The organism is Brachybacterium netajii (SeqCode), from assembly GCF_054114245.1.
On record NZ_JBSYXB010000013.1, the window covers coordinates 1 to 54,738 of the forward strand.

Here is a 54,738-nt window from a genome sequence, read left to right on the forward strand (position 1 = left end):
GACGCCTAGGGTGGTGCGGTGGACTCCGAGACCAGCACTCCGCCGCCTCGACCGCCGACGGCTGATCTCGGCGTCGGGCGCGCGGACGTCCTGCGCCGCCTGGACCGGCTCGTGCCGGAGCCGGGCGTCGACCTCTCCCGCCTGGAGATCGGGGTGGGGGAGGCGCCCGTCGGCGAGGGCTGGGACAACCTGCTCTGGCCGGTGGGGATGCTTCGCGACGGAGCGGACGACGACGGGGCGGACGACGACGGGGCGGGCATCGGCGATGCCCGTCTGGTGCTGCGGATCGCCCGCCGGGCCCTCGCCCTGCCGCTGCTCGACCGCGAGAGCGTGGTGCTGCGCCTGCTCCGCGACCATCGCGGCCTCCTGTCGATGGACGTCCCGCAACCGCTCGCGACCGCCGACGGCGCGATCCTGATGCGCTGGATCCCGGGGGCGACCGCCGCCGACAGCGTTCGCGGCCCCGCCCGCGACCTCGCCCGGATGCTCGCCGAGGTGCACTCCCTCCCCGCACCGGACCTCGAGCGCAGCGGAGCGCGCGGCGTCCCGCTCGCGATGCGAGCCGAGGCCTTCGCGGCGGACCTCGAGCGGACCGCGCTCCCGTCGACCCTGCGGAGACGAGCCCGGGAGAGCTGGGATCACGGACTCCACGCCGGGCCCTGGTCGGGGCCCGATGCGCTGCTGCACGGCGACCCCCATCCCGGGAACGTCATCCTGCCCGTCCGAGGGAGGCCGGCGCTGATCGACTGGGGCGATGCGACCGTCGGCGATCCCGCGAGCGACCTCGGAGCGCTGCTCCTGCACGCCCCGTCGTCGGCGGCCTCGTCCGTCGTGCTCGCGGAGCACCGACGCCGGGCGGAGGAGCTCGACGGCCCGCTCTCCGCCCTGACCGAGGATGCCTGGGATGCGCTCGGCCATCGCGCCCGCGCCTGGAGGACGCGGATGGCGCTCGCCCTGCTCACGGCCTATCCGGCCGACCATGCGCTGGGACGGATCGCGCGGCGGGGGCTGGACGGGGACGCCTGAGACGCCTGCACACCTTCGCGGATCACGCACTCATCCGCAGGGCTCGGCGGAAGGACTGCTCCGCATCCAGCAGGGCGGACAGCCGCTGCCGGACCTCGTGCAGGTCCTCCGCATCCAACAGGCGCTGGACCTGCAGGAAGCGCAGACGCTCATCGTCGTAGGGGATCACCGCGGTCGGGTCGATCCGTCGGCTGCAGCTGCCCCCGGTCGGATCGAGCACCCGCTGCTCCTCGCACAGGTCCGCCACCGCATGACAGGTCGCCTCCCGCCGTCGACCCGTCTGCCGGGCGAGATCCAGCAGGGGCGTGCCGAAGGAGTCGGTGACGTCCTCGGGACCGAGGACCCGGTGGGAGTGCAGGTCGAACAGGACCATCTCGTGCTCGTCGGCGAGGCGGGCCAGCACGGCGAGCGCCTTCGGCTGCGGGTCGCGCATGCGGAAGGCGAGCATCTCGTCCCAGCCGGTGACGGGTCTGCGCGGATCGCTCCACGGGCACTCCGGATCCTCGGGATCGCACGGCAGCTGCATCAGCGCCTGCACGGCGAAGGACCGAGAGCGCGGATCCAGGTCCGCGATCCTCTGCTCCCGGTACCAGTCCAGTCCGATCTCGATCAGCCGACGGGCCTGGTGGGCGCAGGCGTCGCGCGGGTCGGCGGGGCGCTCGCCGGGCCACGCGATGATGTCGCGGATCATGCGCGTGCCCCGTCGGGCACGAGGGCGCCGGGCTGCGCGGCACGTCGCGTCCGGGGGAGTGGGGCGCGGTGCGCGCGGCGGGCGGGGGAGTCCGGCACGCGGGCCGGGTCGATGCGCAAGGGGTGCGGTGTCATGCCGGGGATCCTGCACCACCGTCGGTCGGGGAGCGCCGGTTGTGCACATCGCGCAGGTCATGGAGGCGGACCGGCGCTCCTCCCCAGAAGAGTTCCGGCAGGGCGATCGAGCAGCACCGCCCGCCGCCGGGTCAGGCGCCGACCTCTGCGCGGGCGGCGACGAACGCCCGCACGGCGCTCTCCACGTCCTCGGCGGTGTGGGCGGCGGAGAGCTGCACGCGGATCCGGGCGGATCCCTGGGGCACCACCGGATAGGAGAAGGCGGTGACGTAGACGCCGTGGGCGAGCATCGCGTCGGCCATGCGCGCGGCGAGCGCCGCGTCCCCGAGCATGACGGGGACGATCGGATGCTCGCCCTCGATGAGGACGAAGCCCTCCTCGGTCATCCGTCGGCGGAACAGGTCGGCGTTCGCGAACAGCCGAGTGCGCAGGGCGTCGCTGCCGGCCACAAGGTCCAGGGCGGTCAGGGTCGCGGCGGCGATCGAGGGGGCGAGGGAGTTGGAGAACAGGTAGGGGCGACCGCGCTGGCGCAGCAGGTCGACGATCTCGCGGCGGCCCGAGACGTACCCGCCGCTCGCGCCGCCGAGGGCCTTGCCGAAGGTGCCGGTCATGATGTCGACGCGGTCGACGACGCCGAAGTGCTCGGGCGTGCCCGCACCCGTCGCGCCCAGGAATCCGACGGCGTGGGAGTCGTCGACCATGACCAGGGCGCCGTGCTCCTCCGCGAGATCGCAGATGCCCGGCAGCGGAGCGAGGTGGCCGTCCATGGAGAAGACGCCGTCGGTGACGATCACGGTGCGGCGCGCCCCGGCGCCGTCCTCGAGCGCGCTCGCCGCCTCGAGCTGGCGGCGCAGGTCCTCGAGGTCGCCGTTGCGATAGCGCAGACGGTGCGCCTTGGACAGGCGGATGCCGTCGATGAGGGAGGCATGGTTGAGCTCGTCGGAGATGATCGCGTCCTGCGGTCCGAAGAGGGGCTCGAACACGGCGCCGTTGGCGTCGAAGCAGGAGGAGAACAGGATCGTGGCCTCGGTCCCGAGGAACCGGGAGAGCCGCTCCTCGAGAGCGAGGTGGAGGTCCTGGGTGCCGCAGATGAAGCGCACCGAGGCCATGCCGAAGCCGCGCTCGTCCAGCGCCTGCTTGGCGGCCGCGATGAGGTCCGGATGATCGGCGAGGCCGAGATAGTCGTTGGCGCAGAAGTTCAGCACCTCGGTCGGGCCGGAGCCCGCCCGCCCGGCGGCGTCGGCCCCGGCGGACCCGCCGTCGGCCCCGGCGGCGAGGACGCGGGCTCCCTGCGGGGTGGTGATGACGCGCTCTCGCTTGAGGGTGCCGGCCTGCTCGATGGCCTCGAGCTCGCCGGCTAGCTGGTCCCTGATATCGGTGCGCATGCGCTCCTCCTCATGTTCGGTCGAGATCGTGGACGGTCGAGATCGGGGTCAGTCGATGCTCTCCCAGTCCAGCAGCACCTTGCCCCCGCTGCCGGACCGGGCGATGGCGTAGGCGTCCTCCCAGCGGACGGCGGGGAGGACGTCGGTGACGGTCGCGAGCACGCGCTCCCTCAGCAGCGGGCTGGTGGAGATCATCGCGCTCATCGCGTTCCAGGTCTCGTACATCTCCCGCCCGTAGATCCCCTGCAGGGTGAGCATGTGGGTGATGACCGTGGTCCAGTCGAGCTCGAAGTGCCGGGCGGGCAGACCCAGCAGGGCGATGCGCCCGCCGTGGTTCATGTTCGCGATCATCTCCTGCAGGGCGCTGGGCTGCCCGGAGATCTCCAGGCCCACGTCGAAGCCCTCCTTCAGCCCGAGCTCCCGCTGCGCATCGGCGATGGTGGTGCGGGTGACGTCGAGCGCGAGGTCGACGCCGCCGGTCCGGGCCATCGCGAGGCGATGCTCGTGGACATCGGTGATGGCGATATGGCGGGCGCCGGCGTGCCGGGCGACCGCGGCGGCCATCAGCCCGATCGGGCCGGCGCCGGTGATCAGGACGTCCTCGCCGACGAGCGGGAACTTCAGCGCGGTGTGGACGGCGTTGCCGAAGGGGTCGAAGAGGGCGCCGAGCTCGGGGGAGATCTGCTCCGTGCGGCCCTCGTGCTCGTGCACCCAGACGTTGAGATAAGGGATGACGACCTGCTCGGCGAAGGCGCCGTCGCGCTGGACGCCGACGCTGCGGGTGCGGATGCACAGCTGCTTGCGGCCGGCCCGGCAGTTGCGGCAGGTCCCGCAGACGACATGGCCCTCGCCGGAGACGCGGTCGCCGATGCGGACGTCGGGCACCTCGGTGCCGATCTCCACGACCTCGCCGTAGAACTCGTGGCCGGGGGTGAACGGGACGGCGTCGCACATGGCCTCCGCGGCCTCGTCCCAGGCCTGGATGTGCAGGTCGGTGCCGCAGATGCCGGCCCGCAGCACGCGGATCCTCACGTCCCAGGGACCGCATCGGGGCGGCGGGATCTCGACGATCTCGAGGCCCGGACCGGGCCGCGTCTTCCGCAGGGCGCGCATGAGAGGTGCGGACATGGTCCCGTCTCCCTCGACTCCCGCCATGCCCGGGATCTCCGGGGCGGGCCTGAAGTCTAGGACGGTGCGGCGCCGTCCGCGGGCGGTTCGCGGAGGTCCGCCTCGGGCCGCGCCCGCCTGGTCGGCCGGCTCGCCGGGCTCCGCCGGTTCGACGGGCTCCGGCGGTTCGGCGCGGCCTATGCGGCCTATGCGGCCGACGGTGCGGACGCACTGGTCTCGCCGACGCGCACGCTGTCGTGCACGACGTCCTGCGCGAGCCCCTGCTCGACCTCCTGCTCGCGCAGGCGCTCGCGGCGGAGGCGCAGCCGGCGCAGCGCGGCGATGTCCTCGGGGGAGCCGAGGGCGTCGTCGAAGGGACGGTAGACGATCAGGCGCTCGGGCTGGGGGTCGTCGGTGCGCGCGGTCCGCGGGAGGGCGGCCCGCGCGGTGCGGGAGCGGGCGGTGAGGTGGAGGGCGGTGCGGATGTCGATGGCTGTCATGCACTGCACTGTGCGCCGCCCGACTGTGGCGGACGGGGAGACCGGCCTGTGCTCCGCCTTTGTCCTGCCTCGTGCGCGCGTCCGGCGACCGCTCGCCGCGAGGGGCACGGATATCCGCACGACGCCGCGGAGCCCGCCCGCGTAGCATGGGGCGGCCATGACCACGCCCTCCTCCGCCTCTGCTTCCTCTGCGTCCTCCGCCGCTTCATCGTCCGCCGCTTCGTCTTCCTCGCCCGCCTCGTCGTCCGACGCTCCCGGGTCGACAGCTCCCGCCGGTCCGCGGATCTCCTATCCGTCGGACCTGCCCGTCTCGCAGCGGCGCGAGGACATCCAGAAGGCGATCCGCGAGCACCAGGTCGTCGTGATCGCCGGCGAGACCGGCTCGGGCAAGACCACGCAGATCCCCAAGATGCTGCTGGAGATGGGCTACGGCGCGACGGGCCGCCTGATCGGGCACACGCAGCCGCGGCGCATCGCCGCCCGCTCGGTCGCCCAGCGCATCGCCTCGGAGCTGGGGGAGCGGCTCGGCGAGGGCACCGTCGGCTTCCAGGTCCGCTTCACGCGCGAGACCTCCCGCAGCGCGCGCCTGAAGCTCATGACCGACGGCATCCTCCTCGCGGAGATCGGCCGCGACCGGCTGCTGAAGCGCTACGACGCGATCATCATCGACGAGGCCCACGAGCGCTCCCTGACGATCGACGTCATCCTCGGCTACCTCCGGCAGATCCTCCCGGAGCGGCCCGACCTCAAGGTCATCATCACCTCGGCGACGATCGATCCCGAGCGCTTCGCCGAGCACTTCGCCGCCCGCCTGCCCTCGGGGGAGATCCGCCCCGCGCCGATCATCGAGGTCTCGGGACGCACCTATCCCGTCGACATCCGGTATCGCCCGCTCGTGCTCGAGGCCGCGCTCGAGCCCGGCGAGGACGCCGACGAGCTCGAGGACATCCACTCCGTCGAGCGCGACCTCACCCAGGCGATCACCGACGCGGTCGACGAGCTCGCCGCCGAGGGGCCCGGCGACATGCTCGTCTTCCTCCCCGGCGAGCGCGAGATCCGCGAGATCTCCGAGGCGCTCGGCGCGCATCTGAGCCGGGGCACGAAGGGCCGCGGCGCCCTGCCGGTGGAGGTGCTGCCGCTGTTCGGCCGCCTCTCCGCGCAGGACCAGCAGAAGATCTTCTCCCCGCCGGCGGCGGGCACCTACCGTCGGATCATCCTGTCGACGAACGTCGCCGAGACCTCCCTGACGGTCCCCGGCATCACCTACGTGATCGACTCGGGGCTCGCGCGCATCTCCCGCTATTCGCAGCGCACGAAGGTGCAGCGCCTGCCGATCGAGTCGATCTCGCAGGCGAGCGCGAACCAGCGCTCGGGCCGCTCGGGCCGCACCGCCCCCGGCATCGCGATCCGCCTCTACTCGGAGCAGGACTTCGAGGGCCGTCCCGAGTTCACCGAGCCGGAGATCCTGCGCACCTCGCTGGCGTCGGTGGTGCTGCTGATGACCTCGCTGGGCCTCGGCGACGTCGAGTCCTTCCCGTTCGTGGAGCCGCCCGCGAGCCGGGCGATCGCGGACGGCGTGCGCCTGCTCGAGGAGCTCGGCGCGATCGAGGACGCCCCCCGCGCCCCCGGCGGCCGACGGCTCACCCGCACCGGTCGCACCCTCGCCCGCTTCCCCCTGGATCCGCGGATGGCGCGCATGCTGATCGAGGCCGATCGCCTCGGCGCCCTGCGCGAGACCCTGATCATCGTCGCGGCGCTGTCGATCCAGGATCCGCGCGAGCGTCCGCTCGGGCAGGAGGAGCAGGCCAAGCAGAAGCACAAGCGCTTCGAGGACGAGACCAGCGACTTCCTGTCCTTCCTGAACCTCTGGAACCATCTGCAGGAGCGCCGCGAGACGCTGTCCTCCTCCGCGTTCCGCCGCGAGGTGCGCGGGGACCACCTCCACTACCTGCGGATCCGCGAATGGTGGGATCTGCATGCGCAGCTGCGGGACATGGCCAAGGACGTCGGCCTGCACGCCAACGACACTCCGGCGAGCCCGCTGGCGATCCACCAGTCGCTGCTGGCGGGGCTGCTCTCGCACGTCGGCCTGCAGGACGACCGCACTCGCGAGTACGCGGGCGCCCGCGGCGCCCGCTTCGCGCTGTGGCCGGGCTCGGTGCTCGCCAAGAAGCGGCCCGACTACGTGATGACCGCCGAGCTCGTGGAGACCTCCCGACTGTGGGGCCGCACTGCGGCGAGGATCGATCCGACCTGGGCGGAGGAGATCGGCGCGCACGTCGTCAAGCGCAGCCATTCGGCCCCGCACTGGTCCTCGAAGCAGGCCTCGGCGATGGCGCATCAGAAGGTGACGCTGTACGGCGTGCCGATCGTCGCCGACCGGGTCGTCGGCTACGGCCGCATCGACCCCGAGGCCGCCCGCGAGATCTTCATCCAGAACGCCCTGATCGAGGGCGACTGGCGCACCCGCCACCATTTCTTCCGCGACAACCGGGCGCTCGTCGAGCGGCTCGAGGAGATGGAGGCGAAGACGCGCCGGCGGGACCTGCTGGTCTCCGACGAGCAGGTCTTCCGCTTCTACGACCAGCGAATCCCGCGGGACGTCGTCTCCGGGCGCCACTTCGACACCTGGTGGAAGACGCAGCGCCACGAGACCCCGGACCTGCTGACCCTCACCGAGCAGGATCTGCTGGCCCCGGACGCCGACGTCGAGCACCTCGCCCAGGAGTTCCCCGATGCCTGGGTGCAGGGCGACATCACCCTCCCGCTGAGCTACAGCTTCGGCGAGGTCGGCGGGAAGGGCGAGGACGGCGTCACGGCGACCGTCCCGCTCGCCGTCCTGAACCGGCTGCTGCCCCGCGGCTTCGACTGGCTCGTCCCCGGGATGCGTGAGGAGCTCGTCACCGAGCTGATCCGCTCGCTGCCCAAGCCGATCCGTCGGCATCTGGTGCCGGCGCCCGAGCGGGCGAAGGCCGTCGCCGCGACCCTCCACGACGACGACCCCGACAGCGGCGAGGCCTTCGTCGAGGCCGTCGCCGATGAGCTCGTCGCCCTGCCCGGGGTCCCCGAGGACCTCCCTCTGTACGGCCCCGAGTTCGATCGCTCCAAGCTGCCGCCGCATCTGCGGATGCACTTCCGGGTCGTCGACGGCCGCGGCCGCCAGATCGGGACCGGCGATGACCTCGAGCAGCTCAAGCACCAGCTGAAGCAGCGGGTCGATGCCTCCGTCTCCTCGCAGGGCGATGATCTCGCGCGCAAGGATCTGCCGGGCTTCCCCGAGGAGGGAGTCCCGCGCGTGCACGAGTCGACGGTCGGCGGGCTCAAGGTCACCGGGTATCCGGCGCTGGTGGCGCGCCGTGCGGCCGACGGACGGCTCGAGCGCGTGGACCTCGCGGTCCTCGCGACCGCCGACGAGCAGGCCCTCGCGCACCGCGGGGGCGTCATCGCCCTGCTGGACCGGGCGGTCGGCACCGACCTCTCCGGGGTGCTGAACTCCCTGCCCAACCCCACCAAGCTCGCGGTCGCGGGCTCCGCCTACGGGTCGACGGCGGCGCTGCTCGCCGACGCCTCCCGGGCGGCGACCGAGCACCTGGCGGGGGAGGCCGACGTGCGCACGCGCGCCGAGTTCGACGCCCTGCGGGAGACGGTCCGCGCCCGCCACGACGAGATCGCCGCCCAGGCCGTGAAGGACGCCGCCGCGGCGCTCGCCGTGAGCGCCCGCCTGCACAAGGACCTCTCGCGCGGCACCTCCCTCGCGGTGCTCTCGCAGCAGACGGCGATCCGCGAGCATGCGGCCTCCCTGCTCCAGGACGGGTTCATCTCCCGCACGGGTCCCGAGCATCTCGCGGACCTGCGCCGGTACCTCGAGGCCGATCGCATCCGGCTGGACAAGCTCGCCGAGAACCCCTCGCGCGATGCGCAGCTCGCCTGGCAGATCGAGGACCTCACGGCCTATTGGACGACCCGGAAGGCGGCGCTGACCCCGCGCCGTCGTGCCCAGGCGGACGCCCGGGAGATCGACTGGCTGCTCGAGGAGCTGCGGGTGAGCCTCTTCGCGCAGACCCTCGGCACGAAGCAGACCGTCTCCGACAAGCGCGTCCGCAAGGCGATCGCGGCGCTGTCCGCCTGAGCGGAGATCTCGGGAGGACTCCGCCGCCTGTCGCGTGTCGTCTGCCATGTGCCAGCAGTGGCGTGCCGCACGCCGGGACTGTGAAGGCTCTGTGCAGCTCGAACTTTTACCTTTCTCGGGCGGCGCGGGTCGCGTCGAGGGCACGGCGTCGGCATCGGTACGCGGGCGCCAGGGCATGACCGGCGACGACGCCGGATCTGCGCGCCCCGGCCGCGCATCCCGATCAGGTCATGTCGAGGAAAAGTCCGATGAGGAGGGCCTGTGGCGGGGTATCGCAGGTCATAGGCGCGACGTGATCGCGTCGTTACCTTTGCGGAGCTCGGGGCGCCCTGCGGTGCTCCTCCCACGATCCCGCACCATGGAAGACCTGCCGCATGCCCTCGTCCACGTCCGCCCGCGCCGCCTCGTCGGCCCTCGTCCGACAGCCCTCCGCTCCCGCCCGTCGCACCGTGCTGGCCGCCGGTGCCGCCTCCCTCGGGACGCTCGCCGCCGCCGCGGTCGGCGTCTCCGCGACCGCTGCCCCCGCCTCCGCCGAGGAGCTCACCGAGCAGCAGCAGTGGGCCGTCGCCCGCCGGGCCGCCGCCCAGACCGCGCAGTGGGACGAGGCGTTCATGACCCGCGCCGAGAACCGCGAGGGGTTCGCCGTCGACGCCATGGACGACTGGCAGATCGAGAACGCGAAGCTCGTCATCGCGGTGTGCAAGGCGCACGACCTCGGTGAGGCCGCCGCGGTCATCACGCTCATCACCGCGATCGTCGAGGCCTGGCTGTACAACTACGAGCCCGCGGTCGACGCGGACTCCGGCGGCATGTTCCAGCAGCGCCCGTCCTCGGGCTGGGGGACCTACGAGGAGGTCCGGCACAAGCACAAGGCGATCGAGGCGTTTCTCGGGGTGTCCGAGCACAGTGAGAACGCCGGTCTCACCCAGCTCGTCGGCGACCTCGACGCCTGGGATCCGGGCACGGCCGCGCAGGCCGTCCAGGGGTCCGCCTTCCCCGACCGCTACGGCGAGCAGGTCGCCGCCGCCCAGCAGATCTGGGCGCGGTACGCGGAGGAGGTCGTCGCCCTCGCCGTCTGACCGCTGCGCCGTCTGGCTGCTGCGCCGTCTGACCGCTGTGCCGTCGGACGGCCGGCTGCGCGCGCTGGATACGATCGACGGATGCGCAGCCCGAGCTCCCACCGGAAGACCGCCCGTCCGCTCCGCATCGGTGCCGTGCCGGGAGCCGGACCGTCCACGAGGGGCCGCGGGACCGCTTCCCGGATCACGGCGATCTCGGTGGTCCCGGTGGTCCTGGCGCTCCTGCTGAGCGGATGCGCCGCCGAGGAGTCGCCGATCCCGGGGGACGAGATCGAAGGCCATTACGAGGAGGTCCTCGGGGACATCGCCGCGGCGCTCGACGGTGCCGGATACACCACGGAGCCGGCGAGCGGGGTCTCGTACTTCTACGAGCACGACGGCGTCTGCCGCTATCAGGCGATCGGCCTGCTCTCGAGGGATCTCGACGATGCGCTGACGGCGGAGGACGACTGGGACGACAGCCTCGCCGCCCTCGCCCCGGTCCTCGAGGAGCACGGCTTCGCGGCGCTGGACGGTCCGCGTCGGACCGGTGCTGTCCGCGTGGCCGAGGCGACCGACGGCGCCGGGGCGACGCTGAGCATCGACGAGTACGGCGAGATCGGCATCCGCGGAGCGCTCACCGATGCCTCCGCCTGCACGGAGGAGTGACCGGCCGCGCTCCTGCCGCTCGCGCCCTCAGCGGACGCGCAGCAGGACGGCCCCGCGACGATCAGCGGTCGAGGCGCGCACCGCGATGACCTCGAGGACGCCGCCATCGGGCAGGAGCAGCTCCTCACCGGGACGCGGCGCCGCCTCGAGGACGTCGACGGGATCGGCGCCGTCGGCGCGCAGGCGCAGCACAGCATAGGGGCCGTACTCGTCGGCGAGGGTGCGATGCACGCCGACGCTCGTCCCGTGCAGGAGGACCTGACCGGCCTGTTCGACGAGCATGGTGCCCGCGTCCGTCGCATTCGATGCCATGGCGCTCATTCTCCGATCCCGGTCATGACGATGTCGTTGGCATAGGTCCAGCCGTCCGGATCGATCCGCACCTCGTACTGCGAGCTCGCGTTCGGGCCGTGCGGGTTGGTCAGGATGATCTCGCCGGTGCTCTCGTCATAGCCGCTGACCTGGTAGACGTGCGCCGAGACCAGCTCGTCGCCCCGAGCGCCGATCGGCAGGATCGGGTCGGTCATCACGGTGATCGGCAGGCCCGCGTCGATCGCGGCCCGGTACTCCTCGAAGGTCGGCTGGGCGTCGAGCGCGGACTCCCGGGTCTCGCGGCCGGTGATCATCTCGATGCCCGCTGCGGGGGAGTCCGCCGAGATCGCCGACGGGAGGCCGTCGGTCGCGTTGATCAGCGCCGACTCGTAGATCGACATGAAGCCGGGCTCGGCGTCGCTCCAGCGCGCCCCGGCCTCCCTCGCGCCGGTGCTGCCGATGTCCTCAGGCGCCACCGCCACGCCCTGCCACTCGCCGTCGACGAACAGCCGCACCTCCCAGCCGTCGGCGCCCGGCGGGCTCCCGAGGCCCGTGATGTTGTCGGCGAGCTGCCCGGGATCGGTCTGCTGGGCGGCGAGGAGGGCGGAGAGGTACCAGCAGTCGCCGAGGTTCCCCTGCTGGATGACGGCGTCGCGGATGTCCTGCTCGCTGATGCCGACGTCCTCCGGAGCCCAGCCCGGATGGGACTGCGCCCAGGAGCCGCCGATCGTGTCGACGTCGACCCGGTCCCGGAACAGGTCCCCGGCGCCCTCGAAGAGGTTGATGGCATCGCTCCAGCCCTCGCCGCCGATCAGCCCGTCGTAGGCCGACGGGTCGATCGCGCCCTCGGGATCGGAGGCGGCGTCCTGCTGAGCGGCTTCGAGCGCCGTGGACTCCGCGCCGCTGCCGAGCTGCCCAGCCAGGTCCAGCAGGCGTGAGGAGCAGACGGTCCAGCTCTCCCGGAAGGCCTCGGCGTCGGGACCCGTCCAGGCCGCGCCCGCGACCAGCGGATCGAGGGCCTGCTGGATCTCGTGCACGCGCTCCCCGCAGCGCCGCAGCGCCTGCGCATGCTCGAGCAGCTGCTCGGTGTCGGCCCCCAGGAAATCCATCGGCGCGTCGTCCCCTCGTCCCTCATCGCCCATCGCGGCGTCTGCGCCGCGCTGCCGCTCCGTCGGCCAGGCGGCCCGGTGGCGCACCGGCCTGCAGCGATGCGCCATTCCAGCATCTCCGGCGGGGGAGCGCCATGGGGAGGACTGCCCATCGGGTCCGGCGCGCACCGGGAGCTGCCCGCGCGGCGCCCTCCGCGTCGTTAGTCTGTGTGCCATGTCACCGTCGCCATCCGTCAGCTACTCCATCACCGTGCGCCTGGAGTTCGAGGCCCGCTCGGCCACCGTCAGCGACATCACCAGTCGCATCGAGCAGAAGGGCGCCACCGTCACCGCGCTGGACGTCTCCGCCTCCGGGCCCCAGCGCCTGCGCGCCGACATCACGGTCCTCACCGCCGGGCACGATCACGCCATGGAGATCGTCGACGAGCTCAGGACGGTCCCCGGCGTCGAGCTCGGCAAGGTCTCCGACCGCACCTTCCTCGCCCACCTCGGCGGCAAGCTGACGATCGAGTCGAAGGTGCCGATCCGTCACCGCGACGACCTCTCGATGGTGTACACCCCGGGGGTCGCCCGGGTGGTGCGGGCGATCGCCGAGAACCCCGACGATGCGCGTCGGCTGACGATCAAGCGCAACACCGTCGCCGTCGTGACCGACGGATCGGCGATCCTGGGCCTCGGCGATCTGGGACCGCTGGCCGCGATGCCGGTCATGGAGGGCAAGGCCGCGCTGTTCAAGCGCTTCGCGAACATCGACGCCTTCCCGATCTGCCTCGACGCCCACTCCGTCGAGGACATCGTCGCCCACGTCAAGGCGATCGCCCCCGTCTTCGCGGGCATCAACCTCGAGGACATCTCCGCGCCCCGCTGCTTCGAGATCGAGGACCGCCTGCGCGCGGAGCTCGACATCCCCGTCTTCCACGACGACCAGCACGGCACCGCGATCGTCGTGGTCGCGGCGCTGCGCAACGCGCTGCGGGTCGTCGACAAGGACATCGCGACCGCCCGCATCGTCCTCTCGGGAGCCGGGGCGGCGGGCACCGCGATCCTGCGCCTGCTGCGAGCGGCCGGCGCGCGCGACCTCATCGTCACCGACATCGACGGCATCGTCCACGAGGGACGCCCCCAGCTGGCGGGGCGCCTGCCGTGGATCGCCGAGGTCACCAACCGCGACGGGCTCACCGGCACGCTCCAGGACGCGATCGCCGGCGCCGACGTGTTCATCGGCGTGAGCGCCGGCGACCTCCTGACCGCCGACGACATCGCCACCATGGCCGACCGCTCCATCGTGTTCGCGATGGCGAACCCGGTCCCGGAGATCGATCCCGTCGAGGCATCGCGCTTCGCCGAGGTCGTCGCGACCGGCCGCAGCGACTTCGCGAACCAGATCAACAACGTCCTCGCCTTCCCCGGCGTCTTCCGCGGCCTGCTCGACGCGCACGCCGCGAAGGTCAGCGACCGCATGCTGCTGGCCGCGGCGAAGGCGCTCGCCGACGTCGTCACCCCCGAGGAGCTGAACCCGACCTACATCGTCCCCTCGGTGTTCAACGAGTCCGTCACCAAGGCGGTCGCGAGCGCCGTCGAGCAGGTCGCCCGCGAGGACGCCGGCACCGTCGACACCATCACCGGGGCGATGCCGGCGGTGTACGCCGACGAGATCACCCTCGACGGCTGACGGCTGACGGCTGACGGCTGACGGCTGACGGTCGGGGGCGGGGCCGGACGCGCTATCGGCGCCGGTAGCCGTCCCCGGCCCGGTCCTCGAGCGCGCCCTGGTCCTCGGGCTCGTCGAACCCGTCGAGCCCGTCGTCGTCAGGACGCGGGCGGATCCGGCGCTCGACGGCCCAGGCGGCGACGCCCAGGACGATGCCGGCCCCGCCGGCGGCGAGGTCCGCGGGATCGGCGGAGCGGTCGGGGAGGGCGAGGCCCTGGACCAGCTCGATCAGGCCGATGTGCACGAGGCCGACGATCACGATCCATCCGATCGGGAAGCGCCGCCAGGGGGCGAGGAGGCGGCCCGCCGCCCAGACCGTCAGCGCCAGCACCAGCAGGTGGTAGGCCTTGTCGATCCCGGGGATGGTCGTGCCGGGCACGCCGTCGGGGATCGAGGGGAGGTAGAAGCCGATGTTCAGCGCGAGCGCGAGCACGGCGACGATCAGCCGTGCGGGCAACGAGCCTCCCGCACGACGGACCTCGTCGGGCAGTCGGGACAGGTACTGGGCCGCAGCGTCCATGACGGGCATTGTGGCAGTCGTGGACCCTGAGCGCCGGGAGGCGTGGCCGGGGAAGGTCGACTACCCTCGGAGCACGCATGTCCGCGGACGCCGATCCACCGAGGGAGCCGTCATGTCCTCCACCTCCGACCCGTCGCACACCGACCCGCATCGCCAGCAGCCCGGCGCCGCCCCCGGGTCCACCGCCGTCCTGGATCGCCAGATCCAGGAGCAGGAGCAGCGCACGGACGACGGCGACCACGACCGGTTCGCGCACTACGTGCGCAAGGACAGGATCACGCAGGCCGCCCTCGACGGGACGCCCGTGATCGCCCTCTGCGGGAAGGTATGGGTGCCGGGCCGCGACCCCAAGAAGTACCCGGTGTGCCCGGAGTGCAAGGAGATCTACGACGGCATCCGGGAACCCGGGGACGGCGACGGGAAGGGCGGCAAGGGCGGAGGCGGCGGGAAGGGCGGCGGCTTCCGCGGCTTCTTCGGCGGCCGCCGCTGAGCCGGGGCGGGGCGGCGCGCGAGTTCCTCACATCGATCGGGTCCGCGCGCTGTCGCACCGCGGCGGTACGGTGGGGCACGCCGTGAACACCACACCGTCGCTCTTCTCCACCAACGATCCCCGTCAGCCCTCCGAGGCGGCCGCGCGATCGCTGTCTCCCGCATACCCCGAGCGCGCCGCCTGGGGAACCGTCCCCAAGCTGCGCGCCTGGCAGGCCGAAGCCCTGGAGCTCTACCGGCGCACGGCGCCGCGGGACTTCCTCGCGGTCGCGACGCCGGGCGCGGGCAAGACGACCTTCGCCCTCCAGATCGCCGCCGGGCTGCTCGCCGAGGGCACCGTGCGGCGGATCACCGTCGTCGCCCCCACCGAGCATCTCAAGACCCAGTGGGCGGATGCCGCCGCGCGCGTCGGCATTTCCCTGGACCCGAACTTCTCGAACGCCCAGGGCTCCCACGGCTCCCACTACCAGGGCGTCGCGGTGACCTACGCGCAGATCGGCATGCACCCGGCGCTGCATCGGGCGCGCACGGAGGCCGAGCGCACGCTCGTCATCCTCGACGAGATCCACCACGCCGGTGACGCGCTGACCTGGGGTGACGGCGTCCGTGATGCCTTCGATCCGGCGACGAGGCGGCTGTCCCTGACCGGAACGCCGTTCCGGTCGGACGATTCGCAGATCCCCTTCGTGACCTACGAGGAGGACGGCGAGGGCTTCCTGCGCTCGCGCGCGGACTACACCTACGGCTACGGCGAGGCGCTCGCCGACCACGTCGTGCGGCCCGTGCTGTTCATGACCTACTCGGGGCGCATGCACTGGCGCACGAAGACCGGCGACGAGGTCTCGGCGCAGCTCGGCGCCCTCGAGACCAAGGACATCACCCAGCAGGCCTGGCGCACGGCCCTGGACCCCGACGGCGAGTGGATCCAGACGGTGCTGGCCGCCGCGGACCGCCGCCTGACCGAGGTCCGCCGCCATGTGCCGGACGCCGGCGGCCTCGTCATCGCGACCGATCAGAAGTCCGCTCGCGCCTATGCCGCCACCCTCGCCGGGATCTGCGGCGAGGAGCCGACGCTCGTGCTGTCCGACGACGTCGGCGCCGGGCGCCGCATCGAGGACTTCTCCTCCTCGCGGGATCGGTGGATGGTCGCCGTGCGCATGGTGTCCGAGGGCGTGGACGTGCCCCGGCTCGCCGTCGGCGTGTACGCGACCTCGACCGCGACGCCGATGTTCTTCGCGCAGGCGGTCGGCCGCTTCGTGCGCTCCCGGACGCGCGGCGAGACGGCGAGCGTCTTCCTCCCGTCGGTCCCGCTGCTGATGGCGCATGCCGCGGCGATGGAGGCGGACCGCGACCATGTCCTGGACCGCCGTCCCGAGACGGGCGACGCCGAGACGGGCCTGGACGAGTCGCTGATCGAGGAGGCCAACCGCTCCGAGCGGGCCTCCGATCAGCTGGAGATGTCCTTCGAGGCCCTCGAGTCGGAGGCCTCCTTCGACCGCGTCCTCTTCGACGGCGGCGAGTACGGCTCCGGCGGCGCCGTCGGCAGCGAGGACGAGCAGGACTTCCTCGGGATCCCCGGGCTGCTCGACGCGGACCAGATGCGCACCGTCCTCCAGCAGCACCAGGCGACCCAGCAGGAGCGCCTGCGCCGGGCCCGCACCTCGGGCGCGCCGGAGCCGGAGGAGCGGCCGACGGTCGTCGACCATCGCCGGCTCATGGAGCTGCGCAAGGAGCTCTCCACGCTCGTGGCGTCGTGGTCGCGCAAGTCCGGCACCCCGCACGGCTCGGTGCACAGCTCGCTGCGCTCCCGCTGCGGCGGGCCGGCGGTCGCGCAGGCGAGCGCCGATCAGATCCAGGCGCGGATCGACATGGTGCGCGGCTGGTTCGTCGGCCGCCGCTGACGCCCCGTCGGCCGGCGGTCAGCCCAGGACGCGGGCCGCTTCGACGCCGTCGGTGACGGTGGCGATGGCCGCCGGACCGTCGGGGCCCTGATCCGGGGACAGGCCGAGCTCGGCGATCGAGGCCGCATGGCGCTCGCGGGCGCGCAGGACGGCCGCGACCGGATCGATCGGATCCGCGCGGCGCCCCTCGGCCACGAGCTGCGTCTGCAGCGGGCGCAGCATGGTGCGCTGCCAGTCGGGGGAGGCGTCGGCGCTCGTGAGCTCGGCGAGCAGCTCCCGCTCGAACTCGGCGATCTCGGCCTCGCCCGGGAGGACCAGCTCGGCGAAGGCGCGACCCGCGACGAGCATCCGGAAGGCGCGCTTGCCGGCGCCGAGCGTGGCCTTGTTCTCGGACTGCTTCCCGACGGGATGCATGAGCCCGTCCTCGCCCTCGCGCTCGACGAGCTTGTAGACGAAGCCGGGCGCCGGGTGACCGGCGCCCGTGACCAGACGGGTGCCGATGCCGTAGCCGTCGACCGGGGCCGCGGCGAGCTCCTCGAGACGATGCTCGTCCAGGTCGGAGGTCGCGATGATGCGCGTGCTCGTCGCCCCCAGGGCGTCCAGCTGGGCGCGGACCGCGGCGGCCTGCGCGAGCAGGTCCCCGGAGTCCAGGCGGACGGCGCCGAGGCGCCCGCCGCTCAGCTCCACGCCGAGGGCGACGGCGGCGGTGATGTCGTAGGTGTCCACGAGCAGCGTCGTGCCCTCGCCCTGGGAGGCGAGCTGGGCGCGGAAGGCGCCCTCCTCCGTGTCGAAGAGGAGGGTGAAGGCATGCGCGGCGGTGCCGGCGACGGGGACCCCGTACCGGGCGCCGGCGGCGAGGTTCGAGGTGTGGTCGAAGCCGACGACGTAGGCCGCGCGCGCGGCGGCGACGGCGGCCTCCTCGTGCACGCGGCGCCCGCCCATCTCGATGCAGGGCCGGCCGCGGGCGGCGGTGACCATGCGGGAGCCGGCGGAGGCGACCCCGCTGTCGTGGTTGAGGATCGACAGCACGACCGTCTCCAGCAGGACGGCGTCGGCGAAGCTGCCCTCGATCCGCAGGACCGGGGAGGTGCCGAAGAAGAGCTCGCCCTCGGCGTAGCCGTGGATGTCGCCGCGGAAGCGGTAGGCGGCGAGGAACGCGAGGGTGTCCTCGTCGAGGACCCCTGTGCCGCGGAGGAACGCGATGTCCGCGGCGTCGAAGCGGAAGTCCTCGATGGCGCGCAGCGCCCGGTCGGTGCCGGCGAGCACGCCGTAGCGGCGGCCCTCCGGGAGGGAGCGGGTGAAGACCTCGAAGACGCAGCGGCGGTCGGCGACGCCGGCCTCGCGGGCGGCGCGCAGCATGGTCAGCTCGTAGAGGTCGGTCAGCAGGGCTGTGGTCACGCATCCACCGTACTGGGTGCCCGCCCCGTTCCTCGCGCGAAGAGCCGTAGAATCGATGACGTCGCGCCGCGGATCACGATCAGCAGATCGGGGCCGGGAGCCGCATCGCCTCGGAGCCGTCGGGCTCCGCAGCGATGAGCGGCGACGCACGGCGCGAGCACCACCGCCCCCGACGATCAGGAGCATGCATGTCGGTCGAGCTGTCGCAGGCGGCACCTGGGACGGGCGGCGCCGTCGGCACCGCCCCGAGCGCCCTCGCGACCGGCGAGACGACCGGTCCGTGGAGGACCGTCGTCCACAACGACCCCGTCAACCTCATGAGCTATGTCGTCTACGTCTTCCGCCGGCACTTCGGATATTCCCGGGAGGTCGCGGAGGGCCTCATGATGCAGGTGCACGAGGAGGGCCGGGCCGTGGTCTCGCGGGGGTCGCGGGAGCGCATGGAGATCGATGTGCAGGCGATGCACTCCTACGGCCTGCGGGCCACCATCGAGAGGGCGGGCGAGGACTGATGGCGCACGCATTCCGACGTCGGGCGGACGGCACGCTCGCGTGCCGCCTCGACGGCGAGGAGAAGGCGATCCTCGCGCAGGTCGCCCAGGAGACCGCGGATCTCATCCGCGCGGATCTCGGCATCGAGCAGGGCTCCACCGCTCTGCGCGCGGCCGCCGACAGCGACGATCCGCTGCGGCGCCTCGAGGCGGAGCTCGCCGGGCGCGACGCCCGCGAGCCGGGGGACACCGCGGTGCGGAAGCTGTTCCCGGCGGCGAGCGACGATGCGCCGCTCGCCGAGGAGATGCGGCGGCTCGGGCAGCGTCAGCTCGCCGACGGGAAGCTCGCGGACCTCCGCCGGGTCACCGCCATCCTCGACGGATCGGGCCCCGAGCACGGCGAGGTCGTCCTCCAGGAGGACGAGGCCGTGGTGTTCCTGCGCGCGGTGAACGACGTGCGGATCGTGCTCGCCGACCGCCTGGGCCTCCAGCGCGACGGCGACTTCGACACCGTGCGGATGCTCCAGCAGATCGGCGAGCGCGTCGAGGATGCGCCGCCGGTCGACGAGGAGCAGGTGGGCGGGGACATCGTGATCGCCGTCTACGAGCTGCTGAGCTGGCTGCAGGAGAGCCTGCTGCGCGCGCTGGAGTGACGCGCGGGGGCGATGCGGCGAGGCGACGTCCGCCGGTGACCGGGCGGTCACTTCCGGGAGTCGCACGGAGGGGCGCAGGCACCTGTCGGAAACCGTCGACCACCTGGCCCCTTGCTGCGCGGCCGTGGCTGTGATGCTCGCCCCACTGAGCGTGCCATCACTGCCCACCGGCAGGTTCGCGTCTAGCCTCGGGGAGATGAACAACGCGCCGATCGGGATCTTCGACTCCGGCGTCGGGGGCCTCACGGTCGCCCGCGCAGTCCTGGACCAGCTTCCGCGCGAGGAGCTCCTCTACATCGGCGACACGGCGCACACGCCGTACGGGCCGCGCCCCATCGCCGAGGTGCGGGCCCTCGCGCTCGACATCATGGACTCGCTGGTCGAGCGGGGCGTGAAGATGCTGGTCATCGCCTGCAACTCGGCGAGCTCCGCCGTGCTGCGCGATGCACGGGAGCGCTACGACGTGCCGGTCGTCGAGGTCATCCAGCCGGCCGTGCGCCGGGCCGTCGCCGCCACCCGCAACGGGCGGATCGGCGTCATCGGCACGCAGGCGACGATCTCCTCGGGCGCCTACGGCGACGCCTTCGCCGCGGCGCCCTCCCTCGAGATCACCTCGGCCGCCTGCCCCCGCTTCGTCGAGTTCGTCGAGCGCGGAGAGATCCAGGGCGACGAGATCATCGAGGTCGCCGAGCAGTACCTGGCCCCGGTGAAGGACGCCGGCGTGGACACGCTGGTGCTCGGCTGCACCCACTATCCGATGCTCGCCGGGCCCATCAGCCTCGTCATGGGCTCGGAGGTCACGCTGGTCTCCTCCGCGGAGGAGACCGCGCTGGACGTCTACCGGATCCTGCGGGCCCAGGGCATCGAGCGGATGGACCTGCGTCCGCCCCAGCACGTCTTCACGGAGACCTCCCCGCACCTGGGGGAGCCCTCGATGTTCGCCCGCCTCTCGCGCCGATTCCTCGGCCCGGCGGTGACCATGACCGCGACCCTCCCGGTGGTGACGCCATGAAGCTCCATGTGATCGGCTGCTCCGGCAGCTTCGCCGGCCCCCGCAGCGCCGCCTCCAGCTACCTGCTGGAGACGACCGACGACGCCGGCCGCACCTGGCGGGTGCTCGTGGACCTCGGCAGCGGCGCCTTCGGCCCCCTGCAGGCGGCCATCGACCCCACCGAGCTCGATGCGGTGATCCTCTCCCACCTGCACCCCGACCACTTCCTCGACATCACCGGCCTCGAGGTGTTCTGGGCGTACCACGAGCGCACCGACCTCCCGCAGCTGCCCGTCTACGGCCCCGCATCCCTCCCCGGTCGCCTGCGCGCCGTGATGGATCGCGCCGACGACGTGCCCGACGGCGTCGCCCGCGCCCCCTTCGCGTTCCGCCCGCTGGCCGACGGGGACACGATCGAGATCGGCCCGCTGAGCATCGAGGTCGGCGAGGTGGTCCACCCCGTGGAGTCCTATGGCTTCCGCATCTCCGACGGGGAGAGCACGATCGCCTACTCGGGCGACACCGACACCTGCGACCGGCTCGTCGAGCTCGCCCGCGACGTCGACCTGTTCCTCTGCGAGGCCGGGTACATCGAGGGGCGCGACGACCGCTTCAGCGGCGTGCACCTCACCGGCCGACGGGCGGGCGAGGCCGCGACCGCGGCAGGAGCCCGTCGCGTGGTGCTCACCCATGTCGCCGCGTGGACCGATCCGACGATCCCGCTGGCCGAGGCCGCGGCCGCGTACCGGGGCCCGCTGGAGCTGGCGGCCCCGTCGGCCGTCTACGAGCTGGCGCCCTCCTCGCTCCTGCGCTGAACCGGCCCCCGGGCGCGCCGACTATCCTCGATCTGTCCGCTGGAGAGACCTGAGGAGAATCCGCTCGATGAGCACCCCCACCACCGCCCCGGCCGGCGACCGCGTCGACGGCCGCACCCCCGACCAGCTGCGCGAGGTCCGCATCACCCGCGGCTGGCTCGACCACGCCGAGGGCAGCGCCCTGATCGAGTTCGGCCGCACCCGCGTGCTGTGCGCCGCGTCCTTCACCGAGGGCGTGCCGCGCTGGAAGAAGGGATCCGGTTCCGGCTGGGTCACCGCCGAGTACGCGATGCTGCCGCGCGCGACCTCCACGCGCTCCTCCCGCGAGAGCGTCAAGGGGAAGATCGGCGGCCGCACCCATGAGATCTCGCGCCTGATCGGGCGCTCCCTCCGCGCGGTCGTCGACATGGACGCGCTCGGCGAGAACACCATCCAGATCGACTGCGACGTGCTCCAGGCCGACGGCGGCACCCGCACCGCCGCGATCACGGGCGCCTATGTCGCCCTCGCCGACGCCATCGCCTGGGGCAAGCGGCACACCAGCCTCCCGGTGACCAGTGAGGTCCTCACCGATTCGGTGAGCGCCATCAGCGTCGGCATCGTCGACGGGCGGCCGCTGCTGGACCTCGAGTACCGCGAGGACGTCGCCGCCGAGACCGACATGAACGTCGTCGTCACGGGCTCGGGGAGCTTCGTCGAGGTGCAGGGCACCGCCGAGGGCGCGCCCTTCGACCGCACCGAGCTCGGCGCGCTCCTGGACCTCGCCGTCGGCGGGTGCACGAGCCTGCAGCAGATCCAGCGCGACGTCCTCGCGCAGCAGCGGTGAGCGCCGCCGTGCCCGCCCACGGCTCGGCCGCTCCGACGGTCGAGGTGCCCGTGGGCGCCCGCGTCATCCTCGCCACCCACAACCTCGGCAAGCTGCGCGAGCTGCGACGGATCCTCGTCGAGGCCGTTCCCGGGCTGCCGGAGGAGGCGGTGATCTCCTCCGCGGGGATCGCGCTGCCCGATGTCGTCGAGGACGAGATCACCTTCGCGGGCAACGCGCTGATCAAGGCGCGCTCCGCGGCGGCGGCGACCGGTCTGGCGGCCGTCGCCGACGACTCCGGTCTCGCGGTCGACGTGCTGAACGGTGCGCCGGGGATCTTCTCGGCGCGCTGGTCCGGACGCCATGGCGACGACGAGGCCAACAACGACCTGCTGCTGGCCCAGCTCTCCGACATCGCCGACGAGCATCGCGGGGCGCGATTCCTGTGCGCGGCGGCCCTCGTCGCCCCGGACGGCACCGAGACCGTCGAACTGGGGGAGATGACCGGGCGCCTGCTCCGCGAGCGGCGCGGCACCGGCGGCTTCGGCTACGACCCGCTGTTCCTGCCCGACGGCCAGGAGAGGACCTCCGCGGAGCTCAGCGCCGAGGAGAAGGACGCCATCTCGCATCGCGGGAGGGCGTTCCGCGCGCTCGCGCCGCACGTGGCGGCGCTGCTCGCCTGACATGCTGCCTGACTGAGATGTCGCACGGCCGGCCCGCCCAGGGCCGGCCGAGCGGGCCGAGCGGGCCGGCGCGGCGCCGCTCGGCTCAGAGCAGGCCGGCGCGGCGCCGCTCGGCTCAGAGCAGGCCGGCGTGGGCGAGGGCGCGCCGCACGATGATGTCGCGCCCGCCCTCCATCTCGTCGAGGATGCTGGAGTCCAGCAGCTCCTCCACGGGCATCCACGCGAGCTCGAGGGCGTCCTCCTGCGGGGCCGTCTCGCCGTCGATCGGCACGATGTAGGCGAGCGCGATCGCATGCTGGCGGGCGTCCGTGAACAGCGACTGACCCGGGGTCGGGAAGTACTCGGCGACCGTGAAGGGCTGCGGGGAGAGCGGGAGCCGGGGCATCGCCATCGGGCCGAGGTCCTTCTCGATGTGCCGTGCGATCGCCTCGCGCAGCGTCTCGTGCACGAGCACGCGCCCGGAGATGATCGTGCGGACGATCCGTCCCGCGCCTGAGGCCCGCAGCAGCAGCCCGACCTCGCTGATGGAGCCGTCGACATCGGTGCGCACCGGCACGACGTCGATGTAGGGGATCGGCAGTCGCCGTCGCAGCGAGGCGATCTCGTCGGGCTCGAACCAGGCGCCCTCGGCGTCCACGGCGGTCGGTGTCACGGGGTTCCTCCTCGGGAAGGGGATCGCGGAGCGGGCGTGCCCGGTCCGGACGCCTGCCGCGGGGCTCGCCCGCGGTGCGCCGGTCCGGGACGCATCCCCCAGTCTGCTCCGACGGGCCCCGTGCTGTCAGCCGGGTCCGCCGTCGGCCTCAGTGCCGGTTCTCGCGGGCCGGCACCGCGCGCGGGCGCAGGTGCTCGGGCTCGAAGGCGAAGCGGGGCGTGCGTCCGCGGGGGACCGTCACCGCGGGATCCGCGATGCGCTCCCCGGCGGCGCGGGAGACCGTCCAGGTCTCGCCCTCGATCTCCAGCAGCGACAGGGCGCCGTTGGGGATCGACGGCAGATGCCCGCCGAGCACACCGGACAGCACGAGACGGATCAGGGTGCCGTGGGCGACGATCAGCAGGTTCTCGCCGGGATGGGCGTCGGCGAGGTCCTCGAGCGCCGAGCAGGCGCGCTCGACGACCGCATCGAGCTCCTCGCGACCCGGGAAGGCGCGATCCGGGTAGGCCGCCTCCATCTCCGCGACGGGCTTGCCCTCGGCCTCGCCCCAGTCGATCTCGACGAGGCGCGGCTCGGTCCCCTCGAAGGGGATCCCGTGGTCGGCGGCGATGATCTCGCCGGTCTCCTTGGCGCGCAGCAGCGTGGAGCTGATGACGCCGTCCCAGGCGATCTCCGGCGCATCCTCGAGCGCATGGTGCGCCTGCTCGCGGCCGGTGTCGTTCAGCGGGATATCGCTGGATCCCTGGAAGAGGTCGTTCAGGTTGTAATCCGTCTGTCCGTGGCGGACGAGTCCGAACAGGGTCATGGGAAGCTCCTCGGGATCGCGGCGCGCCCCCGGCGCGCAGTTCGACGAGGCCAACACTACAGGGGGCATTCTGGCGCGCTCGGACAGGAATAGTGCGGGGACCTGCGATGATCCCGCAGGTGACGGAGTGAGGTCCGGGGGAGATCCGCTCGTCGGACGGGGCGGCGGCGCGCCGAGGCGCCCGGGGCCGCGATGCCGCCGGGAGTGCGCGAGGGGGGACTCGAACCCCCACGCCCGAAGGCACTGGAACCTAAATCCAGCGCGTCTGCCGATTCCGCCACTCGCGCGCGCCGCTCAGGATATCGGCTCCGCGCGCTGCGCCGGTCCCTCGTCCGTCGGCTCCCGTCGGCGGAGGCCGGGCAGGTATCCTGGCGGGCGTTCCCGAAGTCGTACACCAGGAGTCCTCTATGAGCGCCCTCGCAGGCAAGACCGCCGTCGTCACCGGTTCCTCCCGCGGAGTCGGAGCCTCGACCGCGAAGCAGCTCGCCGCGCTCGGCGCGAACGTCGTCGTGAACTACCGCCAGAAGGCCCCGCGCGCGAACAAGGTCGTCGCGGAGATCGAGGCGGCGGGCGGCAGGGCGATCGCCGTCGGCGCCGACATCACCGATCCCGCGGGCGTGCGCGCGCTCATGCAGGCCGCCGTCGACACCTTCGGCAGCCTCGACCTGCTGGTCCTGAACGCCTCCGGCGGCATGGAGGCCGACCTCGGCGAGGATTATGCGATGAAGCTCAACCGCGATGCGCAGTCCGACGCCCTCACCGCCGGGCTCGAGCGCCTGAGCGAGGGCGGCCGTGTCGTCTTCGTCACCAGCCACCAGGCGCACTTCATCCACGAGGTGGAGACCATGCCCGAGTACGAGGCCGTCGCCCGCTCCAAGCGCGCCGGCGAGGACGCGCTGACCGCGCGCCTGCCCGAGCTCACCGAGAAGGGCATCTCCTTCGTCATCGTCTCCGGCGACATGATCGAGGGCACCGTGACCGCCACGCTCCTGAACCGCGCCCGGCCCGGCGCCCTCGAGGCGCGCCGTGAGGCCGCCGGCCGCCTCTACTCGGTCGACGAGTTCGCCACGGAGATCGTGCAGATGGCCGTCGCCGACGTCGAGACCGGCCACATCGAGCTCGTCGGCGGCGCCGAGGACTTCCTCGCCAGCGCCCGCGGCGCCCAGGCCTGAGGCGAGACCCCCGCGTCCGGCGCCCGATGGCGCCGGACCCAGCAGTCCGGCGCCGGCGACGGCGTCCGCCGCGCCGGTGAGCACCAGCGCGGCGGGCGGTCGCCGCGATACGATCGCCGGAGTTCACCCCCGCACGAGACCCGGAGGCACAGGTGGCCAAGAAGAAGAGCCTGGACGAGATGCGCGACGAGGCATATCGCCGGCAGGACAACCTCGCCGCCGACATCGACGAGCTGATCGACCGCGTCAACCCCAAGAACGCGGCGCAGCGGTGGAAGAACGAGGTCGTCGGATCGGTCCGGAGTTTTTCCGACGCCGGTGATGGCAAGAGCTCCGCGACCCTGGCGGTCGCCGGAGGCGTCATCGGCGTGATCGTCCTCGGCGCCGGCGTCGCCGCGGCCCTGCTGCTCTCCGGCGGCAAGGGCGACGCGTCGGCCGCGAAGAAGACGGCGAAGGCCGCGAAGAAGACGACGAAGAAGGCCGCGAAGGCCGTGAAGAAGACGGCGAAGGCCTCACGGGTCTGAACCGCGGTGCGTCCCGCCCCGAGCGGGTGCGCGCACGACGACGGGGCGCGACCGGAGGGTCGCGCCCCGTCGTCGTCGGCTCTCCGAACGGTGGCTTCACCTCGGGGCCGGGTGCCAGACGCCCGGCATCGGGGGAGAAATCGCGAGGGAGAGGGCCGCGGCGCGGCGGGCTCAGTGGGCTCCGGGCGCGTTGGTGAGCTCACCGGAGACGTACAGCCAGGCGCCGTCCTCGCGGACGAAGGTCGACAGCTCCCGCAGCTCGCGGCGTCCCTTGGCGGTCTTGGCGATGGCGATGAAGTCGACGGTGCCCTCGGCGTCGAAGGGGCCGCCGCCGACGCTCTCCTGGATCTGCAGGCGCAGCCAGCGCATGTCCTCGGCCAGTGACTGCGTGAGCTCCCCGTAGCTGGGGCTCGTGCTCGGGTGCCATGACCGCAGCAGATGGTCGGCATCCTTGACCGCATAGGCGGTGTAGCGCGAGCGCATCAGCGCCTCGGCCGTGGCAGCGCGGCGCTCGCCCCGCAGGATCGGTCCGCAGCAGGCGCCGAAGGTGTCCCCGGTCCCGCAGGGGCAGCGCTGGTCGTCGTCGGGGTGGGTGGTCTCGATCCGCATCCTGCGATTATCCGCGATCCGCGGCGGCTGGCAGAATCGGCGCGTGGACACCGCCGCTTCCGCCGCCTCCGCGGCTCCCGCTGACGCCGCTGGCGCCGCTGGCGCCGCCGATTCGATCCTGCCGGGCGGGTATCGCCTCGTGCGCAGTGCCCCTGCGGCGCAGGAGTACATCGACCTCCGCGCGGGCGCGGGCCTCTCGCCGAAGACCCTCGAGCAGGCCGCCGGGGCGCTCACCGCCAGCTGGGCATGGGCGATGATCCGCTCGACGGAGGACGACTCGCTCGCCGCGATGGGCCGCGTGATCGGCGACGGCACCTGGTACTTCCACATCGCCGACGTGGCGACCTGGCCGCGGCACCGCCGCCGGGGGCTCGGGCGCGCGGTCATGGAGGACCTCATCGGCCGGATCGACGCCGCCGCACCACCGCATCCGTACATCACCCTCATGGCCGACCCGCCCGGCCAGAGCCTCTACCGGTCGCTCGGCTTCGTCGACGCCGACCCGACGCTCGGGATGCGCCTGCCGCGCTGAACGGGGCGTGCATCGTCCGCGTCACAGTGCGTACGAATGTACATAACGAGGAGCGCCGCTCTACGCTGGGAGGATGAAGCCCTTCTCGCATGATCCCGCGTACCCCAGCACGCCCCTCGAGCGCATGCGCCGCGGCGACTGGTACATCGCCGACGACCCCGAGATCCAGCGCGCCTACCGCGACTGCCTGCGCACCGTGGCCCGCTTCGAGGCGGCCTATGCGGAGGACCCCGACGGCGCCCAGGAGATCCTGCGGCCCCTGCTCGGCGAGCTCGGGGAGGGCGCCCATCTGCGCGCCCCGCTGCGCCTGGACTACGGTGCGCACCTGCACATCGGCCCTGGCACCTTCGTGAACTTCGGGCTGACGGCGCTGGACGTCGTCGACATCCGCATCGGCGCGGGCTGCCAGATCGGCCCGAACGTCCAGCTGCTCACGCCCATCCACCCGCTCGAGCCGGAGCCCCGCCGCGCGGGCTGGGAGGCCGCAGAGCCCATCACCATCGGCGACAACGTGTGGCTCGGCGGCGGCGTCACCGTCGTCGGCGGCGTGACCATCGGCGAGAACAGCGTGATCGGCGCCGGCTCCGTCGTCACGCGGGACGTGCCGGCCGGGGTCGTCGCGGTCGGGAACCCCGCCCGGGTGATCCGCAGCCTCTGAGAGGCCCGCAGCCTCTGAGGGCGCCGCTCAGCGGCGCGACCAGCCCGGGGTCGACGGGCCGATCGTCGGCCACCAGCCGGTCTCCGACATGAAGCGCACGGAGGAGACCCGCAGGGAGCGGCGCTGGACCTCCAGGCGCGTGCCGAGGACCGCCTGCGTGAGCTCGGGATAGAACTTCGCGGGCTTCTCGACGCCCGCCTCCATCGCGAGATCCTTCGCCCAGCGGCCCCGCGTGATCGGCTCGCCGCCGACGTTGTAGAAGCCGCTGCTCGCGCGCAGCGCGGCGACGAAGGCGCGGCCCGCATCGGTGTGGTGCAGCAGGGTGATGTAGTTCTGGGGCGTCCCCAGCAGGATGGGGTCGCCGCCGCGCACGGCCTTGAGCGCATGCGTGGTCTGCGGGTCGCGGCCGAACAGCTGGCCGAGGCGCAGGATGACCGCGCTGCGACCGGCGGTCGCGAAGTCCACGGCCGCGCGCATCTCCCGCACGCGAGGCCGGAAGGCCTGGTTGCGGACGTTCAGCGGGACGTCCTCGCTGATCCACTCCGTGCCGTTGTCCGGGTACAGGAAGACGGTGGACTCCTGGACCAGGCGGCGCACTCCGGCGCGAGCCGCCGCGGAGGCGATCGCGACGGACGCCTCGGAATGCAGCTTGTCGTCCTCGCGCCAGGCGAGCGGACGCAGGCCCGTCATGCCGACGGGCATGTGGGCGAGGGTGTTGATGACGACGTCATGGCCGCGGAAGGCGCGCGTGAGGTCCTCGACGTCGAAGACGTCGGCGATGACGGCGGACGCGCCGCGGCCCTCGACGATCGGGATGCCCGAGTCGCGGCGGGTGACGCCCGTGACCTCGTGGCCGGCCGCGACGAGCGCCTCGACAGCCTCCTGTCCGAGCACTCCGGTGGCACCTGTGACGGCGATCCTCACCCTGACCTCCTTCGCCGACGTGCGCGGGCCCATGGGGGAGAGGGCGGGCCCGGGTGTCCGAGTCTAGGGGATCGGATGCTCTCCTCCGGACGCCGAGGGTCCTCCCCGGCGGCGTCCAGGTGCGCAGGTGGCACCGGGGAGCGGTGCGCTGTCTCCTCGCTCACAGCGAGGCCGCTGGATTTGGCGGGAGGGGCGTCGGTGCGTAAAGTTATCCCCCGTCGGCGCCATTAGCTCAGTTGGTTAGAGCAGCTGACTCTTAATCAGCGGGTCCGGGGTTCGAGTCCCTGATGGCGCACCCGATGCAGAAGCCCCCGTCGCAGCAGCGGCGGGGGCTTCGTCGTGCGCGGGAGACCTGCGGGAGATCACCGCCGTGCGTCGTCCCCGTCGGACGATTCCCGGAACGCCGCCCGATAGGCGGTCGGGGAGACGCCGACGATCGCCCCGAAGTGCCGGCGCAGGTTCGTGTCCGAGCGCAGGCCGCTCGCCCCGGCGATCTGCGTGACCGTCAGATCGGTCCGTTCCAGCAGCTCGCGCGCCCGGTCGATGCGGGCGCGGAGCACCCACTGCATCGGCGTGATCCCCGTGTCGTCGATGAACCGGCGCGAGAACGTGCGAGGCGAGACGTTCGCCTGCCGCGCCAGGATGGCCAGCGAGAGCGGCTCCTGCAGGTGATCGAGCGCCCAGGCGCGGCTCTCCGCGAAGACGTCGCCGAGAGGCTCCGGGATGCTGCGCGGGACGTACTGCGCCTGGCCGCCGCTGCGGTACGGGGCGCTGACCAGGCGCCGCGCCACGTGGTTCGCGAGCGCGACGCCGTGGTCGCGCCGGATCAGATGCAGGCACAGGTCGATGCCGCTCGCCGCACCGGCACTGGTCAGGACCGATCCGGCATCGACGAAGAGCACATTCTCGTCGATCTCCGCCTCCGGATGCCGTTCCTGCAGGATCTGCGTGTAGTGCCAGTGGGTGGTGGCGCGGCGTCCGTCCAGCAGACCGGCGGCCGCCAGGGTGAAGGCGCCGGTGGAGATCGCGGCGATCCGGGTGCCGCGAGCATGCGCCGCCCGGAGGGCCGTGATCACGGCGGGCGGGATCGTGGTGTCGGCGGGGTTCCGGTGGCCCGGGACGAGGATCGTGTCCGCCTCCACGAGCGCATCGAGGCCGCGGCCGACCGCGTAGGCGAGCCCGTTCCAGCCCTCGACCGTCCCGACGCGCTCCGCGCAGACCTGCACCGTGTACGGCATGCTCGGGCGCTTGGCGAAGACGTGCGCGGCGATGCCGACGTCGAGGGCCTTCGCGCCGTCGAGGACGAGCACGGCCACGCGGTGGTCCGGAGAAGCGGTGGTCACCGGGCCGAACCTAGCGCACTGTCCGGAGCGTCGGACGCGAGGTCCTCGCGCCGATCGGGACGTTCGCGCGCGGCGGTGCTCATGGGCGGCCCACGACGAGGCGGAGCGAGCCGTCGAACGTCGGCCGCGTGCGCAGGTCCCCGTGCCGCGCATCCCAGGCGCCGGACGCGAGATCCGTGCGGAGGGCCCTTGCGAACCGCTCCTCGACCTCGTGGCCGACGAAGCTCCAGGCCGAGTTCGCGCGGCGCGCGCCGGGATCGAGCAGCGCCTCCGGTCGGCCGTAGTAGGCCTCCGAGAACCCGTCGACGCAGGTCAGCGGGATCGGCAGCGACGCGGCCTCCACCGTGCCGCCGAGGCCCGTGCGCAGGGCGTCGAGCGGGGGATAGCGCCGGGACTCCGTCGCGATCACCTCGGGCGCGTACTCCGCGACCCAGGAGCGCTCCAGCGTCGACGGATCGCAGGTGAGGATGACGACCGGCCCCCGGGCCACACGCCGCAGCTCCTGCAGGCCGGCACCGAGGTCCTGCCACTGATGGACCGTGAAGGAGGCGAGCGCCGCGTCGAAGGAGTCGTCGGGGAACGGGAGGTCCTCCGCGACGGCGTCCAGGACCGGCGCGGCCCAGGCCGGGCGCTGCGCGCGCATCGCCGCGCTCGGCTCGACGGCCGTGACCTCCAGATGCACGGGCTCGTAGGAGCCCGCTCCGGCGCCGACGTTCACGAGGGTTCGCGCCTCGCCGAGGGCCCGCCGGATCGCCTCGACGAAGGCCTGCTCGGGCTGACGGTAGCGGGCGTAGTCGATGCCGATCGTCCCGTAGTCCGCGTCGCCGGCGCTGCCGTCGGGGCGGGTGTCGTCCGTGCTGGTGCTGGTGCTCGTCCCTGTCATGGCTCCATCCCACGCCCGGCGCTGTCGCCGCGCCACCCTCGTTGCGGACGTCCGTCGTACAGAAGCCGCCAGCCCTGCAGGTCGTGGACGTAATCTGCGTCATCCCGACTTGGCAGCGAGCCGCAGGTTCCCCTAGAGTCTTCCCCTGTCGGCGCCATTAGCTCAGTTGGTTAGAGCAGCTGACTCTTAATCAGCGGGTCCGGGGTTCGAGTCCCTGATGGCGCACCCGATGCAGAAGCCCCACCGGTCACCCGGTGGGGCTTCTTCGTGTCCCGAAGCAGTCCGCGACCGCGCAGGAAGGCCTGCGCATCAGAAGAACCGCTGGATGGCCTGCGGGACGGACTCGGCGAGCTCCTTGATCTCCTCGTGCTCGGTGTGCGCGAGGACCTCCTCGAGAGTGCCGGAGGCGAGGATCCGCCCGGAGCCGAGGAAGTGCACCGTCGGGCACATGCGCTGCAGCAGCTCGATGTCGTGGGAGGCGATGAGCACGCCCACGCCGAGCCGGTCGATGGTCCGGCCCAGGCGCTGGGTGATCTCGCCGCGCATGCTCGGGTCCACCGCGGTCAGCGGCTCGTCGAGGATCAGGATCTCCGGACGGGTCGCCAGCGCGGTCGCGAGCGCCACCCGCTGCCGCTCGCCGCCGGAGAGGGTCAGCATGCGCCGCGGCAGGAAGTGCTCGGCCAGGCCGACCGTCGCGACCATCTCGGCCGGGGTGACGGAATGCGTGCGACCGCCCTTGCGGGCCTCCTTCGCGGCGAGCTTGAGACGGGACTCGACGGTCTCGCGAGGGTCGTCGATCGTCATCGAGTACTGCGAGACGAAGCGGACCGCCGCGGTGAAGCGCTTCTTGTCCTTGCCGCGCAGGCGGGAGACGCTGCGCCCGTCGAACACGACCTGGCCCGAGCTGGGGGTGATGCGCCCGGCGAGGGCGCGTACCAGGGTGGTCTTGCCGGTGCCGGACGGGCCGAGGACGCCGACGGGAGCCTCTCCCGCGCGGATCGTCAGATCGACCCCCTCGAGAACCGGCTCACCGGGATAGCCGACGTGCAGGGCGGTGGCGGTCAGGGTGGACGAAGCAGGCATCGGCTCTTCTCTCAGGACGAAGGGAACAGAAGAACCCTAGTCCGAGGCGCTGGATCACCGCTGAGTCGCCTGCCGTCGGCGTCAGCCCCGGAGGATCAGCCGGGGGATCGGCTGTGGAGCATCAGCCACGGGGGAGGAGCCGCACCGGTGCATGCGCCCACCCGCCGACGGGCGCGATCTCGCGCTCGCCGGGCTCATCCGACGGCTGGACCGCACAGCGTTCGAGGACGGACCGCAGCAGCTCGACGAGCTCCATCGTGGCCAGTCCGCGCCCGGGGCACACATGCCGGCCCACCCCGTAGACCACGTTCGCCGCGGCGTTCCCGGCGGGATCGACCGCGTCGGGATCGGGGAAGGCGGCGGCGTCGCGGTTCGCCGAGGTCCAGTGCACCAGGACCCGCTCGCCCGCCGGGATCTCATGGCCGGCGAGGGTGACCGGGCAGGTCGTCACCCGGCGGTTGGAGACGAAGGGGTCGTCGATCCGCAGGAGCTCGTCGACGATCGCACCGGCCTCGGCCGACGTGCCCACCCGCACCCGCTCGGCGAGGGCGGGCATGCCGGCGAGGGCGGTGAGCAGCACGCCCGTGCACAGCGCGAGGGAGCCGAGGTCGCCGCCGGTCCAGTTGCGCAGGATCGAGACGATCTCCTCGTCCTCGAGGCCGCGCTGCGTCGACCCGGGGACGGCGGGGTCCGGCAGCGCCACGCGGTCGCGGATCAGTGCGGTGGTGGCGTCGTCGGGCGCCTGCGCGCCGGCGGCGCGGCGCGGGCCGACGACGGAGCGGATGATCGCATCGAACCGCTCGGCGACCTCGGCGGTGCGGGCGAGGTCCCCGGAGCGCGAGGCCTCGTGGTTGTCGACCATCCACTGCAGCAGCTCCGGCTCGAGAGCGCGCGGCCAGCCCAGCCAGGCGATCTGCGCGCGCACGGCGAAGACCGCACCGACCTCGGAGACAGCGTCGACCTCCACCCCGTGCTCCGGCGCGTCCGCGACCAGCTCGTCGACGAGCTGGTCGGCGATGGCGCGCACCGTCGGCGCGAGGGCGTCCGTCCGCTCGGGCGTGAGATGCCGGTCGATGAGGGCGCGGAACGCCGAGTGCTCGGCGCCGTCGAGGCCGTTGGGCACCTGCAGGAAGCGGGAGACGGCGGAGGAGAAGCGGACGTCGTCGGACGCGACCTCGACCGCCTCCGCATGCCCCAGCACCACCCAGGTGCCGTCGGGGGTGCGGGCGATCGGCCCGCTCGCTCGCTGGTCGTCGGTGGCCGAGCGGGGCTCGAGGCCGACGAGGTCGACGACGGGGAGACTCCTGAGCATGCTCATGCTCGCCACCCTAGGCACAGATGCGAGCCCGTGACCGGGACCTTCAGCGATCGCGTCCGTCAGCGGTCGCGTCCGTCAGTGATTGCGGCCGTCGGCGGTCGCAGCCCCGTCGGACGGTGCGGCCTTCTCCGCAGGCACGGCGTCCTCGGCGGGCGCGGCCTCGTCCGTGCATCCGCCCTCCGGGGCGGTGAAGGCGTTCGCGCTGAACAGGCCGTTGCCGGTGCGGGTCATCGGCCGGATCTCCTCGCGCAGGCGCCCCATGCGCTCGTCGAGGGCGTGGGCGAGGCGGGCGACGTCGTCGAGCTCCCCGACCAGGTGCGGAGGCAGGTTCCGGTCGTACTTGTAGGAGAGCTTGTGCTCGGTGCTCGCCCAGAAGTCCATCGCGATGGTGCGGATCTGCAGCTCGACGGGGACATGCTCGGTGCGATCCGAGAGGAACACCGGCACCCGCACGATCAGGTGCAGCGAGCGGTAGCCGTTGGGCTTCGGATGCGCGATGTAGTCCTTGACCTTGAGGACCTCGAGGTCGGCCTGCGAGGCCAGCATGTCTGCGACCCAGTAGGCGTCCGAGACGAAGCTGCAGGTGATGCGCATGCCGGCGATGTCGAGGATGCGCTCCCGGATCGCCTGGACGCTCATCTCGCCGCCGGTGCGCAGGGCCTTCTCGACCAGCGACTCCACCGACTTCAGCCGCGAGCGCACGTGCTCGATCGGGCTGTACTCGTGGACCTGCTCGAACTCCCGGCGCAGGATGTTCACCTTCGTCGTCATCTCGTCGATGGCGAACTGGTAATGCATCCGCAGGGCCGTGAACTCCTCGTACACCTGCCGCAGGCCGGCCGCGAGATCATCCTGCTCGGCGTCGGTGAGCGCGTGCTGCTCGGCGCGCGCGGCGATGAGATCGCGGACCGGTGGGACGAACGCACCCTGCGCGAGTGCGCCGTGCGGGAACCTCTGCTGCGGTGACGCGTCGTCGTCCATCCGGGGGCTCCTCACGGTCGTCGGGGGTCAGAGAGCCGATCCTGCCAGAGCGGACTGGGCGCGACGTGGAAGCGGGGGCCCGCAGCGCGCGCGTCGGGACCCACGCGACCGCCTCGTCGCTGCAGTGCCCGACAGGAAAAGAAAAACGCCCTGTCACCAGGGCGTTTCTTGGGGTGATCGACGGGATTTGAACCCGCGACCGCCTGGACCACAACCAGGAGCTCTACCAACTGAGCTACGACCACCATGATGCGGGATCTCTCCTGCAACGAGAGACCAATATACCTGCTCGCCTGGGCTCTTCCCAACCCGAACCGGCCCTTCGCGGTGTGAATCACGTTGCATCGCGTCGGGCCGGTCCGGAGCCGGCCGGATCCGGATCGGCTCCGGCCGGAGGCAGGGCCTCAGAGCAGCTCGGCGCGCAGCTGCTCGGGGGACTTCGGGGAGAGCAGGCCCGGGGCGACGTCGAAGGGGGTCTTCGCGCCGTGCTGCCCGGCCCGGTGCAGGCGCGCGGCGGCGCGCGCGTAGGCGACCAGCACGCTCGCGGTGAACTCGGGGTTCGAGTCCTCCTGCAGGTGGTACTCGATGGTCTGGGTGGTGCCGGGGGTGGACTCGCCGGAGCGGATCACGAAGCCGCCGTGAGGCATGCCCCGGTGGTCGCGGTCCAGCTCCTCAGCGCTGATGAAGGTGACGGTCGTGTCATAGGGCTCGAAGTAGTGAGGCATCGTGACGATCTCCTCGCGCACCGCGTCGGCGTCGGCCCCGGCCTCGAGCACCACGAAGCACTCGCGCACGTGCTTCTCGCGGGTGCTGAGCTCGGGGCGCTCCCCGGCGCGCACCCGAGCGATCGCCTCCTCGGAGGGGATCGTGTACTGGACGGCGCCGGCGACCCCGTCCACGCGGCGCAGCGCGTCCGAGTGCCCCTGGGACAGGCCGCGGCCCCAGAAGGTGTAGGTCTCGCCGGCGGCGAGGATCGCCTCGCCGAAGAGCCGGTTGATCGAGAACAGGCCCGGGTCCCAGCCGGTGGAGATGATCGCGGTGGTGCCCGCGGCACGGGCGGCGGCGTCGACCGCGGCGAAGTGCTCGGGGATGCGGGCGTGGGTGTCGAAGCTGTCCACGACGGTGAAGCGCTCGGCGAGCTGCGGGGTCTGCTCGGGCAGGTCCGTGCGCGATCCTCCGCACAGCACGAGCACGTCGATCCCGTCCTGCTGCTCGAGGGCGTCGATGGGGAGCACGGGCGTGGATTCGTGCACGGTGCGCACGCTGGACGGCTCACGGCGCGTGAACACGCCCACCAGCTCCATGTCCTCCTGAAGGGCCACGGCGAGCTCGACGCCGCGTCCCAGGTTCCCGTAGCCGACGATGCCGATCCGGATCGCAGTCATGGTCCTCGTTCTTCTCGTAAGGGTGCCCGCCGCGGGGCGATCGCACCGCCGAGCCTACTGCCGACGACTCCGCCCCCTCTCCGTGCGCCGTCCGTCGGACGCGGTGGCACGTTGCACCGTCCGCGGGTGGCGGCGCAGGATATGGCGCATGATCGTCGCCTTCTCCGTCCAGCCCACCGGTGAGCCCTCCGACCCGAGCGTCCGCCGACGCCTCGCCGACGGCTCCGACAGCGCGAGCGTCCACGACGCCGTCGCCGCGGCCGTGAAGGTCGTCCGCGACTCGGGTCTGCCGACCCGCACCTCCTCGATGTTCACCGAGATCGAGGGCGGCTGGGACGAGGTCATGGACGTCGTCAAGCGCGCGAGCCTCGGGGCCGGCCGCTACGGCTCCCGGCTGTCGCTCGTGCTGAAGGCCGACATCCGTCCCGGCCACGAGGGCGAGCTCGACGGCAAGGTCGAGCGGCTCGAGCAGGCCGTCGAGGCGCTGGACGAGGAACCGGGGGAGCGGCGGTGACCGACGCCGGTGGAACAGACGCCGGACGCGAAGGCGCCGGCCGCGCCCACGCCCAGGACTGGCTCCGTCTCGCCGCGCTGATCGACGACGATCCCGAGCTGCTCGGCACGATGCGCCTCGCCCTCGACGATCCCGCCGCCTACCGGGACCTCCATGCCGATGACCTGCACGTGGATCCGTCGGCCGAGGACGATGACCGTGCGGCCCCGCTGGCGATGTGGACGGTCCTGCTCGACGGCCTCGACGAGTCCTCGGCGCTCGCCTATCTCGACATCGAGGACACGGGCTGCGAGCTCGTCGACGCCCTCGCCGGGGTCCGACCGGCGCTCCGCTGCGGCGCCTGCTTCGAGGACGTCGCCGACGTCGACGACCTCTTCGCCGCGATCCACCGCGCCGAGCAGCTCCTCGCCGGCCACGGATTGCGCCTGCTGCAGCTCCCGGACGACGACGACGAGGCGATCCCGCTGGTCGCCGTCCCGCAGGAGTCCGTCGCGGACATCGTCGCCCTCGCCGAGCACCTCGGCCACGAGGCGATCGTCTTCGCCTGAGGCTCGGGGAGGCGCACCGCGCCGGGAGAGTGCGCAGCGCCGGGAGCGCGCGGTGACGCGAGCGCCCGGCGCCGCCGCACGGCGACCGCTCACACCCGGGCTGCTGCGGCCCGGCGGACGTTCGGGATCAGGGAGAGCGCGAGGATGCCCAGGATGATCGCGGCGATCGCCGCTCCGGTGATGTAGGTCGCCGCGTCGAGGCCGGGGTCCACGCGCGGATCCGGGGGAAGGGCGGAGAGCGCCCCGACGAGGCTCCAGCCGACGTGCAGCACGAGCATCACCCAGAGGCTGCCCATGGCCACCACCACCTGCGCCGCCACGATCCCGAACAGCAGCAGGAAGAGCATCTGCAGCGCGGCGCCGAGCGCCGTCGGCGCCGCCAGGGCGGTCGGCAGGTGCAGGAGCGTCGAGAGCACGGCCGTCACCAGGATCGCCCGCCCGAGGCCCGAGCCCCGCAGCCCGGCGAGGATCAGGCCGCGGAACCAGAGCTCGTCGCTCAGGGCGACCAGGACGGCCATGGCGAGCGCCGCTGCGACGATCCCGCGCGTGGCCGGATGCGCCTGGGCGCCGAACAGGAGCATCGGGAGGCCGACGGCGACCACCGGCAGGCGCGGACCGAGGAGGATGGCGGTGATGGTGCCGTCTCGCCGGCCGCGCAGACCGACCGCATGCGGTCCCTTCCCGCTGCGCCGCACGACCAGGAATCCGAGGCCCGCGCTGATGGCGGCGCAGCCGGCCATGGCGAGCAGCGACCAGGCCGGCCCGGCCCCGACGGCGCGGGTGGCGAGGAACGGGAGCGCGGTCGCGAGCAGCGGGACGAGGGCCATGCCGAGGGCGCGGCGCAGTGCACGTGAGGACGGCGTCGGGGGTGTCGTCGGCGGCTCGGGAGCGAGCGCGGGGAGCGGCTGCTGGGGGATGAGGGGCTCCTGAGGGAGAGGGGAGCGCGAACGCCCCGGGTGCTCGCGATGTCGCGAGCGCCCGGGGCGTTCGGCGGTCCGGCTGACCAGCGGTCCGGCTGACGTCGGCCCGGTGCCGGGATGGGGTCAGCCCTGCTGGTCCAGCAGGCCGTCGCGCAGCGCCGCCGCCATCGTCGGCGTCACCGGGAGGCGGGGAATGATCGTGGCCTGGAAGGCGTGGTAGATGTCGGGCTTGCCCGGCCAGGTCACGCCCTGCGGCTCGTTGTCGGCGTCGAGCTCGTGGAACCACGAGCCGCCGTCGGCGTCCAGCAGATAGGTGGAGATGTACTCCCACCACTGCTCGTAGCGCTCCGCCCACACGGGATCGCCCGTCGCGCGGTAGATCACCGCGGCGGCGCCGACGGCCTCGGCGGCGACCCAGTGCATGCGCTCCTGCGCGACCGGCTTCCCGTCCCAGTCGACGGTGTAGACGAAGCCGGGGGCGCCGTCGAGGCCGAAGGACGCCGCGGACTTCTCCATCAGCGCGGTCGCGGCCTCGAGCATCCACTCGGGCGCCTCGCCGTCGAGGACGATGAGGGCGCCGCGGGCGTGCAGCACGAGGCGCGCCCACTCGATCCAGTGCCCGATCGTCGCGCCGTAGGGGCGGAACGGGTGGTTGGGCTCGTCGCGGTTGTACTCGAGCAGCGGCTGCCAGTCGGTGTCGTAGTGCTCGGGCAGGGACCAGTCGTTGGCGCGTGCGAACTCGTCGATCGCACGGGTCAGGATGCCGACGGCGCGGTCGAGCCAGCGGCGGTCGCCGGTGACGTCGGCCGCGGCCAGCAGCGCCTCGACCGTGTGCATGTTCGCGTTGATCCCGCGGTACTCCTCGCAGTCGGAGAAGGTGCGGTCGAAGGTGTCCACGCTCATGCGGGCGTCCTCGTCGAAGAACCTCCGGTCGAGCACCTCGAGGGCTTCGTCGAGGAGCTCCGCGGCGCCGGGCCGGCCCGCGGCGGTCGCCGAGGCCGCGGCGAGGACCACGAAGGCGTGCGCATAGGCCTGCTTGGTGTCGTCCACCGGCGTGCCGCCGGCGACCGAGGCGAACCAGCCGCCGTGCTCGTCGTCGTGGAAGACCCCGCGCAGCGAGGCGATGCCGTGGTCGGCGAAGCGGCCGAAGTCGGGTCGCCCCATGAGGTGCCCGAGGGCGAAGCAGTGCGTCATGCGGCAGGTGATCCACAGCTCGGCGGGGCGGTCGAGGTCGGGCGCGCCCTCCTCGTCGAGCCAGGCGAAGCCGCCGTCGTCGCGGACCGACTCGGAGCCGAAGACCAGCAGGTCGTCGCCCTCGCCCTCGAGCCAGGTGCGGTGCGCGGGCAGGTCGAGCCAGGCCGTGCGAGAGGGGGCGGAGGTCTCGACGGGCACAGCGGCATCCTCGGCGGCGATCTCGAAGGCGCGGGACGCGGCCTGCGCCTCCGCGGTGGTGGGTCCGGGCTGGTCCACGAGGAGGACCTCGCGGTAGTACTTCAGCTCCTGGATCGACTCGCGGATGTCCGCGAGGGCGCGGTGGCCGCCGTGCTTCGCGGGGATGTTGTAGTAGACCCGCGGGAACCAGCGCTTGGCGAGCTCCTTGAGGCTGGAGACGTCGATCGTGCGGTACGAGAGCCAGTTCGCGAACTCGGGGACGTCGCGGTCCAGGAAGGTGCGGTCGGTGCCCACCGAGTTCCCCGCGAGCGGCGCCTTGCCGGGCTCGGGGCAGAACTTCTTGACGTAGGCGAGGCATTCGGCCTCCGCCTCGGCGAGGGTCATGCCGCCGTCGAGCTCGTCGAGGAGCCCGGAGACGGTATGCATGTTCACCACGAACGGGTCCATGCCCTCGAGGGCCTCGGCCGGGGGCTTGACGACGACGTCGACGCCGTCCCCCAGGATGTTCAGATCGGCGTCGGTCACGAGCACCGCGATCTCGACGAGCGCATCGCGCTGCTTGTCGAGCCCGGTCATCTCGCAATCGACCCAGATGATGCGGTCGCTGATCGCGCGGGAGGAGCTGGAAGTCACCGCCACAGACTATCGCGGGAGCGTCGTCCGGATCGGGCCGCGGCGGGGGTTCCTCGCCCCGGACGCCCCAGAAGTGGTTACCATCTGGTCAGCGTGGCGCCGTCCCGGGCCCGGACTCCGGGCAGGGGAGACGCGCACGGAACCGATGGTGCGTCGAAGGAGTCCGCCATGAACCTCTACTTCCGTCTGCTCCTGCTCATGATCCGCGTGCGGGCGGGCCGGAGCATGAGCCTGTGGGGCACCGCCCGGACGCGGTTCCGCGTGCACCCGGGCGATCTCGACCTGCTGCGGCACATGAACAACGGCCGCTATCTCTCGCTCCTCGACCTCGGACGCATGGACCTCATGCTCCGCTCGGGCTTCTGGAAGCGGATCACGGACGAGGGCTGGTACCCCGTGGTCGCCGGCCAGACGATCACCTACCGCCGCTCCCTCGAGCTGTGGCAGCGCTTCGAGCTCTCGACCCGCGTGCTCGGGTACGACGAGCGCTGGATCTACATGGAGCAGGTCTTCCGCGTCGGGGAGACCGTCCACGCCGACGCGGTCGTCCGCGCCCGATTCCTGCGCCGCGGCGGCGGCTCGGTCGACGTCGACGAGGTGCTCCGTCTCGCCGGGCCCGTCCCCGAGGACCTCGAGCTGCCCGCCTGGGTCGCGGACTGGAACCGGGAGTCCTCCCGCCACAGCCGGGAGCTGTAGGCGGCCGTCGGCTCAGGCCCCGGGCGCGAGGTCCCCGGGCGCGAGCGCACGCAGGCCGACGATCAGCGCCTCCACGCCGAAGCGGAAGTCCTCCTCGTCCGAGCCCGGGCGGCGCGGCGCGTCCGCCCCGTCGTGCGCCCCGTCGTGCGCCCCGTCTTGCGCGCCGTCGTACGCGCTGCTGTGCGCGCCGCCGCGCACGCCGAGGCGCTCGTACTGCACGCGCTGCTGCTCGAGGGAGACGTGCCCGAGCACGAGATGCAGCATGCTCGAGGCGGCGCGATCGGCCATGAGCGCATCGACGCGCTCGCCGTCGAAGGCGCGACGGAGGCGCGCGAGCGAGGGGTTCGCGCCGAGTCCCAGGGCGATGGTGCTCGAGACGACCTCCGCGCTGTCGCGGTGGGCGAGGAGGGCCGCCCGCAGCGCGGCGGCCTCCGACCGCAGGCGCTGATCCCATCCCTCGCCCTCGGCCGGACGGTCGCCCGGCACGGGCGCGAGGGGGACGATCCGGTCGGCGACCCCGGCTAGGAGCGTCTGCTTGTCGGCGAAGTGCCAGTACAGGGCGCTCGGCTGCACTGCGAGCTCAGAGGCGAGGCGACGCATGGTGAGGTCCGCGAGCCCCAGCTCGTCGAGGATCCGCAGCGCGGTGCGGGCGACGTCGTCCTGCGTGAGCTTCGCGGACCGAGGGGACGACGAGGGCGGCGGGGACGGCGGGGACGTCTGCGGGGGCACCTGAGCGAGTCTAGGCGGCGGGGCGGCGCGGCCGCGCGGGGCGCCGTCGGACGCCGTCGGACGGCCTGCGCGGCGGGCCGACGGGGCTGCTACTCTCCTGAACGCCGTTCATTGAACAGTGTTCAGTCCATGCTGTCCGGCGACCGGCTCCCGATCCGCTTCCCCTCAGGAGGACCTGCATGACCAGCTCCGCTCTCGCCCGACCCCGTCTGCACCTCGCCGACGCCCTCCCCGGCGGCCTCGCTCGCGATGCCGTGCTCGTGGTGGGCGGCTCCGCGCTCATCGCCGCGGCCGCGCGCGTCGTCATCCCGCTGCCGTTCACCCCGGTGCCGATCGCGCTCGCGACCCTCGCGGTGCTCGTCGTCGGCGCCTCCCTCGGCCCCGTGCGCGGCGCGCTGAGCGCCCTGCTCTACCTGCTCGTCGGCGCGGCCGGAGCGCCGATCTTCTCCGACGGGCAGAGCGGGCTCGCGCTGCCGACCTTCGGGTACATCGTCGGCTACGTGATCGCCGCGGCGCTCGTCGGCCGCCTCGCCGGGCACGGCGCCGAGCGCCGCTGGCTGCCGACCCTCGGGCTCGGCGCGCTGGGCACGCTCGCCCTCTACGTGTGCGGGGTGCCGTGGCTCGCGCTCTCGCTCGACATCGGTCTCGGCCGGGCGATCCTGCTCGGCGTCGTCCCCTTCCTGCTCGGCGACCTCGTGAAGATCCTGATCCTCGGCGCCCTGCTGCCCTCGGCCTGGCGGCTCGTCGGCGCAACCGGCGCGACCGGCGCGAAGACGACGGCGGCGGACGCGACGGGGACCGGACGCTGATGCGCTGGCATGCGCTCGTCGACCGGATCGCCGATGGCCATCGGATCGAGGAGGCGGAGGCCCTCGCGGCGCTCCGCGTCGCCGACGAGGAGCTCCTGGATCTCGTCGCCGCGGCCTCGCGCCTGCGCCGTGCCGCCTTCGGGGACCAGGTCACGCTGAACTACCTGGTCAGCCTCAAGAGCGGACTGTGTCCCGAGGACTGCGGCTACTGCTCCCAGGCCTTCGGCTCGGCCGCTCCGATCCTCAAGTACAGCTGGCTGGATCCGGAGGAGGCCGTCCGGCAGGCGCAGGCGGGCATCGCCGGCGGCGCCGCCCGCGTCTGCCTCGTGGCGAGCGGCCGCGGGCCCATGGACCGCGACGTCGAGCGCGTCGCCGGGATCGCCACGGCGCTCAAGGAGCAGCATCCGGGCGTCGAGGTGTGCGCCTGCCTGGGCCTGCTCGGCGACGGCCAGGCGGAGCGGCTGGTGGAGGCGGGCGTCGACGCCTACAACCACAACATCAACACCGCCGAGTCCCATCACGAGCAGATCGTGCGCACCCACACCTACGCCGACCGCATCGCCACGATCGACCGGGCGAAGCAGGCGGGGGCCTCGCCCTGCAGCGGGCTGATCGTGGGGATGGGGGAGAGCGACGAGCAGGTCGTCGAGGCGCTCCTGGCGCTGCGCGACCTCGAGGTGGACTCCCTGCCGATCAACTTCCTGGTCCCCTTCGACGGCACCCCGATGCAGGGCCGGTGGACGCTGACCCCCGGGCGCTGCCTGCGGATCGTCGCCCTCGCCCGCCTCGTGCATCCGTGCACCGAGATCCGCCTCGCGGGCGGGCGCGAGCTGCATCTGCGCGGCCTCCAGGGGCTCGCCCTGCATCTCGCGAACTCGATCTTCCTCGGGGACTACCTCACGGCCGAGGGGCAGGCCGCCACGGCCGATCTCGAGCTGATCCGCGATGCCGGCTTCGTGCCGCGCGACCCGTCGGCGGCCGGCCGTCCGCACGGCACCGAGGCGGCCGACGGGACGGGGCCGACGGTCCGGCGCCGCGGCGCCGGGACCGGCGAGGCGGCCAACGCCTGAGCGCCGGCGGCCGACGTCTGACCGGAGGCGCCGACGCCGGAGAGATGACGCTGATGACGGCGCTCGCGCGGCGCGGTCCGAAGAAGGAGGCACTCGCGGTGCCTCCCTCGCTCGGAGCGCGCCGCGTACTGTCGGGGAATGGACGATATCCGACGAGAGGTGCGGGAGTTCCTGAGCTCCCGGCGGGCGCGCATCACGCCCGATCAGGCAGGGTTGCCCGCATACGGGGGCAACCGTCGCGTCCCCGGGCTGCGCCGCGAGGAGGTCGCGATGCTCGCCGGAGTGTCGGTCGACTACTACGTGCGCCTGGAGCGGGGGAACCTCGCGGGCGCCTCGGAGAGCGTGCTGGACGCGCTCAGCAGCACGCTGCAGCTCGACGACGCCGAACGGGAGCACCTGTTCGACCTCGCCCGCGCCTCCGGCCCGTCGACGCGCCGACGGCGATCCTCCGTCGGCGGGGTCCGGCCGGCCGTGCAGCAGGTCCTCGACGCGATCGACACCCCCGCCTGGGTCCGCAACGGGCGCTTCGACGTCATCGCCATGAACGCCTCGGCCCGAGCGCTGTACTCGCCGCTGTTCGAGGACCCGCGCCGTCCCCTCAACACCGCCCGCTTCGCCTACCTGAGCCCGCGGGCACGGGACTTCTTCCGCGACTACGACCAGATCGTCAACGACTCCGCCGCGATGCTGCGCATGGAGGCCGGGCGCACGCCCCATGACCCCGATCTGATCCAGCTCATCGGCGAGCTCTCCACGCAGAGCGAGCTCTTCCGCGAGCGCTGGGCGTCGCAGGACGTGAAGCTCCACCGCAGCGGACGCAAGCGTCTGCACCACCCCGTCGTCGGCGATCTGGACCTCGACTACGAGGCGATGGAGCTGCCGAACGAGCCGACGTACGTGCTGAACGTGTACACGGCGCCGGCGGGGAGCCCGTCGGCCGACGCCCTGCGCATGCTCGCCTCCTGGGCCGCCACGCAGGAGGCGGCCGACGGCGCGGACGCGAACGGCACTTCCGCGAGAGGCACTGCCGCCGACGGGGTCGCAGCGGCCGAGCCGTCCGACGGCATCACCACCTGACGAGGACGCAGCCGAGGAACGACCTCGCGAGGACCGACCTCGCGAGGCGCGAGGCGCGAGGCGCGACCTCCTGCGGACGATGCCGAGGCCCCGTCCCTCCCGATCGGGAGGGACGGGGCCTCGGCGCATTCAGCGTCTCCGGCCTTCCTGTCGGGCCCCGCTGAGACGCACAGCCGTCCTGCAGTGCTCAGGCCGCGCGGCGACGCTCCCTCAGCTCATGCGGGAGGATGAGCGCCGCGGAGACGATCAGGCTGAGCAGCAGCAGCGCGCTCGCTGCGGTGAAGGCGGCGGATGCCTCGGCGGAGACCGCCGCGGCGGCATCCGGGCCGGCCTCCGCGAAGGCCGGTGCCGAGACGGCGACCAGGAGCGCGAGCCCGAGGGCGATGCCCAGCTGGTGGAAGGTGTTCACCAGGCCCGAGGCGGCCCCGGCGTCGGCCGCCGAGGCGCCGACGATCCCGGCCGAGGTGAGCGGGGCGAAGACGAGCCCCTGGCCCAGACCGATCACCACCATCGGCAGCGCGACGCCCGTGAGGTAGTCGGTGCTGGGGGAGACCTGCGCGAGCCAGAGCATGCCGGCGAGCGTCAGGGCGATGCCGACCAGCAGGGGCCGCGCCTCACCCGCCCACAGGGCGATCCGCGGGACGAGGAGCGCCACGACGAAGTTCACGAGGGTCATCGGGAAGAACGCGAGACCCGCCTGCAGCGGGTTCAAACCGAGGACCTCCTGCAGGTACTGCGTGCCGAAGAAGAAGAACCCGATCATCGCGCCCATGTAGGCCATGCGGCCCAGATAGCCGCCCACCCGCACCGGGTGCGCGAACAGCCGCAGCGGCATGATCGGCTGCGCGGCCGAGCGCTCGTTCAGGACCAGGGCGACCAGCATCGCCGCCCCCACGAGGAAGGAGAGGAGGGTCGTCGGGGAGGTCCAGGACGCCTCCGAGGCGTGGAGCATCCCGAAGATGAGCGCCCCCATCCCCAGCGTCGCGGTGAGCGCCCCGATGAGGTCGAAGCCGCCGGGTCGGCGCTCCGAGGTCGGCAGATAGCGCGGGGCGAGGGCGATCATCGCGATCCCGACCGGGACGTTGAGGAAGAAGCCCGCGCGCCAGCTCAGCCAGTGCGCGGCGGCGCCCCCGATGAGCAGGCCGAGGCTCGCGCCGATGCCCGCCGTCGCGCCGTACAGCGCGACCGCGCGGGAGCGCGCCGGACCGGGCGGGAAGGACGCGGTCAGCAGCGACAGCGAGGCCGGGGCGATGATCGCCGCACCGATCCCCTGGAGGGCGCGGGCGCCGATGATCCACCAGGCGGAGCCGGCGAGGCCGATCAGCAGCGAGGCGAGGACGAAGACGACGAGGCCGAGGATGAAGACGGGCCGTCGGCCGAAGAGGTCGCCGGCGCGGGCGCCGAGGAGCAGCAGCCCGCCGAAGACGAGCGTGTAGGCGTCCTGCACCCAGGACAGCTCGGCACGGCTGAGGCCGAGATCGGCCTGGAGGCTCGGCAGCGCGGTGAAGATGACCGAGTTGTCGAGCAGGATCATGAAGTAGCTGACCAGGATGATGGTCAGGATCGCGGCCTGATGCGGCACGCGCGGCGGGGGAGTCGGCATGCACCCAGCACACCCCTGTTCCCGTGCGGGCGGCAGATGCTGCTCTTCCCGGTACTGCCAGAGCCTCCCTCCTGCCCTGCGACGGCTCTAGCGTCGAGGCATGACCACCACCGCATTCGCTCTGAACAACGGGGTCGAGATCCCCGCCGTCGGATTCGGCGTCTTCCAGACGCCGCCCGAGGAGACCCGCATCGCCGTCGCCGAGGCCCTCCGCGCCGGCTACCGCCACATCGACACGGCCGCCGCCTACGGCAACGAGCGGGGCGTCGGCGAGGCGATCGCGGCCTCCGGCATCCCGCGGGACGAGATCTTCCTCGAGACGAAGATCTGGATCAGCGACTACGGCTACGACGAGACGCTGCACGCCTACGAGAAGGCCGTCGGCAAGCTGGGCGTCGAGCAGATCGACCTGCTGATCCTCCATCAGCCGCTCACCGTCGACTTCGAGCGCACCATCGGCGCCTACAAGGCGCTCGAGACGCTCCTGGCCGACGGACGGGTCCGCGCGATCGGCGTCAGCAACTTCATGGTCGAGGATCTGCGCCGGCTCCTGGACCGCACCGACGTCGTCCCCGCGCTCAACCAGATCGAGATCCACCCGTACTTCCAGCAGAAGGAGGTTGTGGCCCTCGGACGCGAGCACGGGATCCTCCCGCAGGCCTGGTCCCCGATCGGCGGTGTCGTCGACTACGCCGGCGGTGCGGGAAGCCCCCTGCACGACGAGCGCATCGCCGCGATCGCGGCCGCGCACGGCAGGACCCCGGCCCAGGTCATGCTCCGCTGGCATGTGCAGAAGGGCGTCCAGGCGATCCCGAAGTCGGTCCGCCCCGAGCGCATCGCCGAGAACCTCGACGTGCTCGGCTTCGAGCTCACCGAGGACGAGATCGCGACGATCGACGGACTCGACACGGGCGTGCGCAGCGGCCCCGAGCCCGCGTCCCTCACGCTCGAGAACTATGGGATGCCGATCCCCGAGGCCTGAGGCGCCTCAGCCTGAGGATCGAGGCGCGTCGGCCGGGACCCCCGGAACAACTGGGACACCCGGGACCCGGGTCCCAGGGCCCGCGGTCGGCGCCGCCAGTGCTCAGCGGATCAGCCCGGTCCGATATGCGTGGACCACGGCCTGGACCCGGTCGCGCAGCTGGAGCTTCGCGAGGATGCGCGAGACGTGCGTCTTCACGGTCTCGCTGCTGAGCACGAGCCGATCGGCGATCTCCCGGTTGGAGAGGCCCTCGGCGACCAGGCGCAGGACCTCGAGCTCGCGCGCGGTCAGCGGATCCGCCCGGACGGCGTCGGCCGACGGGCGGATCCGCTGCGCGTAGCGGCCGACGAGCGCGCGCGTGACCTCGGGGGCGAGGAGCGAGGAGCCCGCGGCGACGGTGCGGATCGCGTGGAGGAGCTGGTCGGCGGGAGCGTCCTTCAGCATGAAGCCGCTCGCCCCGGCGCGCAGCGCCTCGTAGACGTTCTCGTCGAGGTCGAAGGTGGTCACCACCAGCACCGTGATCGGGTCCTCGACGCCCTCGCCGGCGAGCAGCGCGGTCGCCCGGATCCCGTCCATGATCGGCATGCGCACATCCATGACGACGACGTCGGGACGGGTGCGGCGCGCGAGCTCGACGGCACGCCGCCCGTCTCCGCAGTCGCCGACGACCTCGAGGTCGCTCTGGGCGCCGATGATCGTGGAGAAGCCGGTGCGGATCAGCGGCTGGTCGTCGCACACGAGGACGCGGATCGGTGCGACGGTCATGCGGGCGGGGCGATGTCGGTCGTGGGGATCCGGGTCGTGGGGATCAGGGCGTGTACGGCGAAGCCGCCGTCCGGGAGCGGGCCCGCCTCGCAGCGGCCGCCGAGCGCCTCGACGCGTTCGCGCAGCCCGATGAGCCCGCGACCGGAGCCGACGAGGCCCGGTCCCGCAGCGGGACGGTCCGATGCCCGGGCCGTGCGCATCCCCTCGGTCGTGATCCTCACGTCGACCTCCTCCTCGCGAGCGCGGATGCTCACCGCGGTGGGGGAGCCGGCGGCGTGCTTGAGCGCGTTCGTCAGCGACTCCTGGACCACACGATAGGCCGTCAGGGAGGCCGCCTCGGGGATCCGTCCGGCGCTCCCGGGGAGATCCAGATCGACCGGCTGCCCGGCGCGACGGGCCTGCTCGACGAGCTCGGGGATGTCCGCGACAGTCGGCAGCGTGGTGCGGACGCCTGGCCCGGACGCACCCAGGACCTGCAGGAGCGTGCGCAGGTCCGCGGAGGCGAGCCGGCCCGTGTCCGCGATCGCGGCGAGGGACTCCTCGAGAGCCTCAGGCGCGGTGACGAGCCAGCGGGCGGCCTGCGCCTGCACGACCATCGCCGTCACATGATGGGAGACCACGTCGTGCAGCTCCCGCGCCAGCCTCGCGCGCTCCTGCGCGCGGGCCTGCTCCGCCTCGCGTCGGACACGCTCCTCCTCCGCGAGCCGGTGGGAGCGCAGCCGCGACCCGGTGACCCAGAACAGCACCATCAGGAGGAAGAAGGTCAGGAATCCTGTCGTGCCCTCGGCGGACCCGCGGGCGATCAGCGCGAGTACCAGGGCGAGATACGAGACGGCCAGTCCTGCCGCCGTCCAGCGTCGACGGCGGTCGAGGTGGATGCCGGTGCTGAGCAGCGCGATCGTGATCGCGGCGCCGGAGACCAGGTGGTAGGAGAGCAGCTGGTCGACGGCGAAGCCGGTGGAGACCAGCACGAGGCTCACGAGCGGCCACCGCCGGCGCAGGGCGAGCGGAAGGCATTCGAGCGCGGCCGCGAGGACCGCGAGGAGATCGAGCGGGCGCGGAGGAAGATCCCCCAGCTGCGAGCCGTACACCTGGAGAGCCGGGGTGAAGGCGGCGACCAGGAGCAGCAGCCCCGGGACCAGATCGCGCAGGGCCTCGGGGAGGCGCAGCCAGCGGCCGCGCGCCCGCTCGAGGATGCTCACCGGGCCGCAGCTTCGAGGGCGACGGCGCGGGAGGCCTCGCGGGCACCGCGCATCGGGACGATCCGTCCGCGCCGATGGGCGATGACGAGCAGGACGATCGTGGCCGCCACGCAGAGGGCCACGGAGACCATGCTGGCCTCGGGCCCGAAGGCGCCGCCGGTGAGGGCCGTGGGCCCGGAGACGCTCGAGCTCAGCAGGCCGGAGGACGGACCGTTCCCGGAGACCGCGGTGCTGAAGATCCCGGACTCCGCGAGGTTCCAGCCCAGGTGGAGACCGATGGGCAGCCACAGCCGACGGGTCGCGATCCAGGCCGCACCGAGCATGCCGCCTGCCTCGATCATGATCGCGATCGCTCCCCACAGGGTCGCATCGGGGTTCAGGAGGTGCATGAGACCGAAGAGCGCGCCGGTCCCGACGAGCGCGATCCAGGTGCCGAACCGTCGTTCGATATGGCGGAACAGGACACCGCGGAACATCAGCTCCTCCCTCACCGCCCCCAGCGCCATGGACCCGGTGAACCAGAGCAGGCCGCTGACGGAGCCGAGGCCGTCGACCTGGTACCCGCCGAGGAGGGCGATGATGCCGATCGCGAGGGCGAACAGCGCCATCCCGCCCAGGACCCCGGCCCCGGTGGTGCGGCCGATGCCGGGCGGACCCAGCTCGTCGACGGTGCGGCCCTCGCTCCAGGCGACGACCCTGCGGTAGACGAGGATCGTCGCGACGGCGAGCACAGGGCCCAGGACGAGGGTCAGGGCGGGGCTGCCCGCGACGAGCCCCAGGACGGCGCTTCCGAGAACCCAGAGCGCGAGGACGGTGAGGATCTGCCAGAGGATGGTGAGCTTCGTGAACTCCGTGGGCTTCTTCATGGCACCGACAGTATGGAGCCGAGGAGCGGAGCACATCGCCCAGGGGAGCGCGATCGGGTGTCCCCTGATCGGGGGATGGAGGACGGGAAGGAGCTGACCCCTCCCTGGGAGTCCGGAATCCTGCTGGAGGCGTCCCGCTCGGCGAGCAAAGTGGTCACCAAAGTGGTCACGACACCCCGAAAATGCCGCCCCAGGGCTGTCTGATCGAACATAACCCCTGGTCAGAGTGCCCCCAGCAGGACTCGAACCTGCAACCTACGGATTAGAAGGCCGTTGCTCTATCCATTGAGCTATGGAGGCGTGCGATCCGCGTCGCGCTCGCCGGCGGACCGGGGCGCGGGAGGGACCGACCGCAGACAAGTGTAGTCGCTGCCGCGATGGTGCCGTCCGCGCCATGGGACCAGCGCGTTCGGCGGCATCGGCGCCCGGCCGGATCAGCGCCCGTGATGGCGCAGGCTCCGGGGCGAGCGGGCGAAGCCGGCCTCGAGCAGTGCGGCGACGGCGCCGCGGACGGAGGCGGGCTGCTCGCGCTCGGGGGCCGTGACCGGCACGCCGTCGATCCTCTCGATGCCGACGCGGCCGAGGCGTCCGTCGTCGGCCGCCGCGGCCAGAGTGCGTGCGGCGGCGGTCCGTGCGGAGGCATCCGATCCCGCCCACCAGGAGAGGGTGCGGCCGCCCCGCTCGAGATGGGCGAGCGCACGGCCGTCCTCCGAGATCACCGTGTGGGCGCCGGTGCGGCGCTGCGGCCGGGGCGCCTCGTCGGTCGCCGGGGCGGGCCAGGGCAGGATCGTGCCGAACGGCGAGGCGGGGTCGACGGCGGAGAGGACCACCGCGGCGGGCACTCCTGCACCGCCTGCACCGCCTGCACCGGCCGTTCCCTCGGCACCGGACGCCCGCAGCCGGTCGACGGCCGCGGCCTGCCCGAACTGCGCGGCGCCGAGCCCTTCGACGAAGTAGCCGCGACGCACGGAGCCCGCGTCCTCGAGGTCCGCGAGATCGCGGAACACGGAGGACCAGCCGCCGGCCAGGCCCTCGGCGGCGACGGCGCCGCGGGTCAGGAGCCCGTGCCGATCGACCATGAGAGCGACCCGGGCGGCGCGGCGCACCGCCGGATCCACGGGATCCACGCGCACCGCCCGCCAGCGGCCGTTGGCCGTCGGCCCCGCGACGGCCGCGGAGACCGTGCCCTGCTCGTCGGCGCGCAGCAGCGCCGCGGAGAGCCGTGCCGCGCCCCGTCGGCCGCGTCCGGCGCGCGAGGACGCACGACGCCGCGGAGCGCCCGCGGCGGCGGCACCGGGCGCGAGCAGGACCGCGGCGGTGTCGACGCTCGCGAGCCCCGCGAGCGCGAGCTCGGACAGCGCCTCGGCGACCTCGGCGAGCGAGACCTGGCCGCCACCGCCGCTGCCGCCACCGCCGCCGCGCAGGGCCGCTGCGAGGTCCGTCGGACGCACCGGCCCGGGCGACTCCCGCAGCAGAGCGAGGACCGCCTGCGCGGTCGACCCGGGAGCGAGAGCGGCGGCGGCGCCGGTCAGCTCCTCGGCATCGAGGCCCAGGGCGAGGGCGTCCGCGAGATGCAGGCGCACCGGGGCACCCGCGAGCGCGCCGCCCGGAGCACCGTGCAGAGTCAGCAGGATCTCCTCGCGGGCCAGGGCCTCCTCGAGCAGCCGCGGCGCCGCCCGTCCCAGCCGCACCGGCAGCAGGTCCTGCAGCCAGACGCCGATGGGTGCCTCGATGCCCGTGAGCTGGTCGACGACATCGGCGAGGGCGTCGAGATCGGAGCCGTCGTCGGCCGCGGGACGGCCCGGCCCGACGGGCGATCCGCCGGCGGGTGATCCGCCGACGGGTCGGGGATCGATGCCGTGCCAGGACAGCGTGAAGCGGACGAAGTCCTCCGCCGGCACCGGCGCGATGTCCTTCCGCGCGGCCGCGAGGGACGTCCGACGGATGCGCCGCAGCACCTCCGCATCCACCCATTCCTCCTGGTCGCGTCCCGGGAGGAAGGCACCGCGGGCGAGGATCCGACGGGCCGACAGCTCCGCGAGCGCCGCCCGGCAGGCCGACGGCGGCAGCGGCAGCTCCGCGGCCGGCTCCTCGGCCGTGAAGGGTCCGCGGGACCGGGCCCAGCGGGCGAGGACCTGCACCGCGGCATCGTCGACCGGCTCGAGCAGCGCCGCGGTGATCGGCGAGCCGGGGCCGCCGGCGCCGGGCGGCAGCACCTGCTCTCCGGCCGCGTCCCGCCAGAGCCCCGCCTCCTCGACGAGCGCCAGGTGCTCCTCGTCGTGCCAGCGCAGCCGGATCGCCCGGCCCGCGTCCTCGAGCGCGGCGATCGCGGCACCGGCGGCGTCCGCAGGAGGAATCCCCGACGAGGCGTCCGTCGGCGCGGACAGCGGGGCGAAGCGGGCGCGGATGCGCCCCTCGGTCAGCGGTCCGAGGCGGCGCAGCGCATCCGCGAGGTCCTCGGCGTCCCGGATCCTTCGCTCGGGGCTCAGCAGCTGCGCGTCGGCCGAGATCCGCGCGATCGCCTCCGGCAGCAGCAGCTCCCGCAGCGAGACCGTCCCCAGCAGCTCCTGCAGGACGGTCTGGTCCAGGGTCAGCGCCGCAGTGCGGCGCTCCGCGAGGGGAGCATCGCCGTCGTAGATGAAGCTGCCCTCGAAGCCGAACATCACGGCCCGGGCGATGGGGGAGGGCTGGTCGACGTCGACCACGTCCACCCCGATGCGGTCCGCCGCGAGATCGGCCATGAGAGCGCTCAGCGCCGCGAGGTCGTACTCGTCCTGCAGGCACTCGCGGGCGGCCTCGAGCATCATCGGGAAGTCCGGATGCTCGCGCGCCGCATCCAGCAGCGTCGCGGAGCGCTGCCGCTGCTGCCACAGGGGAGCACGGGCGGTGGGGATCCGTCGCGGCAGCAGCAGCGCGCGCGCCGAGCATTCCCGGAAGCGGGCCGCGAACAGCGCGGAAGCGCCCACCAGATGCCGCACCTGATCCTCGATCGCCTCGGGGGCGAACAGCACGAGGGAGGCGTCCGGCGCCTCGCCGCCCTGCGGGACCCGCAGCACGATCCCGTCGTCGGACGCGACCACCTGGACCTGCGCGCCCATGCCCTCGCGCAGCCGGTCCGCGATCGCGAGCGCCCACGGCCCGTTCACCCGGCGCCCCAGCGGGTTGTGCACCACGACGCGCCAGTCGCCGAGATCGTCGACGAAGCGCTCGACGAGCAGCCGCGCGGCCCCCGGCAGGACGCCCGTCGCCATCGTCTGCCGTTCGATCAGCAGATGCACCTGCGCACGGGCGTTCTCGTCCAGCCCCAGCTCCACCAGGCCCCGCTCGCGCTCGCCGGGATCCTGGGCGGAGAGCTCGTCGAGATGGCGGGCGATCGCGCGCCCCAGCTCCGCCGGCCGGGAGGCCGAGTCCCCGTGCCAGAAGGGGATGCGCCCGGCGAACCCGGGAGCGGGGGAGACCGTCACCCGCTCATGCGTGATCTCCTCGACCCGCCAGCTCGAGGTGCCCAGCGTGATCACATCCCCGCGCCGGGTCTCGTAGACCATCTCCTCGTCGAGCTCACCGACCCGACGGGCCTGCTCCTCCCCGGCGGCGAGCAGCACCGGGAACAGGCCCCGATCGGGGATCGTGCCCGCATTGGTCACCACGAGGCGCTGCACGCCGGGCCGAGCGGTGAGGGTCCCGGCCTCCCCGCGGGCGCGGTCGCGCACGAGCCGCGGGCGCAGGTCGGCGAAGGACGTCGAGGGATACCGGCCCGTGAGCATGTCGATCACGGCGTCGAAGCCGCTGCGGGGCAGGTCCCGGTACGGGCCGGTGGAGCGCACGAGCGCGAACCACCCCTCGACGTCGAGGTCCTCGAGGGCCGTGGCCGAGAGCGTGTGCTGGGCGAGCACGTCGAGCGCGTTCGCCGGGATCCGCAGCGGCTCCAGACGGCCCGCGCGGGCCTCCCGCAGCATCAGCGCGGCATGCACGACGTCCAGCGGATGCAGCGGATGGATGCGTCCGCGGGAGACGTCGCCGACGCCGTGCCCGGCGCGCCCGACCCGCTGCAGCAGGGACGCGATCGTGAACGGCGAGCTGATCTGCAGCACCTCGTCGACGGCGCCCATGTCGATGCCGAGCTCGAGGGTCGAGGTCGCGACCACGCAGCGCAGCGCGCCGTCCTTCAGCAGCGCCTCGGTCTCCAGACGCCGCTCCTTGGACATGGAGCCGTGGTGCACGCGCGCGATGTCCGTCGCGGCGCGCGCATCGTCGGCCGCGGCGCGTGCGTCGTCGGTCGCGGTGCGGCGCCGGTGCAGATGGTTCAGCCGGTCCGTCAGGCGCTCAGCCTGCCGACGCGAGTCGCAGAAGACGATCGTCGAGCGATGGCGCTCGACGGCGTCCAGCACCGCCCGCTCGACATGCGGCCACAGGGCCCCGTCGACGGCCTCGTCGTCGACCGCGTCGGGCGGCGGGGTCACCTCGTCCATATCGGGGACGGGCACCGTCACCCCGAGGTCCCAGCGCTTGGTGCCCGCGGGCGCGACGATCCGGGCGCTCGTGCCCGCGGGCACGAGGAAGCGGGCGATCTCCTCCGGCGGCTCGACAGTCGCCGACAGCCCCAGGCGCTGGGGCCGCGGGCCGACGACGAGCGCGTCCAGGCGCGCGAGGGACAGCGCCAGGTGGACGCCGCGCTTCGAGCCCGCGATCGCATGCACCTCGTCGACGATCACCGTCCGCACCTGGGAGAGGGTCTCCCGGGCGGCGGAGGTCAGCATGAGGAACAGCGACTCCGGCGTCGTGATCAGCACGTCCGGAGGATGCGCGATCAGACGGCGCCGCTCCGCCGGGGTCGTGTCCCCCGAGCGCACGCCGACGCTCACCGCCCGCACCGCGTCCCCGCGCTCCGCCGCGCGCGCCGCGATCCCCTCGAGCGGACGACGCAGGTTCTTCTCCACGTCCACGCCGAGCGCCTTCATCGGCGAGATGTACAGGACCGTCGTCCTCTCGGCTCTCCGCGCGGCCATGCCGTCGGCGTCGTCATCGGCCGGGAAGAGGAGCCCGTCGATCGCGCGCAGGAACGCCGCGAGCGTCTTCCCGGAGCCGGTCGGGGCGATGACCAGCGCGTCCTCGCCCGCAGCGAGGGCCGACCAGGTGCCGATCTGCACCGGCGTGGGCGCGCCCAGGCTCCGGGCGAACCACTCGCGGGTCGCCGGGTGCAGGGCGGCGGGCATCGCGCCGGTGCTCTCCTCGCTCACCGCTCCATTCTCGCCCGACGGGCCGACGGGCGGGCGGCCGACCGGCGGTGTGGGCGACGGGCCGTCCTTCGGATTCGGCTCCCCGCGGACGGACAGGGCTCGTCCACGCCGTTCCCGGGCGAAGGATGACAGGATGGACGAGGCGCGCCTCCTCGCGGGGCGCACGGACACATCGGACCGATGAAGGGACATGCCATGGCGGACTACACGCTTCCCGAGCTGGATTACGACTACGGGGCGCTCGCTCCC

Annotated in this window: 50 protein-coding genes and 5 tRNA genes; 26 read left to right on the forward strand and 29 right to left on the reverse strand. The window is 73.0% G+C overall.

The genetic code is table 11. The annotated features are described in order from the left end of the window. The first annotated feature begins 18 nt into the window (after positions 1-18). The gene (locus ACXET9_RS15500; protein ID WP_457887585.1) at positions 19-1,026 is read left to right on the forward strand and encodes a phosphotransferase; all 1,008 of its coding nucleotides are present in this window, start codon (positions 19-21) and stop codon (positions 1,024-1,026) included. 22 nt (positions 1,027-1,048) lie between these two features. Here ACXET9_RS15500 and ACXET9_RS15505 read toward each other — a convergent pair whose 3' ends face one another. The 4 genes from ACXET9_RS15505 to ACXET9_RS15520 form a co-directional block, all read right to left on the reverse strand. Beyond that, positions 1,049-1,717, reverse strand: a complete 669-nt coding sequence (locus ACXET9_RS15505; protein ID WP_457887586.1) for a hypothetical protein — start codon at positions 1,715-1,717, stop codon at positions 1,049-1,051. 265 nt (positions 1,718-1,982) lie between these two features. Beyond that, a complete protein-coding gene (locus tag ACXET9_RS15510) occupies positions 1,983-3,236 on the reverse strand; it encodes a glycine C-acetyltransferase (RefSeq protein ID WP_457887587.1) in 1,254 nt (417 codons plus the stop codon). A gap of 48 nt (positions 3,237-3,284) precedes the next feature. After that, positions 3,285-4,349 carry an L-threonine 3-dehydrogenase gene (gene tdh, locus ACXET9_RS15515; RefSeq protein WP_457887634.1) on the reverse strand — a complete coding sequence of 355 codons (1,065 nt, stop codon included), beginning with the start codon at positions 4,347-4,349 and terminating at the stop codon, positions 3,285-3,287. 200 nt (positions 4,350-4,549) lie between these two features. Next, on the reverse strand, positions 4,550-4,843 hold the full coding sequence (locus ACXET9_RS15520; RefSeq protein ID WP_457887588.1) for a hypothetical protein: 294 nt from the start codon (positions 4,841-4,843) through the stop codon (positions 4,550-4,552). Positions 4,844-5,000: 157 nt separating this feature from the next. Here ACXET9_RS15520 and hrpA point away from each other — a divergent pair, with 157 nt between their 5' ends. From hrpA to ACXET9_RS15535, 3 genes are all read left to right on the forward strand, one after another. Beyond that, a complete protein-coding gene (hrpA, locus tag ACXET9_RS15525) occupies positions 5,001-8,972 on the forward strand; it encodes an ATP-dependent RNA helicase HrpA (RefSeq protein WP_457887589.1) in 3,972 nt (1,323 codons plus the stop codon). A gap of 374 nt (positions 8,973-9,346) precedes the next feature. Further along, positions 9,347-10,051 (forward strand): hypothetical protein, encoded by a 705-nt coding sequence (locus ACXET9_RS15530; RefSeq protein WP_457887590.1) that lies wholly within the window; start codon positions 9,347-9,349, stop codon positions 10,049-10,051. An 81-nt stretch (positions 10,052-10,132) separates the two neighbouring features. Continuing rightward, positions 10,133-10,699: a hypothetical protein gene (locus ACXET9_RS15535; RefSeq protein WP_457887591.1), complete on the forward strand. Its 567-nt coding sequence runs from the start codon at positions 10,133-10,135 to the stop codon at positions 10,697-10,699. Between the two features lie 27 nt (positions 10,700-10,726). Here ACXET9_RS15535 and ACXET9_RS15540 read toward each other — a convergent pair whose 3' ends face one another. Together ACXET9_RS15540 and ACXET9_RS15545 are read right to left on the reverse strand one after the other, a co-directional pair. Continuing rightward, entirely contained in the window at positions 10,727-11,011 is a 285-nt protein-coding gene (locus tag ACXET9_RS15540) for a hypothetical protein (protein WP_457887592.1), read from the reverse strand. A gap of 5 nt (positions 11,012-11,016) precedes the next feature. Further along, entirely contained in the window at positions 11,017-12,120 is a 1,104-nt protein-coding gene (locus ACXET9_RS15545) for a C2 family cysteine protease (RefSeq protein WP_457887593.1), read from the reverse strand. Between the two features lie 214 nt (positions 12,121-12,334). Here ACXET9_RS15545 and ACXET9_RS15550 point away from each other — a divergent pair, with 214 nt between their 5' ends. Continuing rightward, the gene (locus ACXET9_RS15550) at positions 12,335-13,792 is read left to right on the forward strand and encodes a malic enzyme-like NAD(P)-binding protein (protein WP_457887594.1); all 1,458 of its coding nucleotides are present in this window, start codon (positions 12,335-12,337) and stop codon (positions 13,790-13,792) included. A 52-nt stretch (positions 13,793-13,844) separates the two neighbouring features. Here ACXET9_RS15550 and ACXET9_RS15555 read toward each other — a convergent pair whose 3' ends face one another. Next, positions 13,845-14,351, reverse strand: coding sequence for a VanZ family protein (locus tag ACXET9_RS15555; protein WP_457887595.1), 507 nt, complete (start codon positions 14,349-14,351; stop codon positions 13,845-13,847). A gap of 112 nt (positions 14,352-14,463) precedes the next feature. Between ACXET9_RS15555 and ACXET9_RS15560 the strand changes: the two genes are divergently transcribed. Together ACXET9_RS15560 and ACXET9_RS15565 are read left to right on the forward strand one after the other, a co-directional pair. Next, the gene (locus ACXET9_RS15560) at positions 14,464-14,841 is read left to right on the forward strand and encodes a DUF3039 domain-containing protein (protein ID WP_457887596.1); all 378 of its coding nucleotides are present in this window, start codon (positions 14,464-14,466) and stop codon (positions 14,839-14,841) included. An 82-nt stretch (positions 14,842-14,923) separates the two neighbouring features. Continuing rightward, positions 14,924-16,741 (forward strand): DEAD/DEAH box helicase, encoded by a 1,818-nt coding sequence (locus ACXET9_RS15565; protein ID WP_457887597.1) that lies wholly within the window; start codon positions 14,924-14,926, stop codon positions 16,739-16,741. Positions 16,742-16,759: 18 nt separating this feature from the next. Here ACXET9_RS15565 and ACXET9_RS15570 read toward each other — a convergent pair whose 3' ends face one another. Then, positions 16,760-18,139: a nicotinate phosphoribosyltransferase gene (locus ACXET9_RS15570; RefSeq protein WP_457887598.1), complete on the reverse strand. Its 1,380-nt coding sequence runs from the start codon at positions 18,137-18,139 to the stop codon at positions 16,760-16,762. A gap of 188 nt (positions 18,140-18,327) precedes the next feature. Between ACXET9_RS15570 and clpS the strand changes: the two genes are divergently transcribed. The 6 genes from clpS (at position 18,328) to rdgB (ending at position 22,577) form a co-directional block, all read left to right on the forward strand. After that, positions 18,328-18,651 (forward strand): ATP-dependent Clp protease adapter ClpS, encoded by a 324-nt coding sequence (gene clpS, locus ACXET9_RS15575; RefSeq protein ID WP_457887599.1) that lies wholly within the window; start codon positions 18,328-18,330, stop codon positions 18,649-18,651. Further along, complete coding sequence (locus tag ACXET9_RS15580; RefSeq protein ID WP_457887600.1) at positions 18,651-19,283, forward strand: DUF2017 family protein; 633 nt, start codon at positions 18,651-18,653, stop codon at positions 19,281-19,283. The genes clpS and ACXET9_RS15580 overlap by 1 nt, the downstream gene beginning before the upstream one ends. Before the next feature lie 196 nt (positions 19,284-19,479). Beyond that, the gene (murI, locus tag ACXET9_RS15585; RefSeq protein ID WP_457887601.1) at positions 19,480-20,295 is read left to right on the forward strand and encodes a glutamate racemase; all 816 of its coding nucleotides are present in this window, start codon (positions 19,480-19,482) and stop codon (positions 20,293-20,295) included. Next, positions 20,292-21,089 (forward strand): MBL fold metallo-hydrolase, encoded by a 798-nt coding sequence (locus tag ACXET9_RS15590; protein ID WP_457887602.1) that lies wholly within the window; start codon positions 20,292-20,294, stop codon positions 21,087-21,089. The genes murI and ACXET9_RS15590 overlap by 4 nt, the downstream gene beginning before the upstream one ends. A gap of 67 nt (positions 21,090-21,156) precedes the next feature. Next, on the forward strand, positions 21,157-21,915 hold the full coding sequence (gene rph, locus ACXET9_RS15595) for a ribonuclease PH (RefSeq protein ID WP_457887603.1): 759 nt from the start codon (positions 21,157-21,159) through the stop codon (positions 21,913-21,915). Continuing rightward, complete coding sequence (gene rdgB / locus ACXET9_RS15600; RefSeq protein ID WP_457887604.1) at positions 21,912-22,577, forward strand: RdgB/HAM1 family non-canonical purine NTP pyrophosphatase; 666 nt, start codon at positions 21,912-21,914, stop codon at positions 22,575-22,577. Before rph ends, rdgB begins: the two co-directional genes overlap by 4 nt. A gap of 115 nt (positions 22,578-22,692) precedes the next feature. Here rdgB and ACXET9_RS15605 read toward each other — a convergent pair whose 3' ends face one another. The 3 genes from ACXET9_RS15605 to ACXET9_RS15615 form a co-directional block, all read right to left on the reverse strand. After that, positions 22,693-23,229 carry an NUDIX hydrolase family protein gene (locus tag ACXET9_RS15605; RefSeq protein ID WP_457887605.1) on the reverse strand — a complete coding sequence of 179 codons (537 nt, stop codon included), beginning with the start codon at positions 23,227-23,229 and terminating at the stop codon, positions 22,693-22,695. A gap of 148 nt (positions 23,230-23,377) precedes the next feature. Further along, complete coding sequence (locus tag ACXET9_RS15610; RefSeq protein WP_457887606.1) at positions 23,378-24,034, reverse strand: histidine phosphatase family protein; 657 nt, start codon at positions 24,032-24,034, stop codon at positions 23,378-23,380. A gap of 205 nt (positions 24,035-24,239) precedes the next feature. Next, positions 24,240-24,321: transfer RNA gene (locus ACXET9_RS15615), tRNA-Leu, on the reverse strand. A 120-nt stretch (positions 24,322-24,441) separates the two neighbouring features. Between ACXET9_RS15615 and ACXET9_RS15620 the strand changes: the two genes are divergently transcribed. Both ACXET9_RS15620 and ACXET9_RS15625 read left to right on the forward strand, forming a co-directional pair. Next, positions 24,442-25,206 carry an SDR family oxidoreductase gene (locus ACXET9_RS15620; protein ID WP_457887607.1) on the forward strand — a complete coding sequence of 255 codons (765 nt, stop codon included), beginning with the start codon at positions 24,442-24,444 and terminating at the stop codon, positions 25,204-25,206. A gap of 152 nt (positions 25,207-25,358) precedes the next feature. After that, entirely contained in the window at positions 25,359-25,730 is a 372-nt protein-coding gene (locus ACXET9_RS15625; protein WP_457887608.1) for a DUF3618 domain-containing protein, read from the forward strand. A gap of 171 nt (positions 25,731-25,901) precedes the next feature. Here the strand turns inward: ACXET9_RS15625 and ACXET9_RS15630 are convergent, their stop codons facing one another. Beyond that, a complete protein-coding gene (locus ACXET9_RS15630) occupies positions 25,902-26,339 on the reverse strand; it encodes a YchJ family protein (RefSeq protein ID WP_457887609.1) in 438 nt (145 codons plus the stop codon). Positions 26,340-26,382: 43 nt separating this feature from the next. Between ACXET9_RS15630 and ACXET9_RS15635 the strand changes: the two genes are divergently transcribed. Both ACXET9_RS15635 and ACXET9_RS15640 read left to right on the forward strand, forming a co-directional pair. Then, positions 26,383-26,871 carry a GNAT family N-acetyltransferase gene (locus ACXET9_RS15635; protein ID WP_457887610.1) on the forward strand — a complete coding sequence of 163 codons (489 nt, stop codon included), beginning with the start codon at positions 26,383-26,385 and terminating at the stop codon, positions 26,869-26,871. Between the two features lie 73 nt (positions 26,872-26,944). Then, the gene (locus ACXET9_RS15640) at positions 26,945-27,529 is read left to right on the forward strand and encodes a sugar O-acetyltransferase (protein ID WP_457887611.1); all 585 of its coding nucleotides are present in this window, start codon (positions 26,945-26,947) and stop codon (positions 27,527-27,529) included. A gap of 27 nt (positions 27,530-27,556) precedes the next feature. On the opposite strand, the gene ACXET9_RS15645 is transcribed toward ACXET9_RS15640, so the two are convergent. Next, on the reverse strand, positions 27,557-28,453 hold the full coding sequence (locus tag ACXET9_RS15645) for an NAD-dependent epimerase/dehydratase family protein (protein ID WP_457887612.1): 897 nt from the start codon (positions 28,451-28,453) through the stop codon (positions 27,557-27,559). Positions 28,454-28,674: 221 nt separating this feature from the next. On the opposite strand from ACXET9_RS15645, the gene ACXET9_RS15650 reads away from it, so the two are divergent. Continuing rightward, a tRNA-Lys gene (locus ACXET9_RS15650) sits at positions 28,675-28,748 on the forward strand. 67 nt (positions 28,749-28,815) lie between these two features. Here ACXET9_RS15650 and ACXET9_RS15655 read toward each other — a convergent pair. After that, a complete protein-coding gene (locus tag ACXET9_RS15655) occupies positions 28,816-29,796 on the reverse strand; it encodes a GlxA family transcriptional regulator (RefSeq protein WP_457887613.1) in 981 nt (326 codons plus the stop codon). Positions 29,797-29,875: 79 nt separating this feature from the next. Beyond that, positions 29,876-30,679 carry a class I SAM-dependent methyltransferase gene (locus ACXET9_RS15660; RefSeq protein WP_457887614.1) on the reverse strand — a complete coding sequence of 268 codons (804 nt, stop codon included), beginning with the start codon at positions 30,677-30,679 and terminating at the stop codon, positions 29,876-29,878. Positions 30,680-30,830: 151 nt separating this feature from the next. Here ACXET9_RS15660 and ACXET9_RS15665 point away from each other — a divergent pair. Further along, a tRNA-Lys gene (locus tag ACXET9_RS15665) sits at positions 30,831-30,904 on the forward strand. A gap of 84 nt (positions 30,905-30,988) precedes the next feature. Here the strand turns inward: ACXET9_RS15665 and ACXET9_RS15670 are convergent. From ACXET9_RS15670 to ACXET9_RS15690, 5 genes are all read right to left on the reverse strand, one after another. Continuing rightward, positions 30,989-31,762, reverse strand: a complete 774-nt coding sequence (locus ACXET9_RS15670; protein ID WP_457887615.1) for an ABC transporter ATP-binding protein — start codon at positions 31,760-31,762, stop codon at positions 30,989-30,991. A gap of 121 nt (positions 31,763-31,883) precedes the next feature. Continuing rightward, on the reverse strand, positions 31,884-33,080 hold the full coding sequence (locus ACXET9_RS15675) for a cytochrome P450 (RefSeq protein ID WP_457887616.1): 1,197 nt from the start codon (positions 33,078-33,080) through the stop codon (positions 31,884-31,886). A gap of 75 nt (positions 33,081-33,155) precedes the next feature. Continuing rightward, on the reverse strand, positions 33,156-34,061 hold the full coding sequence (locus ACXET9_RS15680) for a GTP pyrophosphokinase (RefSeq protein ID WP_457887617.1): 906 nt from the start codon (positions 34,059-34,061) through the stop codon (positions 33,156-33,158). Positions 34,062-34,230: 169 nt separating this feature from the next. Next, a tRNA-His gene (locus ACXET9_RS15685) sits at positions 34,231-34,306 on the reverse strand. A 159-nt stretch (positions 34,307-34,465) separates the two neighbouring features. Next, positions 34,466-35,446 (reverse strand): diaminopimelate dehydrogenase, encoded by a 981-nt coding sequence (locus ACXET9_RS15690; protein ID WP_457887618.1) that lies wholly within the window; start codon positions 35,444-35,446, stop codon positions 34,466-34,468. A gap of 148 nt (positions 35,447-35,594) precedes the next feature. Here ACXET9_RS15690 and ACXET9_RS15695 point away from each other — a divergent pair, with 148 nt between their 5' ends. Together ACXET9_RS15695 and ACXET9_RS15700 are read left to right on the forward strand one after the other, a co-directional pair. Further along, entirely contained in the window at positions 35,595-35,960 is a 366-nt protein-coding gene (locus tag ACXET9_RS15695; protein WP_457887619.1) for a thiamine-binding protein, read from the forward strand. Continuing rightward, the gene (locus ACXET9_RS15700) at positions 35,957-36,508 is read left to right on the forward strand and encodes a DUF6630 family protein (protein ID WP_457887620.1); all 552 of its coding nucleotides are present in this window, start codon (positions 35,957-35,959) and stop codon (positions 36,506-36,508) included. Before ACXET9_RS15695 ends, ACXET9_RS15700 begins: the two co-directional genes overlap by 4 nt. A gap of 89 nt (positions 36,509-36,597) precedes the next feature. Here ACXET9_RS15700 and ACXET9_RS15705 read toward each other — a convergent pair whose 3' ends face one another. Together ACXET9_RS15705 and orn are read right to left on the reverse strand one after the other, a co-directional pair. Further along, complete coding sequence (locus ACXET9_RS15705; RefSeq protein WP_457887621.1) at positions 36,598-37,335, reverse strand: CPBP family glutamic-type intramembrane protease; 738 nt, start codon at positions 37,333-37,335, stop codon at positions 36,598-36,600. Between the two features lie 216 nt (positions 37,336-37,551). After that, a complete protein-coding gene (gene orn / locus ACXET9_RS15710; protein WP_457887622.1) occupies positions 37,552-39,453 on the reverse strand; it encodes an oligoribonuclease in 1,902 nt (633 codons plus the stop codon). A gap of 168 nt (positions 39,454-39,621) precedes the next feature. Here orn and ACXET9_RS15715 point away from each other — a divergent pair, with 168 nt between their 5' ends. Continuing rightward, entirely contained in the window at positions 39,622-40,149 is a 528-nt protein-coding gene (locus ACXET9_RS15715) for an acyl-CoA thioesterase (protein WP_457887623.1), read from the forward strand. 12 nt (positions 40,150-40,161) lie between these two features. Here the strand turns inward: ACXET9_RS15715 and ACXET9_RS15720 are convergent, their stop codons facing one another. After that, a complete protein-coding gene (locus ACXET9_RS15720) occupies positions 40,162-40,878 on the reverse strand; it encodes a TetR family transcriptional regulator (protein ID WP_457887624.1) in 717 nt (238 codons plus the stop codon). A gap of 179 nt (positions 40,879-41,057) precedes the next feature. On the opposite strand from ACXET9_RS15720, the gene ACXET9_RS15725 reads away from it, so the two are divergent. The 3 genes from ACXET9_RS15725 (at position 41,058) to ACXET9_RS15735 (ending at position 43,834) form a co-directional block, all read left to right on the forward strand. Next, the gene (locus ACXET9_RS15725) at positions 41,058-41,687 is read left to right on the forward strand and encodes a biotin transporter BioY (RefSeq protein WP_457887625.1); all 630 of its coding nucleotides are present in this window, start codon (positions 41,058-41,060) and stop codon (positions 41,685-41,687) included. Beyond that, entirely contained in the window at positions 41,687-42,757 is a 1,071-nt protein-coding gene (gene bioB, locus ACXET9_RS15730) for a biotin synthase BioB (protein ID WP_457887626.1), read from the forward strand. The genes ACXET9_RS15725 and bioB overlap by 1 nt, the downstream gene beginning before the upstream one ends. A gap of 138 nt (positions 42,758-42,895) precedes the next feature. Then, positions 42,896-43,834 carry a helix-turn-helix transcriptional regulator gene (locus ACXET9_RS15735; protein WP_457887627.1) on the forward strand — a complete coding sequence of 313 codons (939 nt, stop codon included), beginning with the start codon at positions 42,896-42,898 and terminating at the stop codon, positions 43,832-43,834. 187 nt (positions 43,835-44,021) lie between these two features. Here ACXET9_RS15735 and ACXET9_RS15740 read toward each other — a convergent pair whose 3' ends face one another. Then, complete coding sequence (locus tag ACXET9_RS15740) at positions 44,022-45,437, reverse strand: MFS transporter (protein WP_457887628.1); 1,416 nt, start codon at positions 45,435-45,437, stop codon at positions 44,022-44,024. A gap of 100 nt (positions 45,438-45,537) precedes the next feature. On the opposite strand from ACXET9_RS15740, the gene ACXET9_RS15745 reads away from it, so the two are divergent. Next, positions 45,538-46,419 carry an aldo/keto reductase gene (locus ACXET9_RS15745; protein ID WP_457887629.1) on the forward strand — a complete coding sequence of 294 codons (882 nt, stop codon included), beginning with the start codon at positions 45,538-45,540 and terminating at the stop codon, positions 46,417-46,419. A 102-nt stretch (positions 46,420-46,521) separates the two neighbouring features. On the opposite strand, the gene ACXET9_RS15750 is transcribed toward ACXET9_RS15745, so the two are convergent. The 5 genes from ACXET9_RS15750 to ACXET9_RS15770 all read right to left on the reverse strand — a co-directional run bounded on the left by ACXET9_RS15750 (position 46,522) and on the right by ACXET9_RS15770 (position 54,489). Next, the gene (locus ACXET9_RS15750; RefSeq protein ID WP_457887630.1) at positions 46,522-47,184 is read right to left on the reverse strand and encodes a response regulator; all 663 of its coding nucleotides are present in this window, start codon (positions 47,182-47,184) and stop codon (positions 46,522-46,524) included. Next, positions 47,181-48,386, reverse strand: a complete 1,206-nt coding sequence (locus ACXET9_RS15755) for a sensor histidine kinase (RefSeq protein ID WP_457887631.1) — start codon at positions 48,384-48,386, stop codon at positions 47,181-47,183. The genes ACXET9_RS15750 and ACXET9_RS15755 overlap by 4 nt, the downstream gene beginning before the upstream one ends. Then, on the reverse strand, positions 48,383-49,252 hold the full coding sequence (locus ACXET9_RS15760; protein WP_457887632.1) for a CPBP family intramembrane glutamic endopeptidase: 870 nt from the start codon (positions 49,250-49,252) through the stop codon (positions 48,383-48,385). The genes ACXET9_RS15755 and ACXET9_RS15760 overlap by 4 nt, the downstream gene beginning before the upstream one ends. Positions 49,253-49,479: 227 nt before the next feature. Next, positions 49,480-49,552: transfer RNA gene (locus ACXET9_RS15765), tRNA-Arg, on the reverse strand. A gap of 134 nt (positions 49,553-49,686) precedes the next feature. Beyond that, on the reverse strand, positions 49,687-54,489 hold the full coding sequence (locus ACXET9_RS15770) for a DEAD/DEAH box helicase (RefSeq protein WP_457887633.1): 4,803 nt from the start codon (positions 54,487-54,489) through the stop codon (positions 49,687-49,689). Positions 54,490-54,738 lie beyond the last annotated feature (249 nt).

Excerpts from the sequence above, each read along its gene's own strand:
- ACXET9_RS15505 (WP_457887586.1), bottom strand. The coding sequence starts at position 1,717 with ATGATCCGCGACATCATCGCGTGGCCCGGCGAGCGCCCCGCCGACCCG.
- ACXET9_RS15510 (WP_457887587.1), bottom strand. The coding sequence starts at position 3,236 with ATGCGCACCGATATCAGGGACCAGCTAGCCGGCGAGCTCGAGGCCATC.
- tdh (WP_457887634.1), bottom strand. The coding sequence starts at position 4,349 with ATGCGCGCCCTGCGGAAGACGCGGCCCGGTCCGGGCCTCGAGATCGTC.
- ACXET9_RS15520 (WP_457887588.1), bottom strand. The coding sequence starts at position 4,843 with ATGACAGCCATCGACATCCGCACCGCCCTCCACCTCACCGCCCGCTCC.
- hrpA (WP_457887589.1), top strand. The coding sequence starts at position 5,001 with ATGACCACGCCCTCCTCCGCCTCTGCTTCCTCTGCGTCCTCCGCCGCT.
- ACXET9_RS15530 (WP_457887590.1), top strand. The coding sequence starts at position 9,347 with ATGCCCTCGTCCACGTCCGCCCGCGCCGCCTCGTCGGCCCTCGTCCGA.
- ACXET9_RS15535 (WP_457887591.1), top strand. The coding sequence starts at position 10,133 with ATGCGCAGCCCGAGCTCCCACCGGAAGACCGCCCGTCCGCTCCGCATC.
- ACXET9_RS15540 (WP_457887592.1), bottom strand. The coding sequence starts at position 11,011 with ATGGCATCGAATGCGACGGACGCGGGCACCATGCTCGTCGAACAGGCC.
- ACXET9_RS15545 (WP_457887593.1), bottom strand. The coding sequence starts at position 12,120 with ATGGATTTCCTGGGGGCCGACACCGAGCAGCTGCTCGAGCATGCGCAG.
- ACXET9_RS15550 (WP_457887594.1), top strand. The coding sequence starts at position 12,335 with ATGTCACCGTCGCCATCCGTCAGCTACTCCATCACCGTGCGCCTGGAG.
- ACXET9_RS15555 (WP_457887595.1), bottom strand. The coding sequence starts at position 14,351 with ATGGACGCTGCGGCCCAGTACCTGTCCCGACTGCCCGACGAGGTCCGT.
- ACXET9_RS15560 (WP_457887596.1), top strand. The coding sequence starts at position 14,464 with ATGTCCTCCACCTCCGACCCGTCGCACACCGACCCGCATCGCCAGCAG.
- clpS (WP_457887599.1), top strand. The coding sequence starts at position 18,328 with ATGTCGGTCGAGCTGTCGCAGGCGGCACCTGGGACGGGCGGCGCCGTC.
- ACXET9_RS15580 (WP_457887600.1), top strand. The coding sequence starts at position 18,651 with ATGGCGCACGCATTCCGACGTCGGGCGGACGGCACGCTCGCGTGCCGC.
- murI (WP_457887601.1), top strand. The coding sequence starts at position 19,480 with ATGAACAACGCGCCGATCGGGATCTTCGACTCCGGCGTCGGGGGCCTC.
- ACXET9_RS15590 (WP_457887602.1), top strand. The coding sequence starts at position 20,292 with ATGAAGCTCCATGTGATCGGCTGCTCCGGCAGCTTCGCCGGCCCCCGC.
- rph (WP_457887603.1), top strand. The coding sequence starts at position 21,157 with ATGAGCACCCCCACCACCGCCCCGGCCGGCGACCGCGTCGACGGCCGC.
- ACXET9_RS15610 (WP_457887606.1), bottom strand. The coding sequence starts at position 24,034 with ATGACCCTGTTCGGACTCGTCCGCCACGGACAGACGGATTACAACCTG.
- ACXET9_RS15620 (WP_457887607.1), top strand. The coding sequence starts at position 24,442 with ATGAGCGCCCTCGCAGGCAAGACCGCCGTCGTCACCGGTTCCTCCCGC.
- ACXET9_RS15630 (WP_457887609.1), bottom strand. The coding sequence starts at position 26,339 with ATGCGGATCGAGACCACCCACCCCGACGACGACCAGCGCTGCCCCTGC.
- ACXET9_RS15640 (WP_457887611.1), top strand. The coding sequence starts at position 26,945 with ATGAAGCCCTTCTCGCATGATCCCGCGTACCCCAGCACGCCCCTCGAG.
- ACXET9_RS15660 (WP_457887614.1), bottom strand. The coding sequence starts at position 30,679 with ATGACAGGGACGAGCACCAGCACCAGCACGGACGACACCCGCCCCGAC.
- ACXET9_RS15670 (WP_457887615.1), bottom strand. The coding sequence starts at position 31,762 with ATGCCTGCTTCGTCCACCCTGACCGCCACCGCCCTGCACGTCGGCTAT.
- ACXET9_RS15675 (WP_457887616.1), bottom strand. The coding sequence starts at position 33,080 with ATGAGCATGCTCAGGAGTCTCCCCGTCGTCGACCTCGTCGGCCTCGAG.
- ACXET9_RS15680 (WP_457887617.1), bottom strand. The coding sequence starts at position 34,061 with ATGGACGACGACGCGTCACCGCAGCAGAGGTTCCCGCACGGCGCACTC.
- ACXET9_RS15690 (WP_457887618.1), bottom strand. The coding sequence starts at position 35,446 with ATGACTGCGATCCGGATCGGCATCGTCGGCTACGGGAACCTGGGACGC.
- ACXET9_RS15695 (WP_457887619.1), top strand. The coding sequence starts at position 35,595 with ATGATCGTCGCCTTCTCCGTCCAGCCCACCGGTGAGCCCTCCGACCCG.
- ACXET9_RS15705 (WP_457887621.1), bottom strand. The coding sequence starts at position 37,335 with ATGGCCCTCGTCCCGCTGCTCGCGACCGCGCTCCCGTTCCTCGCCACC.
- ACXET9_RS15715 (WP_457887623.1), top strand. The coding sequence starts at position 39,622 with ATGAACCTCTACTTCCGTCTGCTCCTGCTCATGATCCGCGTGCGGGCG.
- ACXET9_RS15725 (WP_457887625.1), top strand. The coding sequence starts at position 41,058 with ATGACCAGCTCCGCTCTCGCCCGACCCCGTCTGCACCTCGCCGACGCC.
- bioB (WP_457887626.1), top strand. The coding sequence starts at position 41,687 with ATGCGCTGGCATGCGCTCGTCGACCGGATCGCCGATGGCCATCGGATC.
- ACXET9_RS15735 (WP_457887627.1), top strand. The coding sequence starts at position 42,896 with ATGGACGATATCCGACGAGAGGTGCGGGAGTTCCTGAGCTCCCGGCGG.
- ACXET9_RS15740 (WP_457887628.1), bottom strand. The coding sequence starts at position 45,437 with ATGCCGACTCCCCCGCCGCGCGTGCCGCATCAGGCCGCGATCCTGACC.
- ACXET9_RS15745 (WP_457887629.1), top strand. The coding sequence starts at position 45,538 with ATGACCACCACCGCATTCGCTCTGAACAACGGGGTCGAGATCCCCGCC.
- ACXET9_RS15750 (WP_457887630.1), bottom strand. The coding sequence starts at position 47,184 with ATGACCGTCGCACCGATCCGCGTCCTCGTGTGCGACGACCAGCCGCTG.
- ACXET9_RS15760 (WP_457887632.1), bottom strand. The coding sequence starts at position 49,252 with ATGAAGAAGCCCACGGAGTTCACGAAGCTCACCATCCTCTGGCAGATC.